The following is a 50,150-nucleotide window of genomic DNA, read 5'->3' as shown; positions in this document are numbered from 1 at the left end:
TTTCGCTGGAGTTCTGCCAGTTTTTTATTACGCAACCGGTGAATGGAGCGGATTTTACGACCGGTAATCATGATATTTTCACCATTCTCCGCAACTGCTACAATGGTATGGATTTCTCCGACGTCAATTGCCGAGCGGTTTGCAAAGGTGTTTTCTTTTACTTTTTGACCGTCTTCATAGGCGATGGCTAGCATAGGTTGTCGGTCAAAAATCAGTTCGATCTCTTTGATTTGACCTTTGGGCAACTCTTTGATCCAGAGGATGAGCGGGGCTTGTAGCTTCCCTTCAACTTTCCCCATCGATAATTGGATTTTGCCATTTTCAAAGACCTTGAAGCCGTTGTTCGCCCATTTCGTATTGAAATGATTTTTTCGTTTGTACGGGTATTTATTTGGATGTCCGGCTCTTCTTGCTTTCCACGCCGCATCACGTGCAAATAGATACTTATGGCAAACGGCTTGCACAGATTGGGAATGAATCGGGAAGATTCCTTTCGTGCCTTTTTGCAATTCACTCTTGGTGATCCATTTTCCCGTTTTCAAATGGGTTTCTTTCGCAAGCTCCAAACAACGATTCCAAACTTCACCCGAAACCCGGTTGCACTCGAATAATCGATCAATCGTTTCCTTACTTGCCCGGAACGGTGTCTTCATACAACGAATCATCGCCAACCCTCCAATCAGGCGGTAATATACTTTATGTATACCACGAATTTCACCGAGGTAAACATATGTTCGTTTTGTGATGAAAATAGAAGAGCAAGCATTCATCTCCCACCTACGCTTCGCGTTGAGGTGGGAGACTTCTGCCCTAAATTGTTAAAAATAAAAAAGCCTAATTTCTCACTGTCATAAATGAGGAATTAGGCTTTTCGATTCTATTATCAGTTCGTTCCTTCAGCCGATCCAAAAAATTTACTGTCTAACGAAAGCAATTGGCTTCCGTTGATCAGCAGGACAACTGCCATGGCTAATAAAGCCACATCCAATTCATAACCCGCTGTTTCAGCTCCCATGAAGCCCGCAGACAATTTCACCGTAAAGATAGCTCCAATCATCACAATCGCAATTAATGCCGAGACAAGTCTAGTTCCGATCCCTAAAATTAATGCGATTCCTCCCAAAAGTTCAATGAAAGCTACGACAGAACCGAGAAAACCTAAAATGCCAATACTTTCAAACCAACCCGCTACATTCCCAAGACCCATTTGAAACTTTGCGATACCGTGGATCAGGAACGTGATTCCCAACATAACTCGAAGAATTAATAAACCTAACTCATATTTTTTTACCATTATTCATACTCCTCTACTAATCTTTTTTTATTTTGCTCAATGAATACCTGTCGATGCTTGATCTTTCCTTGTCGCTTTTCGGACGATTGGAGCGACCTCTGTCGCTAATAATTCAATACTCTTCGCCACTTTTTCAAACGGCAAGCCGCCAATATCCATCTGGGCCATGAAACGTCGGTGTCCAAAAAGTTCGTATTGACGTAGAATTTTCTCAACGATCTGTTGAGGGCTTCCTACGAATAAAGCAGTTTCGGGAGCCGTGAGCTCTTCAAAATCAGTTCGTGTCAATTTCCCTGAGACCATCCCACGCTGACCGTTTACGTATGACCAATAATTTGAGTAATACGGATAGAATTCATCTTTTGCTTGTTGCGTCGTCTCTGCAATATACGCATGACCCGTTACACCGACTTTGAGATCATCCTCATCATGCCCCGCTTCGAGGCCCGCTTGATGATAGACATCCACCAATGGCTTAAATCGCGCGGGATCACCGCCCAGGATTGCCAGCGCCATTCCGACACCCGATTTACCGGCACGGGCAGCACTGCTTGGTGTTCCTCCTACACCGACCCATACGGGCAATTCTTTCTGTAAAGGGCGGGGTGCAATTTCAGCATTTCTCAATGACGGACGGAAGTGACCATTCCAAGTCATTCTCTCGTTTTCGTTAAGCTTTAATAATAAGTCAAGATTTTCCGTGAACAAGGCATCATAGTCATTTGTGTCATAACCGAACAGAGGAAATGACTCCACAAATGCACCACGGCCTGCAATGATTTCTGCCCGCCCATCCGATAGCAAATCCAATGTAGCAAAGTCCTCAAATAAACGAACCGGATCAATCGTGCTTAACACTGTCGTTGCGCTTGTCAGCTTGATGCGTTCTGTCATTTGAGCGATGGAAGCCAAAACGACAGGCGGCGAGGAAATGGCATAGTCGAGTCGATGATGTTCACCAACCCCGAAAATATCAAGTCCAGCCTCGTCGGCAAGTTGTGCTGCCGCCATGATTTCTTTTATTCTTTGTCCTGCACTAATCGTTTTTCCTGTAAACGGATCCGCTACGATATCGCCAAGTGTATAAAGACCAATTTCAATTCCTTCGCTTTCATGCATTGTGTACGATCTCCCAACTTTTCTTTAGACTTTTTAAACAAATCACCATCAACTTACTTTATGTAAGTAACTATACAATCAACCTATGAGTTAGTCAAGTAACTAATTTACGATAAATACTTTTTTGTCGTTTAGCAGTTACTAAAATTGGAGAAAAAATTATCCTCAGCAATTCAATTACTGAGGATAATTTTCGGGTTATGTATATAAGAGAATGGACATAAAAATACCGAGCTCTAAAACAATTTTAGTTTGTTTTAGAACCCGGTATGATTAATTTGGCAAAAAGATAGGTCCGTTCGGTCCGACTGGAATGCCTAGTAGATACCAAACGACTGTAAATATCGTCCAGGCAAAGAATAAGACAACTGAATAGGGCAGTAAATTCGCAATGAGTGTGCCAAGTCCAACATTTTTGTCGTATTTCTTGGCAAATGCCAATAACAGTGGTAAATATGGCAAAACAGGTGTAATCGGATTTGTAATCGAATCACCGACCCGATAAATCATTTGCGTAAATGCCGGGTCATACCCGAGATACATAAACATCGGAACGAAAATCGGTGCCAAAATCGCCCACTTTGCGGAAGCACTTCCGATGAGTAAATTGATGGCCATTGTCAAAATAATGAAGCCGACAATTAAAGGTACCCCCTCAACTTTCATCGCTTCAAGGGCCCCCGCACCTTTAATCGCAAGAATAGGTCCCAAATTACTCCAATTGAAGTACGCAAGCATTTGAGCTGCAAAAAATACAAGGACAATATAGCTCCCCATCGTTCCCATTGATTCACTCAATAGATTCCCGAAGTCTTTGGATGAACGAATGGTCTTCACCTTTAATCCATACACTAACCCAGGTACGAAAAACAGAATCGTGATAATGAAAACGGCAGAATTCATCAGCGGTGAATTCGTAATGAGCGAGCCCGTTTCAGCATTCCGCAGCAAACCGTTTTCCGGAATTGCAAGGGCGAGTATCACAACAGCTGTAATAACTGCTGAAATATTTGCCCAGCGCAATCCCGCAATCTGCGTTGGTGTTAACTTTTTATCATCCATGACCTGCCCTGCATAGGCTCCAAGTCGTGGAATGGTTAGCTTTGTCGTGACCACATAAATGATAACGAGCAGGAAAATCGTAGATGCAGCCATGAAATAGTAGTTCATCGCGATATTTCCCACATAATCCGGATTGACGAGCTGAGCAGCGGGCTCTGTAAAACCAAGTACGAGTGCATCGGCCATCCCTAACACCAAATTCGATCCAAACGCGCCTAATGTTGCGGCATAAGCCATGACCAAACCTGCAAATGGATGATACCCTAGTTTGATCATTACCATGGCAGCAATTGGCGGTAAAATAACCGGTCCTGCATCCCCTGCTACAGTCCCAATGATGCCGACTAAAATCATTGTCGGAATAATGAGTGCACGAGGTGCCACTTCAATGACACGCTTCATTGCCGTTTCAAAATAACCCGTTTTCTCAGCAAGCCCGACACCGATCATGACGACAAGCACCATGCCAAGCGGCGGGAACGTACTGAAATTATTAATGCTTTCCGTTAAAATCTTCAATAAACCTTCGCCCGATAACAAGTTGACAGCTTCAATCACTTCGCCTGTCACGGGATTTGTCGCCTTCAAATTGAACAAGGAGGCGACAAACGAGCCCACTAAAATGACCCCCATCAATAGGATGAAGATAAGGATCGGGTCAGGCAACTTATTACCCGCCACTTCAATTTTATTTAAAAACCGGTTCACAAAACTGGTCTTTTGTTTCTCACTCATCTTAAACCCCTTCCCTCTATCAGCAACAACGTTTCCCGTTATAGAAAGTCTTACTTCTCTTCATTCATCGTCAAAGCACAGTACACATGGAACTTCAAAGCAGCTAGCATTGCCGCTTCGTCAATGTCGAATTTCGGGTGATGATGCGGATGCACAATCCCTTTTTCTTCATTTTTCGCACCGATCATGACATAACAGCTTGGCACTTCATTGCTGAAAGCCGAGAAGTCTTCCCCTCCAAGCATCGGATCAATCCACTCAATCGCTTCTTCAGGAATATAGGTCGCTACTGTGTCTGCAACCTTTTGCGTTACATGCTGATCATTAACCACCGAATCATAACCGTACGTATATTTCAATGTGGCCGTGGCGCCGTTTGCAGCTGCCAAACCTTCCATGATCTGCTCAATGGCGTTTCTAACTTTTTCGCGAACGTCTTGATCTAGCGTCCTTACTGATCCACCAATTTCCACACGATCCGGAATGACGTTGAGCGCCTCTCCACCGCCAAGGAATCTTGTCACTGAAACAACAGCAGATTCAAGCGGACCGACTCTCCGGGAAACAATATGATTCAAAGCTGACACCATTTGCGCACCGATGCTCAATGGATCCACTGTCATTTCAGGTTGTGAGGAATGTCCGCCTTTTCCTTGGATCGTAATCTCGAACAAATCGCTTGCCGCAGTGATGGCATCATGACGCACGCCGATCGTTCCAAGCGGAAGCGTGGACATCAAGTGCAAACCAAGCACTTGATCTACACCGTCCAGTACTCCTGCAGCCACCATTTCCTGCGCACCGCCTGGGGGCAGCTCCTCCGCATGTTGGAAAATAAACAGAATGTCCCCATGTAATTGTTCTTTCATGGAAGTGAGCACTTTGGCAGCACCTAAAAGTGAAGCCGTATGACCGTCATGGGCACAAGCGTGCATGACGCCTTCCTTTTGGGAAGCAAAAGGGAGATCCGTCTCCTCGTGGATCGGGAGCGCATCAATATCCGCTCGCAATGCAGTCGTTTTCCCCGGAAAAGCCCCTTTCAATCTGGCAATGACACTTGTCTTCGTCGGACGGCTAATCTCCAAGCCATCCATTTCACTGAGTCGATCTACTATATATTGTGAAGTTTGATGTTCTTCAAAGGATAATTCCGGACGTTCATGCAAGTAACGCCGCCATTCAATCGTTTCTGGAAACATTTCTTCTATTTTCAAAGCAATTTCGTTTCGATTCATTTCTTTCACCTCTTTAGCATGATAAAGTCCATTTATTAATGGTACCTATCCTTCGCACACTTTTCAATCATTTTTTAATAGTGTCTATAATTTCCCTGCTCTATTTGTGAGCCCTAGATTTTATTTTTCCAGCGCAACTAGTCTAACGCCCAAATTAAATGTTTTCTCATATAAAAGTAAGCGTCAAATACTAGGTGTGAGCTATTTGACGCTTGCTTTATCAGTCGATTAAATCTCAACCGAGTTTTTCGCAACTTTTTTATAATGAGGGTCGTCTACATCCGACAAATTTATTTTGGTGATATCTAAATCATAGTCCCATCTAGGATTTTCGTTTCCTCTTTCAACTTCTCTAAAATAATGTTGATAAATATATCTAACGTATTTAAAAAGAAGCATTAAAGATAGTACGTTAATAAATACAATCATTCCCAAAATTAGGTCTACAGCCGCCCAAATGACATTCAATTTTACAACACTTGCTAATACAAGAATCATTGCTAGTACGACTCTGAATACTAAAATAGGGATCTTTTTCCTTTCTTTGAAAATATATGTTAAATTGGATTCACCATAATGCATATCTGCTAATAGTGTCGTAAATCCGAATAAAAACATCGCAAAAAATACAATCCAACTACCTAAACTACCTAAAACAGAACCGAAAGCAGTTTGTAATAATAAGATACCGTCCTGACCTGATTCTAAGGCGCCGGTCATCAAAATGGCCAGTGCAGTAGCTGTACAAATAATAATTGTAGTAATAAAAGTACCAATCATCCCCAAAAATCCTTGGTCTACTGGATGTTTAACATCAGCAGAAGCATGCATGATTGCAGCAGACCCGTTCCCTGCATCATTAGAAAACATTCCCCTGGCCACACCGCTTCTAAACGCCTCTGCAACAGTCCATCCTACCACTCCACCAACTGCCGACTTCCCTGTGAATGCGCTTTCAAAGATAGCACCAAAGATGGTCGGGATATAAGCGAAATTAATGACTACTATATAAAGTACAACCGAAAAGTAAACAACTACCATAAGGGGAACAATAAAAGTGGATACATTCGCTAATCTTTGCATTCCTCCGATGGTTACTAAAAATGCCAAGATCACAACAATTATCCCTGGAATAATTGGATGAATGTTAACTACACCCGTAAATGCGTTCGCAATTGAATTTGTCTGAATAGACGCGATTGCAATACCAATACCCAATACATAAAGAAATGAGATTATAATAGCCAATGGCTTATTTCTCAAACCTTTTTCAATGTAATAAGCTGGTCCTCCTTGATAATTTCCATCTTTATCTTTAACCCGAAAAGCTTGCCCTAGAACTGTTTCACTAAAACTTACAATCATTCCAAACAACGCAGTCATCCACATCCAGAAAATAGCTCCGGGACCTCCAATAAACAATGCACTACTCACACCCACTAGACTTCCTGTACCTAATTGACCACCGAGGGCAGCCATTAAAGTACCGAATCCAGATACGCCTCCGTCATCACCTTGCACACTTTTTTTCATGGTACGAATCGCCCGGAAAAAATGTTTAACTTGAGGGAATTTTAGTCTAATCGTGAAGTATAGACCAACACCTAGTAAAGTATATCCGATCACATTTGCCCACAGCCAGTCAGTTATATCATATATTACTTGCATGATAACATCCCTCTCATATATTAATTACGTAAAATATTCCGACATTTTTCCAGAATAGTCTTCCCACAGTAACCAATTACGCCAAGGCGTAATTGATTAAACTTACTGGGGAAAAGCATTGCTTAAAGCGGTAATTTTAAGCGAACAATTTCAGCAAAAAATTCAGCACCGCGAACTAAATTTTCATCTTTATAATCAAATTTGGCATGGTGAAGAGGATATACTTCTTCTCCTTCACGCTTCCCCCCCAGGAAGACATAGCATCCCGGAATTTTATCAATAAAATGCCCAAAATCCTCTGAACCCATTATCGGCTGTGCATGATCAACCACATTTTCTTCCCCAAGTACGTTTTTAGCTGCTTGCACTACTGTATGGTGACAATCTTCCCAGTTAACTGTTGGAGAAAAAGAGTTTCTATAGGTGAATTCGCATGTTGCCCCGTTCGCCTCACAAATACTTCCACAAATTGCTTGCATTCTCTCTTTAATAAGAGATTGGACTTCCGGTTTATAACTTCTGCAGTCACCAGTTATGACAACATTCGTCGGTATTACATTGACTGTACCGTCCGTATGGATTTCAGTACAAGAAACAACCGCAGTGTCAATCGGATCAATATTTCTTGATACAATAGTTTGTAAGGCTAATATGATTTGGGAAGCGGTCACCAATGCGTCAACTCCCATGTTTGGAGCTGAGGCATGTCCCCCTTTCCCTTTTATACGGATTTCGAAGTTATCCTCACTTGCCATAATCCCTCCAACTTTGGAATGGATTTGCCCCTCTGGCAAACCAGGCATATTGTGTAACCCATAAAATTCATCAATTGGGAAACGCTCAAATAATCCATCCTTTAGCATGGCAAGTGCCCCTTCACCGTGTTCCTCTGCAGGTTGGAAAATGAAACGAACCGTTCCGTTAAAGTTTTTTCGATCCGCAAGTAATTTCGCTGCACCAAGTGCTGTCGTTACATGTCCATCATGGCCGCAAGCATGCATCTTACCTGGATATTTCGAAGAGTATGGTAGATTGGTTTGTTCTTGAATGTTCAAAGCATCCATATCCGCACGGATTCCAATAATTCCTGGGCCATCACCATTTTTTAATGTACCAACTACCCCTGTTTTTCCAATGCCAGTAACCACTTCATAACCCATTTCCTGCAATTTCTCTGCAACAAACCGCGCTGTATTTTCTTCTTCAAAAGCAGTTTCAGGGTATGAATGGAGATAATGCCTCCACTCCATAAGTTGATTGTTTAAATTTTCATTGCTCATATTCATTCCACCCTCTTCTGAACTCTTTTATGTGTCTACTGAGAATCTGTTAATTAGATAGGCACCCATTGGCTTTTCCTAGATGGGGATGATGTCATCCCTCATCTAGGCTTTTTTAAAGAATGAACTACTCCTTAATTCGGACAAAGTCCTTCCCATACAACCTTCTGATAAGTTGCTGGATCCGTATCTCCTTCAGTGCTGATTAGCAAAACTCGGGAATTGGCATCAAGGGAGATCGCCTGGCCATGTGCAGGGTCATTCGCCAGTTTTCGCAAATAGTACAGTAAGCCGAGTGTCACTGCCCCAGACTCACCGGATATCACTCGAGGATCACCCTTCATCGGATTCCCATATAGACGCATCCCGAGTGCTGCAATATTGTCGTTACACGAAAATGTCCCTTTTGCATATTGACGTAACAAGCGATAAGCACTTGTGTTAGGCTCTCCGCATGACAGCCCTGCCATAATGGTGTTCATATCGCCCGTGACGATTTCCCTCGTTCCATCTTCCGTTAAAAATGAACGGTAATAACACTCCGCCTGTTCGGGTTCGACGACAACAATCATCGGCGGATCGTCCCGATAATGTTCAAGCATATAACCCGCAATGGCTGCCGCGAAAGAACCGACCCCCGCCTGAAGGAAAATATGTGTCGGTTGTTGTCCGCCATCTGCATCCAACTGATCTACGGCTTCTTTGGCGATGGATGCATACCCTTGCATAATCCATAAGGGAATATCTTCGTAACCATCCCACGCCGTGTCCTGGACGAGGACCCATCCATTTTCATCAGCCAGGTTTGCACACATTCTAACTGTGTCATCGTAATTGATGTCTGTAATTTCGGCGTGGGCCCCTTCATCACGGATTGCTTGCAAACGTCGTTCTGTCGATCCTTTCGGCATATAGACGACCGATTGATGACCAAGCTCCCTTGCCGCCCAAGCCACTCCCCGTCCATGATTGCCGTCTGTCGCTGTAATGAACGTCAATTCGCCAAGCTTTTCTTTCACTTTCGGTGACTGCAACTCTTCAAAGGATAGATTCTCAATATTTTCACCTAAGCGATCAGCTAAGTATCTTGCAATGGCATAGATGCCGCCCATCACTTTGAATGCATTCAGACCAAAACGCTGTGACTCATCCTTCATTCTGATATCCGCAACATTTAAATGTTCGGCTAAATTTTTTAAGTGATACAGAGGTGTTTCTGTATACGAACGATGTGTTTTTTGGAATTCATGAATCCCTTTAATTTTAGTTTCTTCAAATGGAGCTAGTTCCTCTTTGTTATACTCCGGGGAATAAAAATGGTTTACGGCCAACTTAATATCTTCTTGAATGATCTTCTGCATTGTAATCCTCCTATTTCAATTCACTATTGATAATTGTAAAACTATTGTTTGCCTGCAAGATGGCTAACAACGTCCAGTAACACATTCGCTCCTGCCACCAAATCTGATTCCGAAGTATGCTCGCGAGGATTATGACTGATCCCCCCGTCGCTTGGAACGAAAATCATGGCTGTCGGACAAATGCGGGCAATCATCTGTGCATCGTGCCCTGCGCCGGATGTCATCCGCTTCGATTCCAGTCCCCGATGATTAGCGGCAGTTTCCACCAACTCAACGATATGCTTGTCGAAAATAACCGGTTGAAAACGCGCCATTCGCTCTACTGTAATCGTAACTTCCTCGGCAGACTGCAGTTCTTGAAGATAATTTGCCAGTGCCGCTTCTTCGTCTTTCAGGCGCTGTTCATCGGGATCGCGTAAATCGACCGTGAACGTGGCACGTGAAGGAATCACGTTGATCGCATTTGGTTCAAATTCAACACAACCAACCGTCGCCACAGTCGGTGTAGCGGAACTGACCGCACGCTCACGCAGGTACGTCATAACTTTTGCAGCAGCATGTCCCGCGTCACGTCGCATGGCCATCGGAGTTGTACCGGCATGATTGGCATCCCCTTCGATTGTCACGCGCTGCCAAGAGATTCCTTGAAGATTTTCCACTGCGCCGATCGGGATTCCCATCCGTTCAAGCGCTGGACCTTGCTCTACATGTAGTTCTACATAAGCATGCGGCTGTAAAAATCCCGGATCTTCCGTGCCCGCATAACCAATTTTCTCAAGCTCTTCGCCTAGTAAAGTCCCATCAGTGCCGACTGTTGCCAGCGCCTCATCAACGGAAAGACCTCCCGCATAGACAAGGGAGCCCATCATATCGGGTGCATAGCGCACACCTTCCTCATTTGTGAACGCTGCAACCGCGATCGGGCGGGAAGGAACAAACCCGGCCTCCCGCAGAGTCTTGATGACCTCGATGCCCGCAAGTACACCATAGCACCCATCATAAATACCCGCATTGATGACTGTGTCTATATGTGACCCAACGAGGACAGGAGCTTGCTCTGCAGTATCTGTTCCACGCCAAATACCAAAAATATTGCCGATGCGGTCGATTGCGATTTCCAGTCCGGCATCCTCCATCCAAGAAACCGCCGCATCGCGCCCTGCTTTATCTGTTTCAGAAGCTGCTAACCTAATCAATTTGCCATCTTCATCACGCCCAATTTGACCCAGCTCTTGAATTCTGCGGACTAATCGTTCCGCGTCTATGGATGGCTGATTACCGTTTAGTTTGATTTCGTTGTTTTCCGTTTTCATGATGCCGATCCTCCTATTTCAATTTCGCAATGACTTCGATTTCCACTAATGCCCCTTTGGGAATTGCTGACACTTCTACACAACTTCTTGCCGGTTTATGGGCGGTAAAATAAGAGCCGTACACTTCATTCACACTTTGGAATGAATCGATTGAATCTAGAAAAATCGTTGTTTTAAAAACGTCTTCCAATCCGAGATTCAAATCCGACAGAAGCCCCTTAATATTATTCAGTATTTGCTCTGTTTGTTCGGCAGCCGTTTCACCGACCATTTCCCCACTTTCAATATCCAATGGCAACATCCCTGATAAAAATGCAAAACCATCTACTGTAATCGCTTGAGAATAGGGTCCGACAGCCGCCGGTGCTTTATTTGTTGAAATTTGTTGAATCATTTATTTTTCCCCCTTATTATCTACACATGTATTAATGCAAGAGTCGTGCCAAGTTATAAAAACGTCTAAAGCAAGGGGTAATAAAAAAGAGCCGTATATTGAGTATCAAAGCGATACTCAATATACGGCATGTTTATGTATAAGGATAAATCTCTATAAAGAAAACAATCATAATATCAAAATGAGACTAGGTGTCAATTTGATATTTATTTATTTTCCTAAACAATGTTGCCCTTCCAATTCCGAGCAGACCGCTGGCATCTTCAATATTCAGATCATGATGACGCACATAATCCAGCGCTTTTTGAATCATTTCTTTCTCCATTTCTTGAAGGGAGAATGAAGGTAAGGTAACTGCGGGTTCTCCCTGTTCGATCTTCAATTTACGAAGGATCAGTGCTTCTGCCGCTTCCATTGTAATCCAACCGCTATCGATAAAATTGAATAAGTACTCGATGAAGTTTTTTAATTCGCGAACATTTCCTTCCCATGGGTAATGGATCATCAACTCTTTCACGTCTTTTCCAAACCCGAGCACATTTGCTTGAAACAGCTGATTAAAGATCTCAATAAAATGCTCACTTAAAGCGAGAATATCTTCCTTTCGACTTCTAAGCGGCGGCAGGACCATCGGAATCACATTTAACCTGAAATACAAATCTTCTCTGAATGTTCCTTTACTCACCATTTCCTGCAGGTCTTGATTTGTAGCTGCAATGACACGCACGTCAATCGGAATGGATGCTGTTCCGCCTAGACGCTCAATTTCCCTTTCCTGCAAAACTCGTAATAATTTCACTTGAAGTAAGGAGGGCATTTCTCCTATTTCATCCAGAAAAATTGTTCCTGTATGTGCCAATTCAAATTTACCGGGTTTCCCTTTCTGATTGGCACCCGTGAACGCCCCTTTTTCATACCCGAACAATTCACTTTCCAATAAGTTTTCAGGAATCGCACCACAGTTGACTGTTATAAAGGGCTTGTCTTTCCGCATACTTGCATGATGGATCGCTTTCGCAAACTCCTCTTTTCCCGTCCCACTTTCTCCTTGGATTAAAATCGTGGAATGGGATTGCGAAACTTGATAGGCATAATCCTTCACTTCTTGTATTTGCGCACTGATGCCGATAATTTGATCAAACGGTTTTTTTTGATTTTCCGTTGTTTTTTCCGCCAAATGCTGAATTTCATTCACATCTTGAATGGTGATCAAATACTCGGATGACTGACGAACAGAAGAAATTTTTTGCTTATTCACCAAAAAGCTTTTTTCGATACCGTTAATCGTTAAGTTGATCGTTTGATCGATTTCCTCGTCTTCTCGGCCCATTGTGCGTAAAAAATGTTGAACTTCTTCCGGCAATATGTGTTTTTCTTTTATTTCCATCAATAGTTCTGCTTTTACATTTATTTCTTGGATGCTTCCTGCTTCATCAATGACAATGATTCCTTGATTGACAAGGTTCATAATTTTATCCATTTTTTCTGAACTACGCGTAAGCTGCTGAATCATCTCATGCTCGTGTAATTTACTGGCCAACAGATCTGCCATTTTACTCAAGAAAGTGAGAATGCCTTCTGTATTTTCAAATAAGCGCAACCGCTGATCCTCATTAAAAGCTAATAACCCGATCACACCAATCGGTTGCCCTTGAAAGGTAATCGGCGCACAAATTTCACCAGTTTCCGAGCAATTCCCAAAAAACTTGCATCGCTCACAAATTGGGTCATGCCCAGGATTTTCAATCACGACGGGTTGTCCCGTCCGAACAGCGGACTGATAGACGAAGTCACCTTCCATTTTGCGAAGCACACTTTCTTTTTGCTCTCCCGTTCCCGCCACTCGTATGAAATGATGATTGGCAATCTCCACTTCTATTTTCAGGACAGCCGCTATGGCATCCGCGATCCGCTGTACTGCAGGTTGAATACTCATCAAATCCATCAAATCACCTTCTATTCTATCGCCGTAATGATTCAATAAAATCATACCACCCTATGGATGAATTCCATAACGTCTCTCTTGATACGAATACTTTTACTTCAAAAATGAACTCCCTCTCATTGTATAAACTTTCTACGAAAAGTGAAGAGCTAAGGATGACTAATTTTGAGGAGGCTGTCCATTTTGGCAGAGAACAAAGACACGAAACAGGACATGCAACGCGAGACATTGACAACGCGCCAAGGTCATCCTGTGAAGGATAACCAAAACATTCGCACAATCGGTGATCGCGGTCCAGCCATGCTTGAGAATTATCATTTCATCGAAAAGATTTCCCATTTTGATCGGGAAGAGGTTCCGGAACGTGTCGTGCACGCGCGAGGAGCAGGTGCCTTTGGCTATTTTGAAACGTATGGAAAAGTGGGAGACGAACCCGTGGAAAAATATACGCGTGCCAAAGTATTTTCAGGTGCCGGGAAGAAAACACCGCTGATGGTTCGTTTTTCTACAGTGGCCGGAGCGAAAGATTCACCGGAAACAGCACGGGATCCACGCGGCTTTGCGGTAAAAATGTATACAGAAGATGGCAACTGGGATTTAGTTGGAAACAACCTCAAAATTTTCTTTATCCGCGATGCGATGAAGTTTCCGGACATGATTCACGCATTTAAGGCTGATCCGGCTTCGAACGTCTCCAATCCTCAGCGGATGTTTGACTTCGTTTCCCGTTCACCTGAAGCGACGCATATGATCACCTTTCTATTTTCTCCATGGGGCATTCCGGCGACGTACCGCCATATGCAAGGTTCCGGCGTCAACACCTACAAATGGGTAAATGACAAAGGTGAAGCGGTGCTGGTGAAGTATCATTGGGAGCCGAAGCAAGGGATTCGTAATTTGACACAAGAAGAAGCAGACGCCATTCAAGCCAAGAACGTCGGTCATGCGACACAAGATTTATATGAAGCAATTGAGCGCGGGGATTATCCTGAGTGGGAGCTTTTTGTACAGATCATGGAGGATGATTACCACTCTGAGCTCGACTTTGACCCTCTTGATGATACAAAGCTTTGGCCGGAAGAGAAGTTTCCGTGGCGACCGGTTGGACGTATGGTCCTCGACCGCAATCCAGTGGATTTTCATGCGGAAATCGAGCAAGCCGCCTTCGGTACAGGCGTCCTCGTAGACGGCATGGATTTCTCAGATGACAAAATGCTGCAAGGCCGGACGTTTTCTTACTCCGATACCCAGCGTTACCGTGTAGGAGCGAACTACTTAAAATTGCCTGTGAATGCACCCAAAGTGCCCGTGCGCACCAATCAGCGTCGAGGCCAGATGGCTGTTCCTGATTTAGAAGAAGCTGGTGATCCGCATATTAACTATGAACCATCGATGCTCGGCGGCTTTGAAGAAGCCAATCCAGAAAACCATCATCCGCCGCATCACCCTATGTACAATGCTGCCGCAATGAGCGCACCCATTGATCGTCCGAACAACTACGGTCAAGCAGGACACACATACCGCAGCTTTGAAGATTGGGAACGCGATGAATTGATTAACAACCTATCCGATGCACTTGCCATCTGCGATAAACGGATTCAGGATGCCATGATCGAGCACTTCACACAAGCCGATGAAGAGTACGGCCGCCGTGTCAAAGAAGGCATTGAAAAGAAAATGAAAGAACTAGAAGAAATGGGCTCGGAAAACAAAGTTCCCGGCCGTGAATCAGGCCAATCGAAATATGGCCAAGGCTCATTGGCAGCGAACGAAGCAACAAAAGACGCTGTGAACAAAAGCCACAAAGCTGACCCTTATTAATTGTATAACAGACGTATGGACCGGGTGTGGGCGCACCCGGTCTATTTCAATAGATCCGCCACTCCCCTTCCAACTAACAGATCAAATACCTCCTCCAATTAGGAATCATTCCGATTTTAAATGCATAGCTTGAAGAGTGAATTCCATTGCATTTAGATGGTGAAAGGAGCGATTTGTTGAATCCATGCGAAAATACAGTGCTTTCTTGCTAAGCCTGCTTTCTTTAGGTATCCTTCTCTACTTTCTATTATTCGTCGGATTCGTCCGCATCCAAGATGCCATTCCCCCAAGCTTCTTACATGTCAATACGATTTTTTTAAGCATTGTTTTAGAGGCATTGCCTTTTATCTTTCTAGGTGTGTTTGCCTCTGCACTCATTCAAACATTTGTAACCGAGGAGACCGTGCAACGGTGCATTCCAAAAAATCCGCTGATGGCGATCGTTCCGGCCGTAATTGTCAGTGCCATCTTCCCCGTCTGTGAATGTGCAATCATTCCAGTCATTAGAAGATTATTGAAAAAGGGAATGCCTTTGCATGTAGGGGTTATTTTTATCGTTGGGGCTCCTATCTTAAACCCCATCGTCTTTGCGTCCACCTATTTTGCTTTCCATTCCACTCCGGCCATCGCCTATACCCGAATGGGGTTGGCATTTGTGCTGGCCATCATCATTGGTGGACTTGTCTATATGTTTTATCGAACTCGTGATCAATTAAAATGGACAACAGACGAACTACCCAATAGACCGCTTGCCTCTCAACAGACAGATCGTAAAAACATAAAAGCGGTATTCTATCACGCAAGTGACGAGTTTTTCGATATGGGGAAGTTTTTAATTGTCGGGGCGATGATTGCAAGTTTAGTCCAAACTTTTCTGGATCGAACACTAATCACCGGCCTTGCTTCCGACGATTTATTTTCACCTCTCGTGATGATGGGGTTTGCGTTTATTTTATCGCTTTGCTCGGAAGCGGATGCATTTGTAGCCGCCTCGTTTGCACATACTTTTTCCGCCGGCTCGCTTCTGGCCTTTTTAGTGTATGGACCGATGCTGGATTTGAAAGGGACGATTATGCTATTCGCTTATTTCCGCGCTAAATTTGTCCTTGGTTTCATGGCCATCATAACCGTTTCTGTTTATGTTTTGATTTTGCTTTATCAATATTTGTTCTTGTGAGGTGCGTGATGCAAGAGGAACGAAATGATAGCTCCCATGCAATGTTTCGCGGTATTATTTTACTCGGTTTTTTTCTACTCGTATTCCGACTGCTGGTATCGGGAGATATTCGATACTATATTGCGCCTAAAATGATTCCCTTTTCTTATGTGGCGCTGGTCATTTTGTTAGCATTGGGGGTCATGCAATTATGGAGAATCAGCGCTAAAAATCCTGATGAGCTGCACTGCAATTGCGGATTTGACCATAACCCGACCAGATCACCTTTTCAAACATTTTTCATCTATGCGTTATTTGTATTGCCTGTACTAACCGGATTATGGTTTCCCCCTGCCGTTTTAGATAGTTCAATTGTCGTCAATAGAGGCATAAAATATGGAGCAGGTTTATATGCAATGCCTGCGGAGCCGACAAGTAATTCAATGAGCGCCTTCTCTGAAGAAGACCTTGAAGAAATCGATGCAATGCGGGAAGCTGAACGCGATGCATTGAAAGCCGAGCTAGTAAACAGTGAAAAGATCATCGTGGACGATGAACGTTATTTGGATATCATGTCCGCCTTGATCGCATCACCCGACTTATATAGTGGAAAAGAAATAGAAATCATCGGATTCGTTTATAAAGAGCCAGAGTTTGATCAAAATCAACTGGTCATCGCCCGATTCAGCGTGACATGCTGCATTGCGGATGCTGTCGTGCTTGGCCTTTTAGCGTCAGCTGATGACCATCCGAACTTAAAAGAAGATCAATGGGTGAAAGCAACTGGCCACCTATCCAAAACAACTTTCAATGGGCTGCATACACCTTCCTTGCTCATAACAGAAATAGAAGAAATTGAACAACCTGAATATCCTTATGTCTATTAAAGCAATCTAGTAAAATATTGTAAAAATATTGCCGTTTCAGGCTCATTTGAATTATGATTATCGAAAGGGAGGGGACGTTTAATGGCGACTGACCATGAAGGTTTATTCGATAAGGAAAAACAAAATGAGCTGAAAATGAAAGTAGAACGAAAAGATGGCGAGCCGACTTCGGCTTTCAAAGGGGCCTCTTTGGCGGCACTGGTCATTGGAATATCAGCTTATATTATCGGTTTATTCAACGCTGCAATGGAGCTAAATGAAAAAGGGTATTATTTTGCTATCCTTCTATTAGGACTCTATTCATCTGTCTCTTTGCAAAAAGCAGTACGAGACAAGGAAGAAGGCATACCCGTTACAAATATTTACTATGGAATTAGTTGGTTTGCCCTGCTTGTATCGATTTTATTGATGGGGATCGGTTTGTACAACGCAGGTAGTATCGTTCTAAGTGAAAAAGGATTTTATGCGATGGCTTTCGTTCTTAGTATATTTGCAGCTATCACCGTCCAGAAAAACGTCCGAGATACACAGAAAGCAAGAGAAAGAAATTGAATCACTACAAAAAAACGACTTCGTTAATGAAGTCGTTTTTAGGTTTCCTGTAATCTTCCTTTGAAATTCTCTTTCGGCTGCTTGCTTCTTTGCTGCCACCTCAGAAAAATATTATTGGTCAATAATGATATGATAATGAAAATGGTGCCTATATAATCGTACACTGTGATGCCCGCCCCTTGGACAATTTGAATGACCAATGTCGTGACGGGTACCAGGTTCAAAAATAATAATCCATTTAACGGTGTGATGACACTCACGCCATAATTCCACCCTACCAAGGCAATCACACCTGGGAAAATTACCATAAAAGCAATATGCGGGCTCGTGATCATCATCGTTTCAACAGTTGGAAACGAGACGTAACCAGAAAGTGTCGCTCCAAGAACGACAACAAGTGCAGTAGCCGTTCCAAGCAAACAACTTAGCGTCGAATAACGCAATGCGGACCAGCCATCTTTGCTAAATCGGCTTCCCCCCATCGTGTAAACAACCCAACCAATGACTGCGATTAAGATCAATAAAGACGGAACAATGTCATTTTTCGCTGTAAAAAAGGCACCAAAATCACCTTTTGTGACGACTAACGATGCGCCGACAAACCCGATAAATACACAAAACATCGTGAAAGCATGGGGCCGTTGTCTGATGAACGCCCAGGCAATAATGATGGAAATCATCGGCATTAAAGATTCCATAATGGAAGCGATCATCGTACCTGGATTGCCCAATAAGTCCTGCCCCCAGAAAATGAGCAAATTATAAACCGCAAAGGCCATCGTGCCGTAAAACCACAGGTGCCGACTATTCCCTTCAAAACGAAAAGCCTGTTTGCCTTCCTTCCATAACAACCAAACGATTAAGATGATCGTTACAAAACCATAACGAAAAATCGTAAAATAAAAAGGGTCAATATGTTGAAACGCATGATTCGCTACCGGAAACATGGCTCCCCAAGATATTGCGGAGATCAAACATAAAAAAGCACCCAATACTACATTATTTTTCACGCAAATCGTTGTCTCCTTCAATTAATTTCTCTATATCCATTTAATCACAAGTTAGCTATCTCTCAAAATGAACAATAATGATGTTTGACATCTCAATTAGTGATATCATAAAAGGAAGTTAAGTGGAAAGGGTGTCATCGGGTGGAGTTTAAAGACTTGGAAATCTTTCAAATGGTTGCAAAAAAAGGAACGATTACAGAAGCTGCAAAAGAATTAAGTTATGTCCAATCGAATATTACATCACGGATCCAGAAACTGGAGACTGAAATGAATACAGCTCTTTTTAATCGGCATAACCGAGGAATGACGTTAACGCCCGAAGGAAAAAAACTGCTTGTCTATTGCGAGAAAATCCTGAAGCTCACAAATGAAATGAAAAAAGTTGTCCAAAGCAAAACGGAACCGGCAGGAAAATTAGAAATCGGCTCTATTGAAACCGTCATAAAGTTACCGGTTATATTATCTGCCTATAACAAAAAACATAAAAATGTAGACTTATCCCTACTGACAGGGGTTACCGAACAACTTCAAAATGACGTATTGAATCATAATTTGGATGGCGCCTTCATAACGGAAATTAACCGGCATCCTGAACTTGTTGCCCATGACGTTTTTCAAGAAGAACTGGTTCTCATATCGGACAACACCAAAACATCATTGGAACAATTAAAAAAAGAGCCGTTCCTATGCTTCAGCAAAGGATGCGGCTACCGGGCAAGGTTGGAAAATTGGTATAAAGACCAAAACATCACACCACAAAAAGTGATGGAGTTCGGCACCTTGGAAACCATCTTAGGAAGCGTCGCTATGGGGCTTGGCATTACATTTGTCCCGAAATCGGCCGTTTCCCATTTAGAAGAAAAAGGACTAGTCCAGTGTCATTATTTACCCGAGAAGTATAGTAAAATCAATACTGTCTTCATCAGACGAAAAGATGCTTATTTAACCTCTACACTTGAAAGGTTTATCGAAACATTTGAACAAAGCAAAGGCGAACCGGCTTATCCACTGACTTGAGGATTTTATCCCATGAAAAAGCCCCGTTTGATAGCTGGAACGGGGTTTTGCCTGTTTAGACTTCCATAGAAACAATCGCCGATCCCCTATCCTTCACTCTTTCTAAAGCTTAACAGTTTGGCCGTTAACTTTTGACAAACCTCGTTTTTTTGATTTAACGTTTCACTTTCAACAAGTAGAAGTGCTTGATTCGGTTTGGATTTTGAAGGTTTGATTTCTTTAATTGTACTTTTTACATATAAAATATCATCTGGACGGGTTGGCTGCGGCCAATTAATTTCTCCACCTGCTCCAATAATCCCATGAGCGAAAGGTAGACTTTCCGTTAACAGTTTCATCGTAATAGAGGCAGTATGCCAACCACTCGCCGCCAACCCTTTGAAAAAAGTATCTTCCGCAAGCTGCTCATCACAATGGAAAACCTGCGGATCAAACTCACGTGCAAATTCTTTTATTTTTTCTGTACTTACATGATACTTCTCGCTAACAAAAGTATCCCCCACTTTTAAATCATCCAAATAAAGCGCCTGCTTTATCATCCTTATCCCTCTCCTATCCCCTTTTTCATGTATATACATGTATTGCGCAATATTATTTTCTTGAGCCCTCTTCCAAGTCTATGTATATACATATATAATGGTAGTAACAAACCAATTGTCTGTCAAGAGTTAATTATCAGTGAATTAAAGGGAGACTTAGTCGATGAATAACACGCATAGTGAAATGGATTACATTATACAATTCTGCGCTTGTGCAAATCTTAGAAAAGCAGCGCGCAGTGTGACGCAAGCTTACGAAAGGAAAATGGAATCTACCGGTCTAAAAGTCACCCAATACTATATGTTAGTGAACATTGCTCGCCACGATAAAATTTCAATCAGCAACCTGGGAGACGTCATGTTACTCGACCAATCCACGGTTACTCGCAATGTGAATGTTCTCAAGAACAGTGGCTATGTCGACATTGCGAGAGATCCAATTGATTCAAGAACAAAATCCGTTTCGATAACCGATATAGGCCTTGCTAAGCTAGAAGAAGCAACACCTATTTGGCTGCAAATACAGGAGAAAATCGAAAAGGATATCGGTCAGGAAAAATATGCAGATTTATTGGAAACGTTAAAAAAACTGCAAGAATTTGTTGAATCATACGACAGGTAAGTACGTTATCGTAAGGAGTACACTTTACACAAATAAAACAGGCGGAGAACCAATCTATCTCCGCCTGTTTTATTTCAGAGACTTATTCGTCAGCCTCTTTGATAGCAACTATATTCATTTCTAAAATAAGATTAAATTATTTTTCACCGCTTAACTCAACTAAAATTTTGGATTGCGTTTTATCGTTTGTTAATGCTTCAAACCCTTTGTCAACAATATCATCCAACACAATTTGGCTTGTAATGATGCCTTGTGGATTTAATTGTCCAGTGCTCATTGCATCAATTGTTCTTTGGAATGTGGACGGTGTATAAACAATTGAGGATAGAACATTTACGCCAGTATTGATAAGTTGAATTGGATTCCACTCAATTGGTCTGGCAAAAATAGAGATGATCATCATATTACCTTTTGGTTTTGTTACGTCAATGGCTTGTTTGAATGTCGGTGCAACTCCTGCGACTTCAAAGGAAACATCCACCCCGTCTGGCGCAATTGCGCGCACCGCTTGTACAGGCTCTTCTTTACCAGAGTTAATCACATGCGTCGCACCTAATTCTTTCGCTTTCTCCAATCGATTATCAGACAGATCTAATACAATTATTTTACTTGCGCCAGATGCTTTAGCCGCAATAATCGTTAATAATCCGATAGGTCCCGCACCAAAGACTGCAACCGTATCACCTAATTCGACGCCACTGTCTTTTACAGCTTGTACAGCTACAGCCATTGGTTCTACCAATGCACCATCCTGCAATGTTAAATTATCAGCTAAACGATGGATATTGGTTTCAGGAACGTTCGCATACTTCGCAAATCCACCATTTCCATGTAACCCAATGAAGTTAAATCCATCAAAGCGATCCACTTCTTCATGTTTCTTTCTATATGTTAGTGTAGGGTTGACAACCACTCGGTCTCCTACTTTAAAATTTGTAACCTTTGAACCTACTTCTTCAATAACACCAGCAAATTCATGCCCCATTGTCAGTGGTGCAACTTCGCCAGTCAAATCCGCTTTCGCATCCACTGGTACGAAGACCGGTCCTTCCTCATATTCATGCAAGTCACTTCCGCAAATACCTGCCCATGCGACTCTCACTTTCACTTCATCTTCCCGTAGCGCCCGTAATTCGACATCTTCTACTCTAATATCTTTTAGACCATGCCATACTGCAGCTTTCATTGGTAATTACCTCCTGATGTAAGTGATTTACTGAAACTAAAGTATTACTTTTGATACAAGATAAATATATCACTATATTGATTTATTTCCAAATTAACTGCCTTAGAATAGAAAAAACCGTTCAATGATCTGAACGGCGAAGATTAAAGTTAAATTCCTGTTTTTACACCGAAGCCTATTAAAACCAAGCCCGTTGATTTTTGGAATACCTTTTGGAATTTGGGGTTGTTCAACCACTTTTTAGCGTAATCAATGAGCGTGACAAGGAATAAAAACCATATTACAGCGAGTGCAGTTAGGATGAAGGCTAATAGGATCAATTGCTGTTTTATATTTCCATCCAAATTGATAAATTGCGGCATGATTGTGATATAAACTAAAACAGTCTTAGGATTCAGAATATTATTCAGTAACGCTTGCATAAAAGAACTTTTATTATGCCGATTTGAGTATGTCGTTGGCGTATTTGCTTGGGATTGAATTTCTTTTAAAGAAAACACGCTTTTCGTAAAGAAACTTTTTATTCCTAAATAGATTAGGTAAGCGGCTCCCAAATATTTAATGATGCTGAAAAGAACGACGGACTTTGCGATGACAACAGATAAGCCAAGGATCGCAATCAATGTCCAGAACGATAGCCCCATTGCCATGCCAAGAACAGTATAACGCCCGGCTTTTGGACCATAGCTCAGTGTGTTTTTAACAAGCAACATCGTATCTGCTCCAGGTATAATCACCATCATTGCAGCTATGGAGATATATGTAAGTAAGTTTTCCACGATGAAATCTCTCCTCCTTCTTTAGTGACTACACAAGTAACTACTGATGTAAATATAGCAGATGTCTTTGGATTAAATCAATATGTTTTGATAAAATATTAGTTACAGAGGTAGCGACTAATTTTATATAGGAGAGCTCTATGAAAGAAAACATTTTAGAAACATTTAAGAACCTGAATTTCACCGAATATGAAGCAAAAGCCTATCTGACTCTATTGGAAGAATCGCCTTTAACCGGCTATGCTGTCGCTAAAAATTCTGGCGTACCACGCTCAAGAATCTATGAAGTGCTGGACGGCCTTGTCATGCGCGGCGATATTCTCGTTAGTCACGGAAATACGCCGCAGTATACACCTGTCCCCGCAAAAGAGCTCATTAAAAACCGTCGACTGAAAGCAGAAGAGAACTTTGAACTGGCAGAAAAATCTTTAGCGGAATTTGAAAACTCCGCAAGTGACCGGGAGAATATTTGGAATATTACAGGTCGTCATGAAATACTTGATAAAGTAAAAACATCGATAGCAGCTGCTAAAAAAAGAATTCTCTTGGAAATTTGGAAAGAGGAATATGATGAGTTGGAGCCTGAACTAAGACAGGCAGCAAACAGAGGCGTTCAAGTAATCATTATTGCTTACGGGGAAATCGTTTCTGATTTTGCTACTGTTTACTTGCACTATATGGGTCATGAAATTACAGAAGAGTATGGTGGACAATGGCTTGTCTTTAGCGGAGACGACTCAGAAGTGGTAGCAGGTATCGTCTCGCTAGGTAAGGATAGCCGGGCGGCATGGACCATGCATGTAGGTTTGGTCATGCCCATTACAGAAGTCGTGATTCATGATTTGTACCTCATGGAAATTATGGAGAAACATAGAGAGCTTTTGGAAGAAAGCTTTGGTGAAAACCTTATCCATTTACGTCGTAAATTTTCAATCCATCCAGATTTTAAAAAGCATTATGTGAAAGAGATTTAACTTGATTCAGCAAATCTTTTTGTACTGAAAGCGAAGCGGCAGCTACAGAAGTCCCCCACTTTTATAAGTGGCGGGATGAACGCCAAAATTCATTTCAATCAGAGGGAGTTCAAACTCCCTGCTGATTAGAGGAACTCAGGCTAAGTTCGCCGCGTCCTGAATGAAAGTGCCTTAATTTCTGCAAAAAAACGCAGAAATACGGCAAATCATACCCTTCGCTGTTTGATTGGCAACGCCTGAGTGACCAACATCCTGTTGGTCCAAGCCTCCGGCGGATGTCACAGATTTTCCGCAATGACAGCGGCTATGAAGAAATAACCTCCCTACGCGATCCAGCAAGAAAGCAAAGAGGTTATTTTTCTGTAAGGCCTTTTCAATGCACAGCTGGTCAACCGCACTTCATACTGACATCTATTATTGTGTAACTAGTTCTCTAACGACTTGTTTTCGCACTTGTTTAGCAGGATGATTTTCTCTTAGTTGGTCATGGCCAAATAAGTTATTCCGGAAAGTCCCTCCTTCGTATGCTGTTCGCACTAACCCCCGCTCTTGTAATACCGGAACGACCAGCTCAACGAAGTCTTCGAAGGAGCCTGGTGTAATGGAATAAACAATATTAAATCCATCAATATCGGCAACGTTCATCCATTCCTCTAATGTGTCCGCAATTTGTTCAGGGTCACCGACAATTAGTTCACCGAGACCGCCAAGTGCGACTTTTTCAGCGATTTCATTCACAGTCATGCCTGCAAAGCCTTGTAAGATTGAACGCATTGCGTCATTTTCAATATACTCCACCTTTTGATTCGGATCCAACGCCGCCAAATCGATTCCTGTCCAACCACTCACTAGCGCAAGTGCTCCTTCGTGATCGATATACCGCTTATAATCTTCAAGCTTTGCTTGCGCTTCTTCCAACGTCGGCGCGACAATCGGGGTAACGGTTGTCAACACTTTAACATCATCTGCCGGTCTGCCGGACTTGACAACATCTTTCCTAAACGTTGCAACGATATTTTTCGTTTTCTCTAAAGATGGGGACGATACAAAAATAAGTTCAGCATGATCGGCTGCAAACGCCCGGCCCCTAGAGGATGCTCCAGCTTGAAAGATAACCGGTGTACGCTGTGGTGATGGTTCACATATATGGTTTCCTGGAACTTGATAATACTTGCCGTCATGGTTAATGTCGTGAACTTTAGAAGGATCTGTGTAAATTCCTTTCTCTTTGTCAATGACAACCGCATCATCTTCCCAACTGGCTTCCCATAGCTTATAGACGACTTCCATGTATTCATCCGCCCGCTCGTAGCGCTCATCATGCGGGGTTTGCGTGTCGAGACCAATGTTTTTGGCTGCACTATTTAAATAGGATGTCACGACATTCCAACCAATTCTTCCCTTCGTCAAATGATCTAATGTTGACATTTTCCGCGCAAATGTATACGGATGATCATGTGTAGTGGAGGCAGTTAATCCGAACCCAAGATATTTGGTTACAGACGCCATGATTGGAACAATAAAAGCTGGATCATTGGCCGGCACTTGCATACCAGACCTGATTGCTGGATCTCTTGAACCTTTGTATACATCGTAAACGCCTAATACATCCGCGATAAACACAGCGTCAAAGTGCCCTTTTTCCAAAACTTTCGCAAGATGTGTCCAATATTCAATGTCCTTATAGCCAGGTGTCTGATCATCTGGATGCCTCCATAACGCGTGCGACTGAAACGCCGCGCAACTCATTTCAAAGGCATTTAAATACATTCTTTTTTTAGTCATGACTGTTCCTCCTGTTTTTGTGATTCTTTGATTTTTAGAAAACTTCAATAGTAAAAGCCCCCTTTTCGACAGAAAAGAGGGCTAGGTAAATATAGCTTTATCTCTTATCTTCCAAGGGTTTCCCCTTGCTGGAATTAGCACCTTCCTGCGACGCAGAGGTTGCTGAAGCTTCAACGGGCCAGTCCCTTAGCTTCTCTTGATAAGTTTATTAATTTGTACGAACAATCATAATATACTAATTTCGAATTGTCAACAAATGAAAAAGTATTTTAATGAGTCGAATTACAACTTAGGCAGTACTTTCCTTGCGCTAAGAAATATCCATGTGCTTAATACAAAGGGCAGTGTTAATGGAGGAAGACCAAAAGGTAGAAGCCATGTATGAAGACTCGCTGCGATTGGAACGGTCAAACACGCAGCAAGTATTCCCGAAACATAAGAAAGTCGCCTTTTGCTCGTATTAAATACGACTGCCACTGCCATAGCAGTTAAAATACCATTGTAGCCGTACAAGCCTACAAATATTAATGAACGTTCTGCTCCTAGTATCAATGCTGTTAATAAGGCTGCTGCATTCCCTAAAAAAGCATAAAGACCAAGTCGCCAACCAGCCCAAAAAACGGCAACAAAAAGTAAAATCCCGGATATTGTATAATCAAGGAAAAATACTTGTCCAATTCCGGTAAAGATGCCTTCTTTCAAATTAAACGGCCCTGTAATATCCAATTTCCATTGCCATAAGCTTTGAGGAACGAGTGCATTACTCGTATGTACTGCACTTAACCGATAAGAAACGAGCAAAGTAAACAAAGTTAATCCAACAAAAGGGAATGTTAGAACCGGTATACCCGTATTTTTCATCACATGCATCAATGCGGCAGTCACAATGGCAGCAAGAAAGGCGCCGATCAGACTGAGGATCCAATGGTAGGGACCCGTTAGAAACAAGTAAAGGGCCATACCTGTAAGCACAGAATTAAAACCAAATAGCCCTTGATCGACAAGCTCTTCATCAGCCCCGCCTAATTTGCCTAGCAATGTACCAATCATCGCTGACAGCAGAGCAATGACGCCTAAAGAAAAGGAAGATAGCATAATGGCGAGTAGAATGATAGCCCCGGTAACGGCATTTTCTATCAAAATGGCTTGTGAAATCCCTTTTAATGATACTGTTATAAAATGAAACCGATTGACGAATGAATTCTTTTTCAACATATGCTCCTCCGATCGTCATATCGTTTCGCAGTAGATTGAATGGCAAGTGACATCCATGAATGACTATTCCTATAAATCAATATTAACTGAAATAAGAAGGAGAATCTAGTCACAGACTAGATGCAAGATGATCCGTATTAGAAGAAAAAACGTAAACAAGTATACACACAGCGAAATAAGCATCAAAAAAATAAAGCCAATATGCAACTTTAGGGAATAAAAAAGTACAAGGCACTCGGACAGTTCAGAACTGTGCGAGTGCCTTGTACCTTTTTTATTTAGTCGTTGTGAAATAGTATTCCCCTAGAATTTCCTTCGCTTGATAATTCTCTGGTGAAAGCTCTTTTTCAATAAAAGCGTGTACGTCTGATTGCTCCACATCGTACATGACTTCAATTTCTTTGGAAAATAGCAGTTTTTCTTTTTCAAGCAAGCTGGAAAGCGATGGCTGTTGTTTTGGTTGGAGTTCTTCTATATTTAGCACTTGTTTTAATCCGTCAACATAATATTCAAACGGACGTCCCCCAACAATTTTCACGCCTTTATTTTCTTCATTCATCATAATAATCGTAGGGAAACCTCTGGCACCTAAGTTTCTCGTCAAAACAAAATCTTCATTCAATAATTGTTGTCCGATTGGCTGTTCAGCTTCATTTACAATGGCTTCTCCGTCAAGACCGATTTTATTGACGATGTCAATCAACACCGATGGATCTGAAATATTTTGATTGAATGCGAAAAGTACTTCTCTTGCACGGCGTAAATAGTTAAAAGCTGTTACATCATCATGATTTTTTTGGATGACTTTAAATACCCGAGAGGCCGGAAAAGAAGATTGAACCGGATTATCAATCATTAAGCTGCCATCAATCGGCATTCTTGAATGTTCTCCCACTTCTCTCCAATGACCCGCAACATCAGCTGGTTTATAAATGCCGTTTGCAGGATCGATCGGCCCATCATGCCATTTTTCCAGCAAACCGCCCATAACCGTATGAAAGTCAAAATAATGACCATATTGCTCGACAAAACGGCGAAGTGTCGGTTCAATGGCCCAGCAATGGGAACAAATCGGATCCGTCACATAATAAAGATTGACCTTTTTTTCCGGCTGATTAAAATCAATAAGCCCCATTTCCTCTTCTCCCGCCACTCCGCAAATACCCGTTTCTAAATCACAAATCATATTCAGATTGTTTTTCAATTTATTTTCCCCCATCTCTTTTGGAAGTCAATTATTCGCTTATAATTGCATTTTATAACATAATGAAAAGCATCCACACCAATAGTTCATTGAAAATGTCGTTTATCCAACAAATTGAGGAAATTGTTGAAAAAGTAGGAGGGAGATTGCCATGACTCAACCAAAGACGGATCCCCGCATTCAACGTACGCGCAAGTTAATCATGGATTCTTTTATGGAACTTTCCGAAAAAAAGGAATTCAAGGAGATTACCGTTAAGGATATTACAACGGATGCTATGATTAATCGCGCCACTTTCTATTATCATTTTGAAGATATATACGATTTACTGGAAAAGGTGTTATCGGAAGTCTTGTTAGTGAATTTGGATTTTGAGGATTATCAAAATAACGAACTAAACGAAGAAGCGTTGGTTAACATTTTCAAAGCAATCACCAATTTTCAAAAGTCCTTATCCAATCGTTGTCATAGAGGATACGAAGATACCATTGCCCGTATCATTCGGGAACAGCTCGAAATCATTTTTTATAAAATGTTGTTAAAACAAAATAAAAACGAAGAAGATAAAGCGCTAAAAATTACTGCTGTTGTATTAAGCTGGGGAATTTACGGAGCTTCTGTAGAATGGAGAAGAAATAGTCAGGAGTTGCACCCGGAAGAGTTTATCAGATTGGCGATTCCTTCTATACTTTCTGGGATCGGTTTTGGGTCTGCTGGTGAAGAAATATTAAACGAAGAAATCTTATGATATCCTCAAGAAGATAAAAAGGAGAAGAGTAGCCACGCGTCGTTATCAGCTAAATAAGCGGGTTGGCTACTCTGCGTAATAAAAAAGAATGGAGATAGAGTAAGTAGATGGATTCCTACTACTCTATCCTTTCACTATAATAACTAGTTCTCAAGGGATTCATTCCCTAACTCTTCTTGCTCTCCCTCAACAGAAACTTTCCCATTTATTTCATTCGAAGATTCTTTCGCTTTTCTAATTTGATTGTTCATCTCGCTGTCGATGTTTCGCATACGCCCGGCAAGTTCGTCAATTTTCTTAGCCTTACTTTCTACAAATGTCCCGCGTTCTTGGTCATATGCCATTTCTGTTTTGAGTCGACGATGCGCATTTTCGATTGGTACTTTCACCTGTTTTAGCGCACTGACTTGTTCAAGGGATTGGGCTGATTGAAGAAGAGATGTCAATTGCATACCTTCAGATTTTTCCTGTGTTTGGGTAGCAGCTTGCTGCTTTTCTTCTTGTTCACGCTGTTCTCTTTCCCGTTTCTGTGCCTCTATTGCTGCCATTTGTTCTTCGATTTCCGTAATTTGCTCATCGAATGCTCCCAGTTGCTCTTTAATCGTCGAAAGTTCTTCCCCAGCCTCTAATGTACGTTCAATTAAATTACTTTTCGCCTCTTGAACTTTTTGGCGTTTTTCCATTAAGCTTTCAATCATATTAGCAGACCTTTCTTGCCAATCCCCTAGCCGCGCTCGTGCTTCATCGCTAATCATAATCGAATCCCTTTTGACAGGCTTTTCTACGTTCTCATTATTCACTTTCTGAAAGATTTGCGGTGAATACGTTTTCATGAACGGACTTGCTTTTAATCCATTCAACACTTGCATATCCCAACACCGTCCTTTCCAGCTTCTTACTTCTTCCTATCGACATATATTGGGATTTCTTTAATGCAGTCACACACAACACTCACTTCGGGATTTCACTCACTCTTCATCCTCCATCTTCGCTCTATTGAGCTTATAGTTTCCTCTCTCCTTGTAAGACAACTTTGCTGGAACATATATGATAGTTCGAAAGTACTCTGAAAATCATTGCTTGTCTAAAAACAATTTAACAAGTATAATTCAATTCAAGAGAAACGATACGTATCGTTTCGTTTATGATTTATAATAAACCTAAAAGGCATTTCTAAAACATTTTAAGAAAGGGGTTATTTAGATGATAGAACCAAAAGCGAGAGGAGCTCGAAATAGAACGGAAATTGTCAATGCCACAATAGAGATTCTTGAGGAAGTCAACTTTTCAACACTCACAATTGAAGCCGTTGCTGCGCGCTCGGGAGCTGGGAAAGCCACTCTTTACCGATGGTGGAAACGTAAATCAGACATCGTTTTTGATGCATTTATGGCAAAGTCGGAAACATTATTTGAATTTGATCCAAAGAAATCGATTGATGAAAACTTTATCCAACAATTATTAACCTTAACGGAAGTTTTAAAAAGTGGCGTTGGTCGCTCTATGATGACGGTCATCACAGAAGAAAAAGATATTGCTGCTGAATTTCTAACTGCTTATCTAACGCCAAGAAGAGCTGAAACGAAGAAAATGTTACAAGCAGGGATTGATAAAGGGGAAATCCGGGATGACCTCGATTTTGATGTTGTTTTAGATATGCTTTACGGACCTATTTATTTCAATTTTATTCTTTGCAACCGTATTCCTGATCAAACATATATCGAAAAGCTAGTTAGACAAGTGATGAGATGAAAGGAAATAATACACTTATGAAAAATAGTGAAGAGAAAATATGGACAGGGCCATTTTTCGTGGCACTGATTAATAACTTCTTTTTGTTTATTGTCTATTATGCCTTATTAACGATTTTACCTGTCTATATTCTGAATGATTTAAACGGAACGGAAGGACAGGCAGGGCTTGCAATGACCATTTTTATGTTGTCAGCCATTATTGTCAGACCTTTTTCGGGCAAGATCATTGAAACGTTTGGAAAACGAAAAACACTCCTCATTTCTGAGCTATTCTTTTGCCTATCAACCATTTTATATTTTTTTATTGATTCTTTATCATTACTCCTCGCGCTTCGATTATTTCACGGTATTTGGTTTAGTATTATCACAACAGTGTTAATTGCGATTGTGAATGATATTATTCCAGAAAGGCGCAAAGGCGCGGGACTGGGCTATTTTGCGATGTCTATGAATTTAGCAGTTGTATTTGGTCCATTCATCGGACTGACCACCCTACAGTTGTTTTCGTATAAAGCATTAATCATTGGTTTAGCTACAGCCGTTATCATTGGCTATTTATTTGCCTTCACGTTGAAAGTTTCTGAATATCGTCCTCAGCTTTCAATTGAAAAACGTAATCGTCTTTCATGGCACGATTTCTTTGAGAAAAAAGCAATCCCGATTGCGATCGTCGGCGGTTTGACCTCATTTGCCTATGCGAGCATTATGTCTTTTATTTCTGTATACGCGGAGACAAGAGGGGTATTTGAATATGTAAGTTTATTTTTTATTGCTTTTGCAGTCGCAATGATGGTCGTTCGTCCTTTTACTGGCCAATTATATGATACTAAAGGGCCTCACGCCGTCATTTACCCTTCTTTCCTCTTTTTTGCAGTTGGATTATTCCTGTTGAGTACGATGCATACCGTTTCAATGTTATTAATCGCCGGGGTCCTCATTGGTATCGGTTATGGTTCCATTGTTCCTTGTTTCCAAGCACTAGCGATTCAGTCGGCACAAAACCATCGTAGTGGGCATGCAACTTCGACTTTCTTTACCTTTTTCGATACAGGTATGGCAGCCGGTGCTTTTATGTTAGGAATTGTTTCAGCACAATGGGGCTATTCTGCATTGTATATTTTAAGTGGTGTCATCATTATCCTGACGATTCCAGTTTATTGGAGGTTACATAATGACAAGAAAGAAATTGGGTTTAGTGAATCTGTCTAACGGTTAGCACGGAAGCTAGGCTCTGTCCCTCTTCAAGTGTTATGCTAGCTACATTGACTGAGTGTTAACGCACTCGGTCTTTTTTATATGCTCACATGCGATGTTCACCGCGTCATTCAGGTAAAAGATAGAGCCACAAAAATAATTGAAAAATGTTTGTAACGAATCCACACATTTCTGGATATATAGATGACTAGCTTTTCACAACAGGATTTTCGTTAGAGGGGAGGTAAATTGTGAATAAGGACAATATATATCAGGACTACGGTGACTTTGTTTTCAGGTACTTATTAACCTTAACAAAGAATAGCCAGTCTGCTGAAGAATTGACGCAAGAGACGTTTTATCAAGCCATTAAGTCCATTGACAACTTTCATAAGAACGGAAATGCAAAACTTTCAACCTGGTTATGTTCAATTGCGAAAAACGTTTGGTTACAAGAAATAAATCGTCAAAAAAACAAGCGCCAATTGGTGAAATCGCTAAATGATGAAACCCCTTTATTTTATAGTTTAGAGGATAATTATTTTAGAAATGAAGACAAAATGGATTTTTATAAAAAAGCGCAGCAACTGAGTGAGATAAAACGTGAAATACTTTATCTACGATTATTGGGAGATTTATCTTTTAAAGAGATTAGCACAATTTTGGGTGGGACAGAAAACTGGGCAAGAGTCACATTTTATCGTGCAAAACAAGAAATCAGAAAAGGTGGGGAAAACTATGAATCATAGCGTTTTTAGAGATTTGGTCCCGAGTTATATAGAAAATTTAACAAGCGAAGAAACAAATAGACAAATAGAAAAACATCTAGAACAATGTGAGAGCTGTCGAAAATATTTACATGACATGCAAGAAGACTTGTTGTTAGATAGCCTGCATGAACAAAAAAACGAAAAAAGAAATATCGATTTTTTAAAAAAGGTACGAGCAAAGAACAGGAAAAAGATTTTCATCACTATAGGATTTCTACTATCCATTTTCATTGGTTGTTTCTTCCTCTTCACCTCCATGTGGATAGCAGATGAAAAAGATGTACAAACAACCATCCAACAGCAAGGTACAACGGTTACGCTGTCCTTTCAAACGAAAAATAACAACCGTTATCTTTTAGCGATGGAACAATGGAATCAGAATTATATCGATGAGATCATTATTTATGAAAAGTGGAATGATTTTTCAGAACCAGCCAGGCTTTTTAAAGATGGAAGTCATGTCACATTTACATTTTTAGATGAAAACACATTATTACTGTATGGCGGTGAAGAAAAGAAACTAACAGACGAAGACAAAATACACATTCGATATAAAAATAGTACGGAAGAGATACGATTAAAGGATTTATATAAACCGGTAAATAAGTAAGAATAAGAGCAAGAAAAAATCAGGACTGTGGCATGGTCACAGTCCCCTCTTACTTGTGTTACCTAGTTATCGCCATCTCTTCCACCGGTACTTTTCTTAACCCTGCTGACACGATGCTATTGATGGCATTCATATAGGCGAAGGCGCTGGCTTTTAAGATATCCGTATCTGCTGCTTTCGCGATATATTTTTCACCATCATGCTCGACGATGATTTTCACTTTACCCAGTGCGTCCTTCCCTCTTGATACGCTGCTAATATCGTATTCCACCAATTTGACTTTGATCGTTGTAATTTCTGCAATCGCGGAATACAGGGCATCAATCGGTCCTGAACCGACAGCGCTTGACTTGAAGACCTCGCCTCCCTTACGGATTTTGACACTTGCGCTAGGGAAGCTCGAGTTGCTGATGACCTGCAGATCTTCAACTTCAAAGAAATGGTCGCTGTAATTTGTCACATTCGTTTTATCATGCTTTTCATAATAACTTTCAACGATGACATATAGATCGTGGTCATATACTTCTTTTTTCGCATCGGCCAATGCCAGGAATCCTTCAAAAATCCCTTCAAACTCCTCTGTACCCAGTTGAGTGAACCCTAGTTTTTCAAGTGCATTTTTTACGGCATGGCGACCAGAACGTGCTGTCAGGATAAGCTCCATATCATCAAGTCCTACGTCTTCAGGATGGACAATTTCATAAGCATCCCTTGATTTCAGTAAGCCATCTTGGTGAATACCGGACGAATGGGCAAACGCATTATCTCCCGTAATGGCTTTATTCACCTGTACGTCAAGTCCCATAAAGCTGGATACGAGGCGAGAAGTGTTCATGATCTCCTTTGTAATAATGCGTGTCTCAGCATTATAAATAGTACGCCGAGTGTTTAACGCCATGACCACTTCTTCCAATGCTGCGTTGCCCGCACGCTCCCCGATGCCGTTGATTGTACACTCCACTTTATCGGCACCATTTTTGATAGCTGCCAATGTGTTAGCCGTTGCCATACCTAAATCATTATGGCAATGAACACTTAATAGCACATCTGGATTTAAGTTTTTCATCCGATCATTTAATTTATAGATCATCGCACCGAATTCTTCAGGTTCCGCATAGCCTACCGTGTCCGGTACGTTAATCATGGTCGCTCCTGCCTTCATGACTGCCTCAATCGTTTTCCATAAGTATTCGAACTCCGAACGAGAAGCATCTTCCGTTGAATATTGCACTTGGGGAAGTAAAGTTTTTGCATATTTCACGGCATCTACGCCAATTTGCAGGATTTGGTCTTTGGATTTACTAAACTTTTTCTCCACGTGAATGTCCGAAGTGCCGAGCACCATATGGATCATTGGGTTTTCCGCGTCTTTCACTGCGTGATAAACGGAATCGATATCTGCCTGCACAGCACGCGCGAGTGCAGTAATCATAATATCGCTTGTCTTCCCTACTTTTTGAGCAACCGCCTGAACCGCGTCGAAATCGCCTTGAGAAGAAGCCGGGAATCCAGCTTCAATAATATCGACGCCTAATTTTTTCAGCTGCTGCGCAATCTCCACTTTTTCATAAAGATTTAATTTCGCACCTGGTACCTGCTCGCCATCTCGTAACGTTGTATCAAACACCCAAATTTTTCTGCTCATTTCCCTGCACTCCTTCTACATTCATTTTAAAAAACAAAAAACCCCGCCTCTATATCGAAATATAGAGACGAGGTTCAACTCGCGGTACCACTCTAATTGACCTGTCGCTAAAGACAGATCCACTTATCGGCAGCCATCACTGCCTATCCCGATAACGGAGGAAACCGACATCCCCTACTTTGAAAATTTCAGAGAGTGACTCCTGGATGAGTTCAAAATGTGCGCCTGCCGATTTTCACCAACCACCGACTCTCTATAAGGACACATCCATTTTTACTAATTCCATTCTTAGTCTGCATTTAATATTGATTGCAATAATACATTGATTTTTTGGACTTGTCAATTGTTTTATAATTTCTGAAGCGGAGAAACACATTCTTAGAGTCAGAAAAAACGTTAAGTGTCATACGCCTCTAGCCTCAGCCTAAAATATGTCATAGGTCCATTAAAGAGAATTTATTCGCATTGTACAATGGAAATAGATAAAGGGAAGAAATGTACACAATATGAAAAGGGAGACGGTGGGGGCAGATGAAAAAAAGTCTGATGCTGTTTTTAGTTGCAGGAATCATCTCAACTTTACTTGTGGGGTGTCGTACAGAAAATGTAGGTGATCTTGAAGAAACACAAAAAATTGAAATCATCTCATCGGATGATTCCAGTGTTATTACAATAATTTCAGATAACAAGGATATTGAAAACTTTGTTGATGCGTTAAAAATGGATGATTGGGAATCAGTTGATCTACCTACGGAAGCGATTGAAGGAAAAACATTTAAGTTTTACCATAAAAGTGCTGCTAAACTGAACTTGCTCAAAAAGCAAAAGGATAATTTAAATGAAGTTGCTACTATGACAACGTACGAAAATGTTCCTTATATCAAATTTAGCCTGAAAAAAATTTCATTTAACTTCAAAGTGCCAAAGAAAACTTATGAATATTTAAATTCAATAGAAATGTAATGACCGATAACAGGAACGATTGTGAATCAAGAAAAAAGGTGGCGATTACGCTATCTCTTTTTTTGATTCAAAAAGACCAATAAATGAAAAAGGATAGAGTGAGCAGATATCATCCCTGCTCTTCTATCCTTTTCATTTATAGTCAGTAATATTCTCACCAATCAATCATGGTATTCTTATGATTATTCACCAATTTTGCAACTTATAATTTACATAAGGCAATATATATGTTACATTACTATTAGAGAGGAGGCTCGTATGAAAAATCAAGTTAAGCTTGCCCGTGTGAAAGTAGATTTAACACAACAACAGCTCGCTGACATTGTCGGTATTACTAGACAAACCGTGAGTCTTATTGAAAAAGGTAAATACAATCCGTCATTAAAACTTTGCTTGCAAATTTGCTATGCCGTGAATGCAAAATTGGATGAAATATTTTGGATCGAAAAGGAGGATTTTGAATGAAAAAAATTACAGATGAAAGACTTATTTTAAGGAACTTACAAAACACTAGAATTGCTTATGTCGTTCAAACCATTGGAATCTTATGCATTCTCGGTTATAACTTTTTTCAAGGTGGACTTGAAAAAATGCGTGAGAATCCACTTTGGCTAGTGTTGATCTTAACAACAGTTGTATACTTCTATTTATCTATGAGTGTGAGTGTAGAGCATGAAAGAAAAATTAAAAATCCCATGAGATCGTTTTTAGCAGGCTTGATTGTATTAATAATCGCTGTAGTGGCTGTCGGTTATCTTGTTTCCATTACACCGAACTTCAGCTCGTTAAACGGGCTATTCTTAGGAGCTGTTTTATTTATCTGCAGTTTCATCCCGCTGTATTATGTTTATCGTTTAAGAGTGAAGCATGCCAAAGAATTGGAAGAGGAATAAAAAGAAATGAAGAAACATTGTTATTATAAAAAAACATAATTCCTCTGCCATACTTGCTTTAATTATATCGTTGAGGAATCTGTCGTTTAAAATGCTCAACTATAGGTTGCAGCAACAGCCGTTATTGCGATGATTGCACTTTACACCAATAGAAAAAAGTAACTATCCCTTGCTATCGGCTAAGTAGGTGGGATGGTTACTCTGTGTAATAAACATTCCTTGGGCTAGTCAAGCACATTGACTAGGTGTTGACGCACCCGGTCTTTTTACCACAATTATTCAAAAAATACACATGTAGCACCCCCTTCCCCAGCAAATCCAAATAGAAAACCTCCCCCCATCTATGAGATAACAATAGAACCAACGTTTCTATCATTAATGAAAAGAGGTGTTCTATGAAACCGGTCATCTTAGCTGAAAAACCTCCCCAAGCAAAAGCCTATGCCGAGGCATTTACCGTGAAAAGCCGACAGAAAACGCATATTGAACTGGCGCCAAGTCAGCTCTTTCCCCACGATGCCATTATTAGATGGGGCACCGGGCATCTCGTCGAGTTGAAAGAACCGAAAGCGTATGATGCGCGATGGAATCGTTGGACGCTTGGCAGTTTACCAGAGCGGTATGAGTTCCAAGTTGCGAAAGGAAAATATGCACATAATCAGATTAAACGTCCGGGATTTTGTAATTTTCTAAGACTCAAATTTAGAAAAACAGATTCTTTACACACATATTATGCATCTCATGATCACGTCTCTTTTACGAACAAGCGCAAATCCTTTTCAAGGATAGCACCCGTTTGCGGCATGGCTAAACAGTAAGGAAACTAGCTATTGTTTGGATGACTTCTGTTGCTCTTTATGATATTTTAAGGCTTCCTTAATGTAATATTCCTCTGCTTTTTGTCCATCCATACACGAATATCTCAAGATCTCCAGCGACATTATCAGCACTTTGTATACCTGATAAAGGTATATAGTCTTCCACGATATCTGAAAGTTCGCCTTCAAGCCATTTATCCAGAATTTTATCAAAGTATGAGTCTTTTTTTATAAAACGTTTTCGGTAAAGAAATTTTTTTTGGAAAGCTCTCCTATCAAATCCCCCAGATGGACCTCCGCCGCTGAATTGAAACTTAATCGATCACTTTACGTATATCTACTATTATTCCAGTTTTGGAATGAACTATACTTCATGCGAAGTTTCATAAGCATGAAAGGAGGCGGGTCCCCATGAAAAAAGAGAGGTCTGAAAAAAAGCTGTGGTGGCTGTTTTTCCTAACGTTCGGTTTCTTTTCGGCCATCTGGTTTTTCATTTTCTATTTCATCAACAAGCAGATCAATTACACTAAGGACGCTGTCTATTTCGGCACCCCGCTTAGCGCCTATTGGGCCTTTTTTCTCAGCGCCATCATTTATGGGCTTGCAACTTGGGGAATTTACTTTTGCATCAAGGAAGGGATTCGGGAGAAGTCTTTCAAGGTATTCCGATCAGGGGTCGGTTTAGTGCAACGACTGGCAAGGATCCCTATTTTGCTCACACTGCCTTTCCTCTACTTAGGAGTCACAAATGCTCTTGTGATCGCTGAAGAGAAAATCATATTTAGTACTTTTTGGAATTTGAAGCAAGATGAATATGATTGGACAGACGGAGTGAAGAACGTGGAAATTGATTACTCCATTCCAATCGAATCGGATTCAAACCGGAGATCATTTAATGGAAAGTACATCCTGCATTTCAGTGACGGAAAGCAGATAGACTTGTGGGCGAACACATTTGAGGGTGGAATTGACACAGTACAAGAAATCGACTCGTTTATCCAAACTAAAAACATCCCTTTTTACGTTCGGCATGCTCCGACAGAGGACACGATCAACAAGTTCTTCACTATAAATGCCGATTTCATACGGGAACTTTACTCAAGATGAGCAGGCTCACCCTTATTTTACTCTTGAATGTATTAGCTCACGAACAATGGCATCAGAAGCAACAAGTTCTCTTTATTTACCTCCTGCCTTTGCTTTTCTTATTGCATGGATATGGCCCAACGAGGTTCCGTGCCTTTCAACAATAGTGGGAGGTATGATTACTCTATCTGGTGTATGAATCTCAAATATAATGAAAGAAGATACTGCTTATGGATACGTTTTAAACGGAAGGATTTACTAAGGCCTATGTACTCCAATGAGGATTTTATATCCAATCTAAAAATCTGCACGGACTCAACAAACCACATTTTAATTTATTAAAATCATTAAGGGGCCAACTTGATTAATGTAAAGATTTAAGGACTTGATGTCGATTTTTTGTAGCTAATCCCGCCAATTTTTGTCATATAAAATGCTAGACTGTAGGTTGCGGCAACGTATAGCGGATGGGCGGTTGACACTCCCTTGAGGAAAGGGGTGTTTATATGGTGACATACGAGGCAGTAAATATGCTTTTTCAATTTGGCATATTTCTCGCAACAGCGGTAACTGCTGTTAAGATTTCAGAAATTCATCATAACTTTTTAGTAAAGCAGTCTTTTTGTAGTACTGTCTTTGATATTTATTTATCAGAATTTGATAGGTTGGAGGAAATATGAAGAAATTTAAAATTTATATTAAAAGATTTATAATACTTTTATTGGTTTTGGTGGCTTTCGTGTATCTAAATAACAGTTCCTTGTTTACTAAATCTAAAGATGAAGCTCCCTTGCTACTAGCACACAGGGGAATGTCACAAACTTTCCATATGGAGGAAATTGCTAGTGATACATGCACAGCAGAGAGGATCTATGAACCAGAACATCCTTTTTTAGAAAATACGATCCCTTCCATGCAAGCTGCCTTTGAAGCTGGAGCTGACATTGTTGAATTTGATATTCATCCTACAAAAGACAATCAATTTGCTGTTTTTCATGACTGGACCCTTGAGTGTAGAACAAACGGCGAAGGCGTTACTAGGGATCATACAATGGCAGAACTAAAACAATTGGATATCGGTTATGGTTATTCGGCCGATAATGGGCAAACATATCCTTTTCGTGGTAAAGGAGTGGGGCTGATGCCTTCCCTTGAAGAGGTTTTGTCCTATTTCCCGAAAGAATCATTTTTGATTCATATTAAAAGTGATGACCCGGAGGAAGGAGTTCAACTAGCGCAATTCCTTTCTGAACTGCCAAAAGAACATTTAAAGCAACTAACTGTTTACGGTGGAGACCAACCGATTCAATCATTAAAAGAAAAGCTCCCAGAACTCCGGGTGATGTCTATGGCTACTTTGAAAAGTTGTATGATTCCTTATATTTCCGTCGGGTGGACAGGTTATGTTCCATCGGCTTGTCATCATACACAAATTCACATTCCGGAGAATTATGCGCCATGGATGTGGGGATGGCCAAATAAATTTATCAATAGATTGGAAAAGGTAGGTACTCGTGTGATTATAGTTGCAGGTAATGGCGGATGGTCAGAAGGTTTTGATACACCTGAGGATATTAAGCGACTGCCTCCTCATTATTCCGGTGGCGTTTGGACGAATAGAATAGATTTAATTGCTCCCTTTTTACAAGACTAAAGTTTGAAAGAATTCGATCTAAATATATATTTTCAGATCGTATAGTAAAGTAAATGTATACGTATGTTGATTCCCCAAAATTATACAGTGTTTAATTGATTTTATCTCCAATGAAATTCCATTGTTTCGTTCAAGCTAATACATAATTTTCGGTCACCTAAACAAACATGAGTTTTATGTTTGCTTAAACTTTTACGTAAATTTTTTGCCAATTAAGATCCAACCTATGAATTTGGAAACCCCCAAAATCTATGCGATAATAATAGAACTAACGTTTCTATCATTAAGGAAAAGAGGTGTCCCTATGAAACCGGTCATCTTAGCCGAAAAACCATCCCAAGCAAAAGCCTATGCCGAGGCATTTACTGTGAAAAGTCGGCAGAAAACGCATATTGAGCTGGCGCCAAGTCAGCTCTTTCCCCATGGTGCCATTATTACATGGGGCATCGGTCATCTTGTCGAGTTAAAAGAGCCAAAAGCGTATGACGCACGTTGGAACCGCTGGACGCTTGGCAGTTTGCCAATTTTACCGGAACGATACGAATTCCAAATTGCGAAAGGAAAGTATGCGCAATTTCAGGCGGTGAAGAAGTTTATCCTCGCAGCGGATGTTGTCATTAATGCTTGTGACGTGGATCGTGAAGGATCGAATATTTTCTACAGCATTTACAACCAAACGGGTGCGAGAGGAAAAACGATTAAGCGCTTGTGGATCAATTCGCTTGAAATCGATGAAGTGCGAAAAGGTTTTTCCAACCTGCATGATAATCGCAAGGATCTGCTCATGTATGATGAAGCGAAAGCACGGCAGATCAGCGATTGGCTTGTCGGGATGAATGGCTCGCGTCTCTATTCATTGCTTTTAAAAGCACGGGGTATTCAGGAAGTGTTTCCGATCGGGCGTGTACAGTCACCGACGGTTTACCTCATTTATCAACGCCAAAAGGAAATTGAGACATTTGTTTCCGAGCCGTTTTTTGAAATTGAAGCGACTTTTACTGCCGAGCATGGGACGTATAAAGGAAAAGCGAAAGCGAAAGAACCAAAACGGGAGATTATCCGGGAACTACTTGCAAAACATAATATACTTCCCAATTCACCTGGGATCATTACATCCGTCGAAAAGACCGATAAGCGCACGCCGCCCCCTCAGCTTCATTCGCTATCTACGCTACAAGCAACCGCGAATCGGCTTTGGAAAACGAGTCCGGCAGATGTGCTGAAAACAATGCAAGGACTCTATGAAAAGAAGCTTGTGACGTATCCACGAACGGATGCCCGGCACATTACGCCGAATGAGTTTTCCTATCTTGCTGCCCAAGTGAATGATTACCAACAGCTCATCGGGCATTCTTTCCCTGTCGTCTCACTTGCGCCAAAAAAGCGCTACGTCGACAGTTCAAAGGTTCAGGAGCACTATGCCATCATTCCGACGAAGAAAATCCCGTCCCAAGCGGTACTTAACAGACTATCAAACGTTGAACGCAACTTGTACGAGGAAGTCGTCCGCACAACGCTCGCAATGTTCCATACTGACTATCTGTACACGGAAACGAAAGTGACGACTGATGTCAATGGACTGCCCTTCTTCACCATCGGCAAAACAGAACGGGATAAAGGATGGAAAGCGTTGTTCACCCGTTCGGAAAAAGAAAGCGATAAGGACGAGCCTTCCCTGCCTCCGCTCAGGATGCAAGAGCCGGTCGAAAGCAATATTGCAATCAAAGAAGGAAAAACAATGCCGCCTAAACCTTATACGGAAGGTCAACTCATTGCGATGATGAAGACATGCGGGAAGCTCATCGAGGATAAGGAAGAAACGGAAATCTTGAAAGAAGTGGAAGGGCTCGGAACGGAAGCGACCCGAAGTGGCATTATCGAAACGATCAAACGTCATGGCTATATCACCGTTACGAAAAACATCGTTTCTATCACGGACAAAGGGCGTATCCTCTGTCAGGCCATCGAAGGAAATTTACTCGCCAGTCCATCGATGACTGCCAAATGGGAAACGTATTTGCGGAAAATCGGCAATGGTGAAGGGACGCAGGCGCACTTCCTTGAAAGCATTGCAAGATTCATCCACAAATTGTTGAAAGAAGTGCCCCCACAGTTAGAAGCGCAAAAAATTGATATCACGCTACCACCAAAAGCATCCCGATCAGCCAAAAACTATGCCCCGAAGGAAATTGCTCCTTGCCCTGCCTGTCAACAAGGTACCATCGTGGCACGGAAAGGGTTCTACGGTTGCAGTGCCTATAAAAATGGATGCAAGATGACCTTCCCGGGAATATTCTTAAAGAAAAAGCTTACCTCGGCCCAAGTGAAACTTCTTTGTACGAAAGGAAAAACAAATGTGATCAAAGGCTTTACCGCCAATAATGGTAATAAATTTGATGCTCGTCTTTCACTGGTAAATGGAAAAGTACAATTAGATTTTTTATAAATTCGTTAAAGGACAGTCCCCCTTTCCACAGCGACTGTCCTTTTTTGTCGTCTTCTTTAAGTTAACAAATATTCATTTATTGTTGACACAAATGGGTTTGAAAGTTTACACTATTCGATATGAAGTTATCAATCTATTGAGGGGATGGCTTATGCATATACGTGAAATGACACAAGTTGCTTTATTTGCCGCCATTATGGGGGCATTAGGTTTACTTCCTCCGCTTTTCCTATCCTTCACGCCGGTACCAATTACTATGCAGACGATTGGTGTGCTCTTGGCGGGTGGAATTTTAGGGGCCCGTTTAGGTGCGATGAGCCAAATTGTTTTCTTGCTGCTTGTTGCTACAGGACTGCCGCTTTTATCAGGAGGACGTGGAGGTTTGGGTGTTTTCGTTGGACCTAGCGCGGGGTATATCCTGTCGTATCCGATCACAGCATTTTGCCTCGGCTATATTCAATCCCGTTTCAAACAGCTACGGCTTGGACCGGTTTTATTGACCAATTTGACAATCGGCATTTTTCTCATTTATCTATTCGGTGTCCCTGTACAAGCTTTCGTGATGAATATCGATTTGCTACTCGCGATGAAAATGAGCCTTGTCTATTTGCCGGGTGATGCCATCAAAGCAACGCTTGCCTCTTTTGTCGTTTATAAACTGCAAGCCTACCCCGTTTTCAACCGGAGATTACTGACGAGCTAGAGGAGGGGCATTACATGACAACCATTACAGGAACTTATACAAATCATGCAATCGGGCATCCCGATAAAATCGCCATACACACTCCATCCCAAACGATCCATTATCGGGAATGGTCTAGAATGGTTTGCCAAACAGCAAATTGGATCGATTCCATTGCGGAGACCGGCGCGACAGTCGGGATTTTCATGCCTAATGGAATCGCTTTTCTGCAACTTTTTTCGGGCATTGCGATGGCGGGTCGAACTGCCGCCACTTTTGACGCCAAATGGAAACCAGCAGAACTGGAACAGCGTCTCACCGTCTCTTCTCCTTCTGTGTTAATCACCACGAAAGAGTTAGCGGAACGCATCCAAAACACGGATGCACACATCATTCTATGGGAAGATGCTTTGAAGCAAATAAGCACATGTATGCCATCATGCGCATTAACCGTCGATGGGGAAACACCGTTTTATCTCGGTTTCACTTCCGGGACAACCGGGTTGCCAAAAGCCTTTGTCCGTTCCCATCGTTCTTGGGTGGAAAGCTTTGCTTGCAATCAGCGGGATTTTCACCTGGATGAAAATGACGGCGTCCTTATTCCAGGTGCACTCATCCACTCCCATTTCCTTTACGGAGCGATTAGTACTTTATATGCCGGTGGGACAATCTATGTGATGGAAAGCTTTACGCCTACACTTGCATTGAAATGGATGGACACACTCCCCGTGACAGCGATGTTCGTCGTACCGACGATGGTGGAGGCCATCTTAAAAGAAAATGTCCTCATTCAGAAACCAATGACCATCATTTCTTCTGGAGCGAAATGGGAGGAAGGTTCCAAAGAGCAAATACGGGAGCGATTCCCACATTTAACGATGTATGAATTTTACGGGGCAAGTGAATTGAGCTTCGTATCGTTTTTAAGTGATGAAGGCAATAGACAGAAACCGAATTCGGTCGGGCAACCTTTTCATAACGTAGAAATTCAAATCAGGCTTGAAGATGGAAAGATGGCTCTCGCTGGAGAAATCGGAAAAATATTTGTCAGAAGTACAATGCTTTTTTCCGGTTACTTGGAGCCGCGTTCCAGAACGATTCAGTCGATTGAGGACGAAGCGGGATGGGTGACGGTAGATGATATGGGCTATCTAGATGAAAACGGCTTTCTGTATGTCATTGGCCGTGAAAAGAATATGATTTTATCGGGCGGTGTCAATTTATTTCCCGAAGAAATCGAAGCGGTTCTATTGCAACATCCAGCCGTTAAAGAAGTGGCAGTCGTTGGCTTGGAGGATTCGTACTGGGGACAAATTCCCATCGCCCTAATAAAAGGCAGTGCGCCTAAAAAAGAATTAAAAAGACTTTGCAGGGAAAAGTTATCGGCCTACAAAATTCCGCGTAAGTGGTTTTTCATCGATGAACTCCCTTATACGACAAGCGGAAAAATTGCCCGGAGTCAGGTTCAACAATTCATCGAAGCCGAGGTGCTTGTCCTTGAATAAGGCCGTGATTGTACAAGCAAAACGGACGCCTGTCGGAAGGAAAGACGGCATGTTCCGGGATGTCGAACCACATCTTCTTGCCGCCCCCCTTGTGCAACATCTCGCCCATAGACTTGAGACGGAAATCGATGAAGTCATTTTCGGGAATGTTGTCGGACCTGGTGGAAATATGGCCCGGCTAACGGCTTTGGAGGCAGCTCTCCCTTTGTCAGTCACCGGGATGACGATTGACAGACAATGCAGTGCTGGACTGGAGGCCATCCGAACAGCTTGTCATTTTGTCCAAGGTGGAGCGGGAATTTGTTATATCGCAGGTGGAGTGGAAAGTAGCAGTACCTCCCCGTTCCCGAAAAGAGCTAGATTTTCACCTGATCGTATAGGTGACCCTGATATGGGCGTAGCTGCTGAACATGTTGCACAAAAGTATCACCTGACGAAAGAAATACAGGATAACTATGCGATGCTGAGCTATACACGCAGCTGGGCAGCCTATCGGGAAGGTTTATACGAGCCTGAAATTATTGCATTTGAAGATCGTACCGAAGATGAGTGCTTTTTTAAAGAACGCAATATGGCTGTTTTGCTGAAGCGGGCGAAACCTATCTTTGCCAAAGGGTCCGGCACCGTTACAGCCGCCAACAGTTGTAGCATTAACGACGGAGCGGCAGCCGTCGTCGTCATGGACGAAAATTTGGCCCATGAACTGAATCAGAAGCCTGTTTTACGTTTTGTCGACAGTGCAGTGAGCGGCATCCTCCCTCATTATCCCGGCATCTCTCCCGTTCCAGCGATCCGCACATTATTGGATAGACATGCGTTAACAATTGATGACATTGATTTATTTGAGATAAATGAAGCATTCGCCTCTAAGATTGTTGCATGCGCACAAGAACTTTCGATTCCGTACGAAAAACTGAACGTCTCAGGTGGCGCTTTGACGACAGGACACCCTTACGGAGCATCCGGTGCGATTCTTGTCACCCGGCTCTTTTATGAAGTACAAAGAAGAAAAGGTTTGCGCTACGTACTTGCGGCCATTGGCAGTGCCGGTGGTGTCGGGCTTGCTGTATTATTTGAAGTGATGGAATAAGAAAAATCCACTTCCGAAAGTCGAGAAGTGGATTTTGATTTATCGTTTGCCTGCTTTTTCTGTTAAAAATGTAATGAGCACGAATACAGCGAAACTGACAAGTAAAATCGTACCGCCAACGATATAGAAGATCAATGAAAAGGTTGCATTGACGTCAAACGGTTGCAGGAATTGTAGCCACATCCCTGTCGTCAAGCCAATCGCCCCGATGATCGCCGTCCAGCCATGGAATGCAATCAGCTTTTTAGCGCGCACTTGATAGAGACGGTAAAAAACGCCCCAAGCAAACATCGATAACCAGCCGACTAGCAAAATATGCGCGTGAATCGGTCTGAAAGCATACGAACCGGCCCCTGCCATATGTGATCCTAAGACGGTCCCGATCAAGCCAAAAATTGCTGAAATACGAATGAGACGTAAACTCCATTTTTCTTGCATATTGCACTCTCCCTCTGTTGTTCATCTTATAGCTCTATCATAATGAACGAACATGAACGGAAGATGAACGAGTCATGACAGTTTCGGCAATCTCACTGTAAACGTTGACCCTTCTCCTTTTTTACTCGTGACGTCAATCGCCCCTGCATGCAGTTTTACGACTTGCTGTACAATGGACAAGCCAAGCCCCGTGCCCCCGGATTTCTGCGTCCTCGAATCATCCGCCCGATAAAAGCGGTCAAAAATACGTCCCAAGGCACTCTCGTCCATCCCTATGCCGGTATCACGGACAACCACTATTAAATGATCCGGTTCCTCGGTTAACAGCACGTCAATCGTGCCACCAACCTCCGTATATTTCAATGCATTCAATAGTAGATTCTCCCATACCTTTTCAAGGAAAGCAGGATCTCCCGTGTATGTGACTTCCTCCAATTCCATCGATAAGGACAATTCTTTCTCTTCTACTAACCATCTATATTTGCGGACCACTTCTTTTAATTGCTCATCCACACTGAATGTCTTCAGTTGAAGCGGAGACGATAATTGATCAAGTGAAGTGAGGAGCAATAGCTGCTTCGTCAATGACGATAAGCGCTCGGTTTCCGACTGGATCACTTGCGCATAGTTTTTTCGCGATGCCTCCGTCAATGTTTCATCCATCAGCAATTCCGCATACCCCTTTATATTTAAAAGAGGGGATTGAAAGTCATGAGAAACATCACTGATGAATTCTTTACGTATCCGATCATTTTCACTCAATTTTTCCGTCATGCGTTGAAAACTTTTCGCCAGCTGCCCGATTTCATCACTTCGATGGATATCGAGCGTTCCGGAAAAGCGTTCTTCTCCCACTTTTTTTGTTGCCACAGTCAACGCAGTAATCGGATCAATCAGTTTCTTCGCCACAATGAGCATCGACAGCAAACTGATAATTGCCATGACGATGACCATTCCCCCAAGAAGTTTATGTACTTCCGTGAAAAGCATCTTAATATCTGGCCGTAAGAAAAGCGCGTAACTCGTCCCTTCATGCTGGAAAGGGACCCCGACTGTATTTGCTAACTTATTTGAGAAAAATCCCGTCACAAAAGTCTCGCTCGGAAAATCCCTCATCCCATGATACCGCTCGCCCTTCAAAACCTGATCCACCGTTTCACTTGTAAGATTTTCAACCCGGAAAGGTTCTCCGTAAAGGGTAGCATTCCGCTTTTCATCGACTACATAAAGCTTGTATCCGACCGCAGCTTGCGTTTTCAAATAATGATCAAGATCCAACTCCTTTGTTGACTCAATGAAAGACGCAATACTCATGGCGATCTTCATATTTTTTTCATCATTTTTCCCTTTCAGTTGCTGATGATAATAGGTATTGACCGTAAGAAATGCGAGAAGCCCACTTACAAACATAATTAAAGCTGTAATCACGACAAATTTTCCGTATAGCGATCTCACGGAGATACCTCCAACTTGTAGCCAACTCCGCGCACAGTCGCTATCGTGACTTTCTCCGTCAATGTAGCCAGCTTGTCACGAATACGCTTAATATGAACGCTCAACGTCTGTTCATCTCCCTCGTAGTCGAAGCCCCATACCCGTTCCAACAATAATTCCCGAGCGAAAACATGATTTGGTCGGGATGCAAGAACAGACAGTAATTCAAATTCCTTTAAAGGAATGAGCAACACCTTCTTACCGACAGACACTTCATAACTTTGACGATTGATCGTCATCGGTCCCGCTTGGATAAAGACATCGACGGCCTTATCATAGCGGCGCAAAATGGCATTGACGCGAAACAGCAACTCTTTCGGTTCAAACGGCTTCACCACATAATCATCAGCACCTGCAAGGAAGCCCTTTTCCTTATCTTCCAATTCCCCTTTCGCCGTCAGCAACAACACCGGGATATCCGCTAAAGCCCTTAGTTCTCTCGTCAACGTATAGCCATCCATCATCGGCATCATGACATCAACCACCGCCAAATCTGGAATGTCCTCCTCCACCATCGCAAGCGCCTCCATTCCATCCGCAGCTTTTAATACCGTATATCCCGCTTGCGACAATTGGATATTGACCAACTGCAATATATTCGGATCATCGTCCACTACAAGTATTTTCATCTAATTCTGGCCCCCTTTCTTCGTTTCGACAACTTCCGTCCTTCCGCATTCAATAACCCCGAAAGCAATAAGATCACCGCCGTGAAGTAAAACCAAGTAACCAACAAAATAATCCCCGACAATTGTCCGTATAACCGCGTATAATCCACATTTGATACATAGTCTCCAAATACAAAAGAAAACAACTGCCACCCAATCGCTGAAAAGAGAGCTCCCGGTAATACTTCCTTGAATTTCATTCTCCCGGTCGGCACGACTTTAAAAAATAACAGGAAAAAGAGGAACAGAAATAACGTCCCTAGCCCCCATTTGACATTCGGCCAAATAATCAACCAACCTTGCCACTCTTCAATCGTATCATAATGGGTAAGTGCTGTTCGCAACGCATTTTCAATAATAGGAAGAAACAAAGAGAGAGGAATGACAAGCATAAAAAGAAGCGTTACGCCTAAATCACGAATCAGCACTTTCCAAAAAGCATACCGCCGCACAGTACCATTTGCCAAATCAAGTGAACGCGCTAACGACTGCACGGCCATGGAGGAGATCCAAAACGCCACGATAAGGCTTACATATAGCACTTTCCCTTGCTCTTTATTGAGAACCGCATGAACATTATATTCAATAATTCGAAATGCTTGATCGGGCGCAAAAGGGCGTAGAAACGTAAGAAGCATTTCTTCATTCACCGTGAAAAAACTTAATAAGGACAGGATGAAAATAAGAAATGGAAACATGGACAACAGAAGATAATAAGCCGTCTGCGCTGCCTGATCATAGAAACGTTCTGTGAAAAAACGAATCATCGCGTTTTTAACAATCGTCATTCATTCACCTCCTGACATCAATATACCCTATTCTGAACGAAGCTATGGGATAACTGGATAGGAGAGGAAACTAAATAATTAAAGATCCTCGACATCCTTTGTTGGATGAACGCTTGAGGGATTTTTTGAGCGCTGGTGTGAGAGTTTGATCGCTAGGAAGCCGGTTTGAGCGCTAGAATGGAGGATTGATCACTTAGAAGGAGCTTTGAGCGCTGTGGAGAGAGTTTGATCACTTGAAAGTAGCTTTGAGCGCTTAGGGAAACTTTGAGCGGATAGAACAGAAGTATGATCGTTTGGGAGTTACTTTGAGCGAAGGCAGAAGGTATATGAGCGCTTCAAGCATAAGAATGATCTTTGCACTACTGCAGAAGCTTCCCCTTTTAAAATAGCTGCAATTTAACTTCCATTTTTCTATTTATAAGCACAAAAAAAGCCATTACCTATCGGCAATGACCTTGACGCCTGGCGACGTCCTACTCTTGCGGGGGAAAACCCCAACTACCATCGGCGCTGAAGAGCTTAACTTCCGTGTTCGGGATGGGAACGGGTGTGACCTCTTCGCCATCGGCACCAGACTCTTTGAGCTTGTTCGCTCAAAACCGGATAAAACCAACATTGGTTTTCACAAACTCAGGGACAACCATGCCCTTTTTAATCAAGGTTAAGTCCTCGATCGATTAGTATCTGTCAGCTCCACACGTCGCCGCGCTTCCACCCCAGACCTATCAACCTCATCTTCTTTGAGGGATCT

46 protein-coding genes, 2 rRNA genes, 1 riboswitch and 1 other annotated feature are annotated in these 50,150 nt (G+C 41.9%); of the genes, 22 read left to right on the top strand and 26 right to left on the bottom strand.

Annotated features, from left to right (window positions below; translation table 11 throughout):
* The 11 genes from MHZ95_RS20350 to MHZ95_RS20300 form a co-directional block, all read right to left on the bottom strand.
* On the bottom strand, positions 1 to 665 hold a 665-nt coding region (locus tag MHZ95_RS20350; protein WP_239392621.1), incomplete at its 3' end, for a transposase.
* Between the two features lie 218 nt (positions 666 to 883).
* Complete coding sequence (locus MHZ95_RS20345; RefSeq protein ID WP_239392620.1) at positions 884 to 1,294, bottom strand: DoxX family protein; 411 nt, start codon at positions 1,292 to 1,294, stop codon at positions 884 to 886.
* Between the two features lie 36 nt (positions 1,295 to 1,330).
* Positions 1,331 to 2,413 carry an LLM class flavin-dependent oxidoreductase gene (locus tag MHZ95_RS20340; RefSeq protein ID WP_239392619.1) on the bottom strand — a complete coding sequence of 361 codons (1,083 nt, stop codon included), beginning with the start codon at positions 2,411 to 2,413 and terminating at the stop codon, positions 1,331 to 1,333.
* Between the two features lie 273 nt (positions 2,414 to 2,686).
* Complete coding sequence (locus MHZ95_RS20335) at positions 2,687 to 4,210, bottom strand: AbgT family transporter (protein ID WP_239392618.1); 1,524 nt, start codon at positions 4,208 to 4,210, stop codon at positions 2,687 to 2,689.
* Between the two features lie 50 nt (positions 4,211 to 4,260).
* Positions 4,261 to 5,445, bottom strand: a complete 1,185-nt coding sequence (locus tag MHZ95_RS20330; protein WP_239392617.1) for an amidohydrolase — start codon at positions 5,443 to 5,445, stop codon at positions 4,261 to 4,263.
* A 228-nt stretch (positions 5,446 to 5,673) separates the two neighbouring features.
* Complete coding sequence (locus MHZ95_RS20325; RefSeq protein WP_239392616.1) at positions 5,674 to 7,113, bottom strand: alanine/glycine:cation symporter family protein; 1,440 nt, start codon at positions 7,111 to 7,113, stop codon at positions 5,674 to 5,676.
* 122 nt (positions 7,114 to 7,235) lie between these two features.
* Positions 7,236 to 8,393 (bottom strand): M20 aminoacylase family protein, encoded by a 1,158-nt coding sequence (locus tag MHZ95_RS20320; RefSeq protein ID WP_239392615.1) that lies wholly within the window; start codon positions 8,391 to 8,393, stop codon positions 7,236 to 7,238.
* Between the two features lie 134 nt (positions 8,394 to 8,527).
* A complete protein-coding gene (gene dpaL, locus MHZ95_RS20315; RefSeq protein ID WP_239392614.1) occupies positions 8,528 to 9,754 on the bottom strand; it encodes a diaminopropionate ammonia-lyase in 1,227 nt (408 codons plus the stop codon).
* Positions 9,755 to 9,795: 41 nt separating this feature from the next.
* On the bottom strand, positions 9,796 to 11,067 hold the full coding sequence (locus MHZ95_RS20310) for a Zn-dependent hydrolase (protein WP_239392613.1): 1,272 nt from the start codon (positions 11,065 to 11,067) through the stop codon (positions 9,796 to 9,798).
* A 13-nt stretch (positions 11,068 to 11,080) separates the two neighbouring features.
* Positions 11,081 to 11,461 (bottom strand): RidA family protein, encoded by a 381-nt coding sequence (locus tag MHZ95_RS20305; RefSeq protein ID WP_239392612.1) that lies wholly within the window; start codon positions 11,459 to 11,461, stop codon positions 11,081 to 11,083.
* Between the two features lie 187 nt (positions 11,462 to 11,648).
* Complete coding sequence (locus MHZ95_RS20300) at positions 11,649 to 13,406, bottom strand: sigma-54-dependent Fis family transcriptional regulator (RefSeq protein ID WP_239392611.1); 1,758 nt, start codon at positions 13,404 to 13,406, stop codon at positions 11,649 to 11,651.
* 213 nt (positions 13,407 to 13,619) lie between these two features.
* On the opposite strand from MHZ95_RS20300, the gene MHZ95_RS20295 reads away from it, so the two are divergent.
* From MHZ95_RS20295 to yiaA, 4 genes are all read left to right on the top strand, one after another.
* Complete coding sequence (locus MHZ95_RS20295; protein WP_239392623.1) at positions 13,620 to 15,227, top strand: catalase; 1,608 nt, start codon at positions 13,620 to 13,622, stop codon at positions 15,225 to 15,227.
* Between the two features lie 184 nt (positions 15,228 to 15,411).
* Positions 15,412 to 16,404: a permease gene (locus MHZ95_RS20290; protein WP_239392610.1), complete on the top strand. Its 993-nt coding sequence runs from the start codon at positions 15,412 to 15,414 to the stop codon at positions 16,402 to 16,404.
* An 8-nt stretch (positions 16,405 to 16,412) separates the two neighbouring features.
* Positions 16,413 to 17,270 (top strand): TIGR03943 family putative permease subunit, encoded by an 858-nt coding sequence (locus MHZ95_RS20285; RefSeq protein ID WP_239392609.1) that lies wholly within the window; start codon positions 16,413 to 16,415, stop codon positions 17,268 to 17,270.
* Between the two features lie 81 nt (positions 17,271 to 17,351).
* Positions 17,352 to 17,822: an inner membrane protein YiaA gene (gene yiaA, locus MHZ95_RS20280; protein WP_239392608.1), complete on the top strand. Its 471-nt coding sequence runs from the start codon at positions 17,352 to 17,354 to the stop codon at positions 17,820 to 17,822.
* Positions 17,823 to 17,860: 38 nt separating this feature from the next.
* On the opposite strand, the gene MHZ95_RS20275 is transcribed toward yiaA, so the two are convergent.
* Positions 17,861 to 18,832: a DMT family transporter gene (locus MHZ95_RS20275; RefSeq protein WP_239392607.1), complete on the bottom strand. Its 972-nt coding sequence runs from the start codon at positions 18,830 to 18,832 to the stop codon at positions 17,861 to 17,863.
* Between the two features lie 141 nt (positions 18,833 to 18,973).
* Here MHZ95_RS20275 and MHZ95_RS20270 point away from each other — a divergent pair, with 141 nt between their 5' ends.
* Entirely contained in the window at positions 18,974 to 19,849 is an 876-nt protein-coding gene (locus tag MHZ95_RS20270) for a LysR family transcriptional regulator (RefSeq protein ID WP_239392606.1), read from the top strand.
* 86 nt (positions 19,850 to 19,935) lie between these two features.
* On the opposite strand, the gene MHZ95_RS20265 is transcribed toward MHZ95_RS20270, so the two are convergent.
* On the bottom strand, positions 19,936 to 20,367 hold the full coding sequence (locus tag MHZ95_RS20265) for a MaoC family dehydratase (RefSeq protein WP_239392605.1): 432 nt from the start codon (positions 20,365 to 20,367) through the stop codon (positions 19,936 to 19,938).
* A gap of 184 nt (positions 20,368 to 20,551) precedes the next feature.
* On the opposite strand from MHZ95_RS20265, the gene MHZ95_RS20260 reads away from it, so the two are divergent.
* A complete protein-coding gene (locus MHZ95_RS20260; protein ID WP_239392604.1) occupies positions 20,552 to 21,010 on the top strand; it encodes a MarR family winged helix-turn-helix transcriptional regulator in 459 nt (152 codons plus the stop codon).
* Positions 21,011 to 21,146: 136 nt separating this feature from the next.
* Here MHZ95_RS20260 and MHZ95_RS20255 read toward each other — a convergent pair whose 3' ends face one another.
* Entirely contained in the window at positions 21,147 to 22,196 is a 1,050-nt protein-coding gene (locus MHZ95_RS20255; protein ID WP_239392603.1) for a 2,3-butanediol dehydrogenase, read from the bottom strand.
* Between the two features lie 149 nt (positions 22,197 to 22,345).
* On the bottom strand, positions 22,346 to 22,975 hold the full coding sequence (locus tag MHZ95_RS20250) for a homoserine/threonine efflux transporter (protein ID WP_239392602.1): 630 nt from the start codon (positions 22,973 to 22,975) through the stop codon (positions 22,346 to 22,348).
* 140 nt (positions 22,976 to 23,115) lie between these two features.
* Between MHZ95_RS20250 and MHZ95_RS20245 the strand changes: the two genes are divergently transcribed.
* Entirely contained in the window at positions 23,116 to 23,949 is an 834-nt protein-coding gene (locus tag MHZ95_RS20245) for a TrmB family transcriptional regulator (protein ID WP_239392601.1), read from the top strand.
* 414 nt (positions 23,950 to 24,363) lie between these two features.
* Here MHZ95_RS20245 and MHZ95_RS20240 read toward each other — a convergent pair whose 3' ends face one another.
* From MHZ95_RS20240 to MHZ95_RS20230, 3 genes are all read right to left on the bottom strand, one after another.
* A complete protein-coding gene (locus MHZ95_RS20240; protein ID WP_239392600.1) occupies positions 24,364 to 25,734 on the bottom strand; it encodes an LLM class flavin-dependent oxidoreductase in 1,371 nt (456 codons plus the stop codon).
* A 101-nt stretch (positions 25,735 to 25,835) separates the two neighbouring features.
* A riboswitch (SAM riboswitch) is annotated at positions 25,836 to 25,940 on the bottom strand.
* A gap of 76 nt (positions 25,941 to 26,016) precedes the next feature.
* On the bottom strand, positions 26,017 to 26,946 hold the full coding sequence (locus tag MHZ95_RS20235) for an urea transporter (protein ID WP_239392599.1): 930 nt from the start codon (positions 26,944 to 26,946) through the stop codon (positions 26,017 to 26,019).
* A gap of 277 nt (positions 26,947 to 27,223) precedes the next feature.
* Entirely contained in the window at positions 27,224 to 28,135 is a 912-nt protein-coding gene (locus tag MHZ95_RS20230; RefSeq protein ID WP_370643130.1) for a DsbA family protein, read from the bottom strand.
* A gap of 169 nt (positions 28,136 to 28,304) precedes the next feature.
* Between MHZ95_RS20230 and MHZ95_RS20225 the strand changes: the two genes are divergently transcribed.
* Positions 28,305 to 28,901 (top strand): TetR family transcriptional regulator, encoded by a 597-nt coding sequence (locus MHZ95_RS20225; protein ID WP_239392597.1) that lies wholly within the window; start codon positions 28,305 to 28,307, stop codon positions 28,899 to 28,901.
* A gap of 143 nt (positions 28,902 to 29,044) precedes the next feature.
* Here the strand turns inward: MHZ95_RS20225 and MHZ95_RS20220 are convergent, their stop codons facing one another.
* A complete protein-coding gene (locus MHZ95_RS20220) occupies positions 29,045 to 29,770 on the bottom strand; it encodes a coiled-coil domain-containing protein (RefSeq protein ID WP_239392596.1) in 726 nt (241 codons plus the stop codon).
* A 334-nt stretch (positions 29,771 to 30,104) separates the two neighbouring features.
* On the opposite strand from MHZ95_RS20220, the gene MHZ95_RS20215 reads away from it, so the two are divergent.
* The 4 genes from MHZ95_RS20215 to MHZ95_RS20200 all read left to right on the top strand — a co-directional run bounded on the left by MHZ95_RS20215 (position 30,105) and on the right by MHZ95_RS20200 (position 33,229).
* On the top strand, positions 30,105 to 30,653 hold the full coding sequence (locus tag MHZ95_RS20215; protein ID WP_239392595.1) for a TetR/AcrR family transcriptional regulator: 549 nt from the start codon (positions 30,105 to 30,107) through the stop codon (positions 30,651 to 30,653).
* A gap of 17 nt (positions 30,654 to 30,670) precedes the next feature.
* Positions 30,671 to 31,864, top strand: a complete 1,194-nt coding sequence (locus MHZ95_RS20210) for an MFS transporter (protein ID WP_239392594.1) — start codon at positions 30,671 to 30,673, stop codon at positions 31,862 to 31,864.
* Between the two features lie 236 nt (positions 31,865 to 32,100).
* Positions 32,101 to 32,598 (top strand): RNA polymerase sigma factor, encoded by a 498-nt coding sequence (locus MHZ95_RS20205; protein ID WP_239392593.1) that lies wholly within the window; start codon positions 32,101 to 32,103, stop codon positions 32,596 to 32,598.
* Entirely contained in the window at positions 32,588 to 33,229 is a 642-nt protein-coding gene (locus tag MHZ95_RS20200; RefSeq protein ID WP_239392592.1) for a zf-HC2 domain-containing protein, read from the top strand. Before MHZ95_RS20205 ends, MHZ95_RS20200 begins: the two co-directional genes overlap by 11 nt.
* 58 nt (positions 33,230 to 33,287) lie before the next feature.
* Here MHZ95_RS20200 and MHZ95_RS20195 read toward each other — a convergent pair whose 3' ends face one another.
* Positions 33,288 to 34,874 carry a 2-isopropylmalate synthase gene (locus MHZ95_RS20195; RefSeq protein WP_239392591.1) on the bottom strand — a complete coding sequence of 529 codons (1,587 nt, stop codon included), beginning with the start codon at positions 34,872 to 34,874 and terminating at the stop codon, positions 33,288 to 33,290.
* A gap of 60 nt (positions 34,875 to 34,934) precedes the next feature.
* Positions 34,935 to 35,173: a binding site (T-box leader), on the bottom strand.
* A 232-nt stretch (positions 35,174 to 35,405) separates the two neighbouring features.
* Between MHZ95_RS20195 and MHZ95_RS20190 the strand changes: the two genes are divergently transcribed.
* The 10 genes from MHZ95_RS20190 (at position 35,406) to MHZ95_RS20140 (ending at position 46,011) form a co-directional block, all read left to right on the top strand.
* Entirely contained in the window at positions 35,406 to 35,837 is a 432-nt protein-coding gene (locus MHZ95_RS20190; protein WP_239392590.1) for a hypothetical protein, read from the top strand.
* Positions 35,838 to 36,095: 258 nt separating this feature from the next.
* A complete protein-coding gene (locus tag MHZ95_RS20185) occupies positions 36,096 to 36,302 on the top strand; it encodes a helix-turn-helix transcriptional regulator (RefSeq protein WP_239392589.1) in 207 nt (68 codons plus the stop codon).
* Positions 36,299 to 36,730 (top strand): hypothetical protein, encoded by a 432-nt coding sequence (locus tag MHZ95_RS20180; protein WP_239392588.1) that lies wholly within the window; start codon positions 36,299 to 36,301, stop codon positions 36,728 to 36,730. Before MHZ95_RS20185 ends, MHZ95_RS20180 begins: the two co-directional genes overlap by 4 nt.
* Positions 36,731 to 37,125: 395 nt before the next feature.
* On the top strand, positions 37,126 to 37,548 hold the full coding sequence (locus MHZ95_RS20175) for a hypothetical protein (RefSeq protein WP_239392587.1): 423 nt from the start codon (positions 37,126 to 37,128) through the stop codon (positions 37,546 to 37,548).
* A 411-nt stretch (positions 37,549 to 37,959) separates the two neighbouring features.
* Complete coding sequence (locus tag MHZ95_RS20170) at positions 37,960 to 38,655, top strand: hypothetical protein (protein ID WP_239392586.1); 696 nt, start codon at positions 37,960 to 37,962, stop codon at positions 38,653 to 38,655.
* A gap of 655 nt (positions 38,656 to 39,310) precedes the next feature.
* Positions 39,311 to 40,288, top strand: coding sequence for a glycerophosphodiester phosphodiesterase family protein (locus MHZ95_RS20160; RefSeq protein WP_239392585.1), 978 nt, complete (start codon positions 39,311 to 39,313; stop codon positions 40,286 to 40,288).
* A 304-nt stretch (positions 40,289 to 40,592) separates the two neighbouring features.
* Positions 40,593 to 42,734 carry a type IA DNA topoisomerase gene (locus tag MHZ95_RS20155; protein WP_239392584.1) on the top strand — a complete coding sequence of 714 codons (2,142 nt, stop codon included), beginning with the start codon at positions 40,593 to 40,595 and terminating at the stop codon, positions 42,732 to 42,734.
* 151 nt (positions 42,735 to 42,885) lie between these two features.
* The gene (locus tag MHZ95_RS20150; RefSeq protein ID WP_239392583.1) at positions 42,886 to 43,437 is read left to right on the top strand and encodes a biotin transporter BioY; all 552 of its coding nucleotides are present in this window, start codon (positions 42,886 to 42,888) and stop codon (positions 43,435 to 43,437) included.
* A 14-nt stretch (positions 43,438 to 43,451) separates the two neighbouring features.
* Positions 43,452 to 44,921 carry an AMP-binding protein gene (locus MHZ95_RS20145; RefSeq protein WP_239392582.1) on the top strand — a complete coding sequence of 490 codons (1,470 nt, stop codon included), beginning with the start codon at positions 43,452 to 43,454 and terminating at the stop codon, positions 44,919 to 44,921.
* A complete protein-coding gene (locus MHZ95_RS20140) occupies positions 44,914 to 46,011 on the top strand; it encodes an acetyl-CoA C-acyltransferase (RefSeq protein WP_239392581.1) in 1,098 nt (365 codons plus the stop codon). Before MHZ95_RS20145 ends, MHZ95_RS20140 begins: the two co-directional genes overlap by 8 nt.
* Positions 46,012 to 46,050: 39 nt before the next feature.
* On the opposite strand, the gene MHZ95_RS20135 is transcribed toward MHZ95_RS20140, so the two are convergent.
* The 6 genes from MHZ95_RS20135 to MHZ95_RS20110 all read right to left on the bottom strand — a co-directional run.
* Positions 46,051 to 46,449 (bottom strand): hypothetical protein, encoded by a 399-nt coding sequence (locus tag MHZ95_RS20135; RefSeq protein ID WP_239392580.1) that lies wholly within the window; start codon positions 46,447 to 46,449, stop codon positions 46,051 to 46,053.
* A 72-nt stretch (positions 46,450 to 46,521) separates the two neighbouring features.
* Positions 46,522 to 47,904, bottom strand: coding sequence for a sensor histidine kinase (locus MHZ95_RS20130; protein ID WP_239392579.1), 1,383 nt, complete (start codon positions 47,902 to 47,904; stop codon positions 46,522 to 46,524).
* A complete protein-coding gene (locus MHZ95_RS20125) occupies positions 47,901 to 48,572 on the bottom strand; it encodes a response regulator transcription factor (RefSeq protein ID WP_239392578.1) in 672 nt (223 codons plus the stop codon). Before MHZ95_RS20125 ends, MHZ95_RS20130 begins: the two co-directional genes overlap by 4 nt.
* Complete coding sequence (locus tag MHZ95_RS20120) at positions 48,569 to 49,399, bottom strand: YihY/virulence factor BrkB family protein (protein ID WP_239392577.1); 831 nt, start codon at positions 49,397 to 49,399, stop codon at positions 48,569 to 48,571. The genes MHZ95_RS20125 and MHZ95_RS20120 overlap by 4 nt, the downstream gene beginning before the upstream one ends.
* A 460-nt stretch (positions 49,400 to 49,859) precedes the next feature.
* Positions 49,860 to 49,974: ribosomal RNA gene (gene rrf / locus MHZ95_RS20115) — 5S ribosomal RNA — on the bottom strand.
* 82 nt (positions 49,975 to 50,056) lie between these two features.
* Positions 50,057 to 50,150 (bottom strand): 23S ribosomal RNA (locus MHZ95_RS20110); the annotation flags it as partial.

Origin of the sequence: Sporosarcina sp. ACRSM (assembly GCF_022346545.1) — a bacterium.
In the GTDB taxonomy this organism is placed as follows: domain Bacteria; phylum Bacillota; class Bacilli; order Bacillales_A; family Planococcaceae; genus Sporosarcina.
The sequence above is the reverse complement of the archived record's forward strand: the minus strand, read 5'-3'. Positions and strand labels throughout refer to the sequence as shown.

Excerpts from the sequence above, each read along its gene's own strand:
- MHZ95_RS20240 (WP_239392600.1), bottom strand. The coding sequence starts at position 25,734 with ATGACTAAAAAAAGAATGTATTTAAATGCCTTTGAAATGAGTTGCGCG.
- MHZ95_RS20180 (WP_239392588.1), top strand. The coding sequence starts at position 36,299 with ATGAAAAAAATTACAGATGAAAGACTTATTTTAAGGAACTTACAAAAC.
- MHZ95_RS20310 (WP_239392613.1), bottom strand. The coding sequence starts at position 11,067 with ATGAAAACGGAAAACAACGAAATCAAACTAAACGGTAATCAGCCATCC.
- MHZ95_RS20230 (WP_370643130.1), bottom strand. The coding sequence starts at position 28,135 with ATGATTTGTGATTTAGAAACGGGTATTTGCGGAGTGGCGGGAGAAGAG.
- dpaL (WP_239392614.1), bottom strand. The coding sequence starts at position 9,754 with ATGCAGAAGATCATTCAAGAAGATATTAAGTTGGCCGTAAACCATTTT.
- MHZ95_RS20215 (WP_239392595.1), top strand. The coding sequence starts at position 30,105 with ATGATAGAACCAAAAGCGAGAGGAGCTCGAAATAGAACGGAAATTGTC.
- MHZ95_RS20175 (WP_239392587.1), top strand. The coding sequence starts at position 37,126 with ATGAAACCGGTCATCTTAGCTGAAAAACCTCCCCAAGCAAAAGCCTAT.
- MHZ95_RS20290 (WP_239392610.1), top strand. The coding sequence starts at position 15,412 with ATGCGAAAATACAGTGCTTTCTTGCTAAGCCTGCTTTCTTTAGGTATC.
- MHZ95_RS20185 (WP_239392589.1), top strand. The coding sequence starts at position 36,096 with ATGAAAAATCAAGTTAAGCTTGCCCGTGTGAAAGTAGATTTAACACAA.
- MHZ95_RS20125 (WP_239392578.1), bottom strand. The coding sequence starts at position 48,572 with ATGAAAATACTTGTAGTGGACGATGATCCGAATATATTGCAGTTGGTC.
- MHZ95_RS20150 (WP_239392583.1), top strand. The coding sequence starts at position 42,886 with ATGCATATACGTGAAATGACACAAGTTGCTTTATTTGCCGCCATTATG.
- MHZ95_RS20345 (WP_239392620.1), bottom strand. The coding sequence starts at position 1,294 with ATGGTAAAAAAATATGAGTTAGGTTTATTAATTCTTCGAGTTATGTTG.
- MHZ95_RS20120 (WP_239392577.1), bottom strand. The coding sequence starts at position 49,399 with ATGACGATTGTTAAAAACGCGATGATTCGTTTTTTCACAGAACGTTTC.
- MHZ95_RS20210 (WP_239392594.1), top strand. The coding sequence starts at position 30,671 with ATGAAAAATAGTGAAGAGAAAATATGGACAGGGCCATTTTTCGTGGCA.
- MHZ95_RS20320 (WP_239392615.1), bottom strand. The coding sequence starts at position 8,393 with ATGAGCAATGAAAATTTAAACAATCAACTTATGGAGTGGAGGCATTAT.
- MHZ95_RS20300 (WP_239392611.1), bottom strand. The coding sequence starts at position 13,406 with ATGGATTTGATGAGTATTCAACCTGCAGTACAGCGGATCGCGGATGCC.
- MHZ95_RS20225 (WP_239392597.1), top strand. The coding sequence starts at position 28,305 with ATGACTCAACCAAAGACGGATCCCCGCATTCAACGTACGCGCAAGTTA.
- MHZ95_RS20170 (WP_239392586.1), top strand. The coding sequence starts at position 37,960 with ATGAAAAAAGAGAGGTCTGAAAAAAAGCTGTGGTGGCTGTTTTTCCTA.
- MHZ95_RS20330 (WP_239392617.1), bottom strand. The coding sequence starts at position 5,445 with ATGAATCGAAACGAAATTGCTTTGAAAATAGAAGAAATGTTTCCAGAA.
- MHZ95_RS20135 (WP_239392580.1), bottom strand. The coding sequence starts at position 46,449 with ATGCAAGAAAAATGGAGTTTACGTCTCATTCGTATTTCAGCAATTTTT.
- MHZ95_RS20200 (WP_239392592.1), top strand. The coding sequence starts at position 32,588 with ATGAATCATAGCGTTTTTAGAGATTTGGTCCCGAGTTATATAGAAAAT.
- MHZ95_RS20260 (WP_239392604.1), top strand. The coding sequence starts at position 20,552 with ATGAATAACACGCATAGTGAAATGGATTACATTATACAATTCTGCGCT.
- MHZ95_RS20220 (WP_239392596.1), bottom strand. The coding sequence starts at position 29,770 with ATGCAAGTGTTGAATGGATTAAAAGCAAGTCCGTTCATGAAAACGTAT.
- MHZ95_RS20160 (WP_239392585.1), top strand. The coding sequence starts at position 39,311 with ATGAAGAAATTTAAAATTTATATTAAAAGATTTATAATACTTTTATTG.
- MHZ95_RS20195 (WP_239392591.1), bottom strand. The coding sequence starts at position 34,874 with ATGAGCAGAAAAATTTGGGTGTTTGATACAACGTTACGAGATGGCGAG.
- MHZ95_RS20145 (WP_239392582.1), top strand. The coding sequence starts at position 43,452 with ATGACAACCATTACAGGAACTTATACAAATCATGCAATCGGGCATCCC.
- MHZ95_RS20340 (WP_239392619.1), bottom strand. The coding sequence starts at position 2,413 with ATGCATGAAAGCGAAGGAATTGAAATTGGTCTTTATACACTTGGCGAT.
- MHZ95_RS20155 (WP_239392584.1), top strand. The coding sequence starts at position 40,593 with ATGAAACCGGTCATCTTAGCCGAAAAACCATCCCAAGCAAAAGCCTAT.
- MHZ95_RS20325 (WP_239392616.1), bottom strand. The coding sequence starts at position 7,113 with ATGCAAGTAATATATGATATAACTGACTGGCTGTGGGCAAATGTGATC.
- yiaA (WP_239392608.1), top strand. The coding sequence starts at position 17,352 with ATGGCGACTGACCATGAAGGTTTATTCGATAAGGAAAAACAAAATGAG.
- MHZ95_RS20255 (WP_239392603.1), bottom strand. The coding sequence starts at position 22,196 with ATGAAAGCTGCAGTATGGCATGGTCTAAAAGATATTAGAGTAGAAGAT.
- MHZ95_RS20285 (WP_239392609.1), top strand. The coding sequence starts at position 16,413 with ATGCAAGAGGAACGAAATGATAGCTCCCATGCAATGTTTCGCGGTATT.
- MHZ95_RS20190 (WP_239392590.1), top strand. The coding sequence starts at position 35,406 with ATGAAAAAAAGTCTGATGCTGTTTTTAGTTGCAGGAATCATCTCAACT.
- MHZ95_RS20295 (WP_239392623.1), top strand. The coding sequence starts at position 13,620 with ATGCAACGCGAGACATTGACAACGCGCCAAGGTCATCCTGTGAAGGAT.
- MHZ95_RS20245 (WP_239392601.1), top strand. The coding sequence starts at position 23,116 with ATGAAAGAAAACATTTTAGAAACATTTAAGAACCTGAATTTCACCGAA.
- MHZ95_RS20335 (WP_239392618.1), bottom strand. The coding sequence starts at position 4,210 with ATGAGTGAGAAACAAAAGACCAGTTTTGTGAACCGGTTTTTAAATAAA.
- MHZ95_RS20305 (WP_239392612.1), bottom strand. The coding sequence starts at position 11,461 with ATGATTCAACAAATTTCAACAAATAAAGCACCGGCGGCTGTCGGACCC.